Source organism: Clostridium sp. HGF2, from assembly GCF_964240115.1.
Lineage (GTDB): Bacteria > Bacillota_I > Bacilli_A > Erysipelotrichales > Erysipelotrichaceae > Clostridium_AQ > Clostridium_AQ innocuum.
On record NZ_CAXSSO010000002.1, the window covers coordinates 288,357 to 346,027 of the forward strand.

Here is a 57,671-nt window from a genome sequence, read left to right on the forward strand (position 1 = left end):
CTGCAGTATTCCATGAATCTGTTTCGCCTGGAGGATGCACAATGGAAGATTCATCTGGCTCTTGCCGTAGTCCCGCTGCTTATGGGAATGGTGCTGATACTGGTATCCTTCGAGGAAAAGACACTGCATAATCTATTCAGCTTTCTGCTGATTCTGGATGCCATTGCGAATTTCTATACAATTTTGTATTATCGCGGTGTTGCCAGACGCTATGGCCGTCACAGTGAACAGATTCTGGATATTTCCAATCAGGAAGCCACTGCACATGAAGTGATCGACGGAAAAGATAATATGGTATGATAAAAAGCGGTGGAAGCATCGCTTTTTTCAATTCGGACAAAGGAAAGCAGAGATTGACGAAAGAGGGCTGCTTCCGCTGTATGATTGCCGAAGCGTATTAGGGTACGGAGGTACCTGCGGATATGCATGTCCTGACGATACCGGAGGTTACCTGGGTAAAGTTCATGGTGCACTGCAGGCCGTAAATACAAAGCTTTTCTCAGCATGGCTGCAGGAAAATCAGGGATATGATATCGCGGCGAACATGTACATTGTGTGGTATACACCGGATGAGGATGAGGTTATGCTGATAATGGAAGTGAGGTATGGATTCCTGTGAAAAGGTTGACTGAGAAGGGATAGGAGACTGATTCTATCTGCATATCGTATGAAATAAAAGAAGCCTGCAGGGTACATCCTGCAGGTCGTTTTTATGGATGAAAGAAATGTAATGGGAGAAGTAAGGAGTACGAAAAAAATCAGCGCTTTACAGGCTCTCCCTGAATTACATAAAGGCAGCGTATTTTTCAATCGGTTATAAACGCAAATAATCCAGTCTAAGCAGGGCTTTTCCATTTGGCAGGGGGTATATCATGCGTTTCGACAGAGAATACTCAATAGACAGCATACTGTGCGTGAGCTCCACTTTCTGCAGCTGTTCATGGATGGTGTTTCATACGGCAAAGGAATGCAGATACAGGGAGTCGGATACAAAGCCTTCATCCGTATCCTGCATATGTGCTTCATATGTCTGTAGTTCGATATCGGTCCATGGATTGTTCATAGGTTATCTCCTCGTTTTGTATATTGTAACGTACATGGTGCGGAAATACAAAAAAAACAGAACGTGATGTTCTGTTAGTGAAACATATCCTTTTTCTTGAAGATAAGAGTTGCGATGATACAGCACACAGCTGCAATGACTGTCGGGAACCACCATTCCGGATAAGGCAATCCGCTGACATTCATGCCATAGAAACTGAAAATGATATTCGGGATTGCCATGACGATGGTAATTACCGTCAAAATTTTCATCACGATGTTCAGATTGTTGGAAATGACGGAAGCAAAGGCATCCATTGTTCCGGAAAGGATGTTGGAGTAAATGTTACACATCTCTATCGCCTGATGAATCTCAATCAGTACATCCTCCAGAATATCCTGATCCTCTTCATACAGCTTGATCAGCTTTCCGCGCATGATTTTGTTTAAGGTAACCTCATCGGTTTTCAGTGAGGTGCTGAAATAGACCAGAGACTTTTCCAGACCCAGCATCTGAATCAGCTCCTTGTTTTTCATAGACTGGTGTAGCCTCTGTTCGGTACGGGAGGAAATCCGATCGATTTGGCGCAGATAAATCAGGAAACGCTGAGATATACGAAGCAGCAGCAACAATAGAAAACGGGTTTTCATATCGGTATTCATACCCTTGATTCTACCGTTTGCCATATCCTCGATGCTTAGATTCTCATACAGGGAAATCGTAATCACATAGCCCTTCATGATAACAACACCCAGTGGCAGCGTGGTATACAGCAGGGTATTTTCATCCAGATTGTCATCTTCCTCTGCACTCGGGTAATCGACAATCACCAGGGTCTGGTTTTCATCATCGTCATAATCGATATGGGAGCTTTCCTCTTCATCCAGTGAAGATTTGATAAACTCCGGCAGCACGCCGATTTTATTTGTCAGGAAATCAATATCTTCCTGTGTAGGCGCAACAGCGCTGATCCAGCAGCCTGGTTCCGGCTGTTCCAGTTTTTTTGTGACAGTTCCATATGTCTTGTAAAATTCCAACATAAAAAAGACCTCCTTCTTACAGGAGGGATGTAGATACGCCTCCTGTATTTTGATTTATACAACTTCGATATGGACTTTCGGGCTCAGGAGACATACAAACACCTTCTTTCTCAACTTAGCTATTATAACATAAAAATAGAATTGTGGGAGTGTGTGCGGGAAGGAAAAATCAGAAATTTGGCAGAAATATGGTACAATAGGGATAAATGAGGAGATGAATGGGATATGAAGGTTCGATTTTATGATTCTGTACAGGATGTAAAGCTGAGGTTTGCCGTGATTGCTGTGTGGTGCAGGAGTGGATGGCTGTTTGTACGCCACAGGGAACGTGATACATGGGAGCTGCCCGGGGGACATCGGGAAGCGGGGGAAAGCATTGATGCCTGTGCCCAAAGAGAGCTGCTTGAGGAAACGGGAATCGCAGATGCCCGTATGAAGCGTATCTGTGTGTATTCGGTTGAAGGCAAAACACGGGTGAATGAAACAGGTGAGGAAAGCTTCGGCATGCTGTATCAGGCAGAGGCTTCCTCCTTCAAAGAGCTGCCGCAGAGTGAAATTGCGGAGGTAAGGTGCATGACTGCGCTCCCAGAGGCCTTGACATATCCGGCAATTCAGCCGCTCCTTTTTCATATGGCTATAAAAAGCTGTCTTCGATATGAGCTTTTTGACGGCTGTAATCCCGATGACTCGCGTGCAGTATTAAAGCAGCTTCCGGAATGGTTTGGTCTACCGGATGCTTTGGAGGAATATGTACAGAAAAGCAGGGAGATGAAAACCGTCGGCTGTTATTTCAAGAATTACATGGTTGGCTTTCTGTCACTAAAAAAGACCAGTCCAAAGGCGATGGAGGTTTATGTTATGGGTATTCTTCCGCAGCTGCATCGTATGGGAATCGGTACGAGACTGATGCGGATGGCAGAACAGGAGGTAGAAAAAGCGGCAATGCAGTATCTGCAGGTGAAAACATTATCTCCTAAGGTGCAGGATCCCGATTATTTGAAAACCTACGCCTTTTATGAAAGAATGGGGTTCTGTCCGCTGGAGGTGCTGCCATTGTGGGATGAATGGAATCCGTGTCAGCTCATGGTGAAGTACATTGCGATGAAGCAGTAGCCTGCTTTGTGTAAGCCTTGAACTGCTACAGTAATTTGATTGGTAGTTGTACAGACACGCATTAAGGTAGTATATAAAAAGAATAGCGTATCATCCCTTCGTATGCATATCTATGTAATAAAAAAAATAGACGAAACAAGAAATCGCCTATTTTTTGCAGCTTTGCGCAGGTACAAGCTTTTTTAATCCGTAATATGTTAATAATAAATCGATGCCTTCACTTCCTCTACCTTTTTCCTTCCCTCCAGCTTTTCAATGATGGCGAAGGCAAAATCAATCACAGCGGCTGCACTTCTTCCGGTGATGATTGTTCCATCAATTACCGCATACTGATCCACATACGTTCCGCCGAAATCCTCATTCATACTTGTAAAACAGGTGTATTTTCTACCCTTGAGATAACCCTGTTTTCCTAGAATGGTCGGTGCTGCGCAGATTGCACTCACCAGCTTTCCCTGATCCATAAAATCCTTTAAAATGGAAAGCACACGTTCATCGGCTTCCAGCTTCTGATAATGCGGACCGCCCGGCAGAAACAGCATATCATAGTCTGCCGTATTCACATCCTTAACATCTGCCAGATTGCTGATGGTAATATCAAAGCGTCCGGTTGCTGCTGTATGATCAATCGCATAGACATCAATCCTGATACCTGCTCTTCGAAGCAGTGCAATCGTACCGACAGCCTCCAGCTCTTCAAATCCATCCGTTACTATACACATAACATTCATAATGCAAGACCTCCTTAACGACACCATTATATCACCTTTTTCCTGCTCACTTCCCTGTATTTCATTCTTTTTATAGAGGTATAAGAATATAGTATAACAGGAGTGTGAGGTTATGGATAAGCTGATGCTGATGAATGATCAAATCAATGCGGTCGTATGGGGAAAGTACATGATCTTTTTTTTATTGTTTACGGGCTTCTGGCTCATGCTGCGTACCAGATTCCTTCCTTTTACCCATGCACGGCTGATTCTGCGCAAAACATTGGGTTCCCTGGGAAAAGGTGATAAGGGGGACGGGGTTACTCCCTTTCAGGCTGTAGCGACTGCACTGGCAGGGACGCTGGGAGTCGGCAGTGTGGTGGGGGTTACAACGGCTTTGACGATGGGAGGTCCGGGTGCACTGCTGTGGATGTGCGTCAGTGCCATCTTCGGCATGATGACCAAATATGCAGAGGTTGTGCTTGCCATCCATTATCGTACGAGGGAACGGGATGGCACCTTTATCGGCGGACCGATGACAACACTGGAGAACGGCTGCCATATGGGCTTTCTCGGTATTTTGTTTGCCGTGCTTTGTATTTTTGCATCCTTTGGTATCGGGAATGTCACACCGGCAAATACGATTGCACATACGATCACATCTTATATTTCCATACCTTCCTGGAGCATAGGTCTCATCATGGCGCTTTTTATTGCCTGGATCATATTCGGAAAGGGAAATCTTATCATGCGGTTTAATGAAATTACGATTCCTGTGATTTCCGTGCTTTATATTGCCGCGTGTCTGTATCTGATTGTATTGCATGCCGATGCGCTGCCGCAGGCACTGGGACTTGTATGGTATGATGCTATGCGTCCCATGGCCGGGGTTGGCGGTATCGGCGGCTTTGTCATCAGCCGGGCCATGCATTTCGGTATTTCCAGAGGCGTATTTTCCAATGAAGCGGGGATGGGAAGCTCACCGATCTCCCATGCCTGCGTTTCTCATGCCAATGCAATCGAGCAGGGGTTCTGGGGAATCTTTGAGGTGTTCTTCGATACGATTGTCGTCTGTACGATTACCGGTCTGATGATTTTGACCAGTGGACTGCTCGACAGCGGGATGGAGGGGGTGGCATTAACGGTTGCCTGCTTTACCTCCGGCTTCGGTCACCTCGGCGGTATCATATTTTCCTTTTCCATTGTTGCCTTTGCGATTCCCTCCATTCTCGGCTGGTATTATTATGCGCGGGAGTGTTTACGGTATCTGTTTAAGGGAAAACTGATGCTGTATATCTATCAGGGGGTTTTTCTGGTACTGCTGGTTTTCGGAGCACAGCTGCAGCTGACATTCGTATGGGATGTTGCGGATACGCTGAACGGACTCATGGCGATACCCAACCTGATTTCTCTGGTAATTTTATGCCGAGTTGTGGTAAAATTAACGAAAGAGTATTTGGAAGAACATGGGAGTGATTAGATGAAGGTTGTAATTGCCTGTGATTCTTACAAGGGCTGTATGACTTCAAGAGAGGTTGCCGAACGTATTGAACTGGGGATTCGACAGGTGGATGATGCTGTTATCACAACATCCTATGTCATTGGTGACGGCGGGGAAGGGACAGTGGAGGCATTTCATGAAACCTGTCACGGAAGGAAACAGCCGGTAAGTACCACGGATGCTTATGGAAAGAAAATCATGAGTGAGTACACAATCATTGAGAATGGTGAAACAGCAGTGATTGAGGTAGCAAATATCATAGGATTGAATATGCATGAGCGGGATAAGCGCGCACCGTTTTTCGGCAGCAGCTACGGTGTAGGAACGGTTATGCTGGATGCGGCTGCACAGGGCTGCAGGAAAATTATCATCGGCTTGGGCGGAAGTGCAACCAATGACGGCGGAATGGGTCTTCTGCAGGCACTGGGGTGCCGGTTTTATGACAGCTGCCATAAATATCTTTCACCGCAGGCGATGAATCTGGAAAAGGTTCGCTATATTGATTTCAATCGGCTGAACAAGCTGGAGGGTATTGAACTGATTGCGGCCTGTGATGTGAAAAATCATCTGCTGGGAGAAAACGGGGCAACCTATGTATTCGGAAAACAGAAGGGTTTTTTCCCGAATCAGATTCGTAAAATCGATCTGGGAATGGAAAATTTCCGCAATCAGGTGCGGCGGTATCTGCATGTGGATATTGATTCCTTTGACGGCGGAGGAGCGGCAGGGGGCATCGGTGCTGTTTTAATCGGTATCCTACATGCGAACATGATTTCCGGCATTGAACTGCTGCTATCCTTCAGTGACATGGAGGAGCAGGTGAAGGATTGTGATCTTGTGATTACAGGAGAAGGGCAAAGTGACCGTCAGACGATGTTTGGAAAGGTTCCGGTGGGAATCCTGAAGGTTGCCAACCGCCATCATAAGCCATGTATCTGTATCAGCGGTGCCTTGGGAATCGGATATCAGGAGCTTTATGATCTTGGATTTATCGGAATATACAGTATAGCGGATCGGGCAATGACGTTTCAGCAGGCATTGGATAATGCTCCGGATAAGCTGACAGCCACCACCTATGGGGTAATGAAAACGGTTATGTATTACATGAATCGCATCAACGGGAACAGAGGATGATCTGTTCTTTTTTTCACGGTCATATGGTTCTGCGGTTTTGTAAATCTATGGAGCGCTTCTTTCGTTTTTGAACCGGTATAGGATAAAGCATAGCGAACAGGCAGTGAATCTGGTGGTTGTGCGTCTGTAATACATTGTGTCCGTTCGGCTTGCAGTCTTATGATTTTAAAAAGATTTTATTTTTCTATTTACAAAATGCGGATTCTCACATATAATACATATGAACAGATGTTCATATGTTAAAGGAAATGAGGAAATCAAATGATAAAGGAAGCTATGGAATGTGAAGTAACAGAGGTGCATACGGATACCGTTGCAAGATTAAAGGATACTCTGCTGAGTCAGGAGCAGTTTCAGAATCTGGGTACCCTGTTTAAGATGTTTTCGGATCCGACAAGACTGAAAATACTGAGTGCGCTGTTTCAGGAAGAACTATGTGTATGTGATTTGTCGGAGCTGCTGGAAATGACACACTCCGCAGTTTCCCATCAGCTGAGCGTTCTTCGGCAGAATCGCCTGATAAAGTACCGCAGAAGCGGGAAAAATATTTACTATTCTCTGGATGATGAACATATTCAGCTCATATTTGATGCAGGTTTATCCCATATTATGGAGGGATGATATGCTGTCGAAAAGGTTTTGTTTCAGGAAGGCACAGCCTATGACCTCTGGAATTCTGTATCCTTGCAGGATAGTGTCGCAGTTTCGCAGGCCAACCGGCTTTGGCGGACGCTGTGCAACGCGAGTAATGAATATTATGAATCGCGCACAGTATAACCGGGTTTTAAAGGAGCTGCCGCTGCAGGGACGTATTCTGGATATCGGCTTTGGAAACGGGAACATGCTGAAGCGAGTGTTGAAAAAGGGCTGCCGCAGTGTTTATGGGACGGAAATCAGTGAAAGCTGTATGACTGCGGTGGAATGGAAGCTGCTGCCAAGCCTGCAGCAGGGATATATGAAGCTTGCTATGGGCAGTGCCGAATCCTTGCCATTTGCAGATGCCTGTATGGATACGGTATACAGCATTAACACGATTTATTTCTGGGAATCACTGGGCAAGGGGCTGTGTGAGATAGCACGTATACTCAAGCCGCAGGGTACGCTGCTTTTGGCCTTCTATGATAAGCGTTTTCTGTCACGTCTTCCCCTACGTGGATACGGCTTTCAGCTATACGAATCAAAGGATGTGAAAGCGGCATTGAAGCATAACGGATATACGTCTATTGAGGTTTATGAAGTGAAAAAGAAAAAATCCTATTGTATTCGTGCAAAACGCGGGAATGTTTAGGAACGTGGAGCATAAAGCTTTTGTAAAATTTTATATAGAAGAGATTATAACACAAGTAATTATAAGGTAAGGAGGCAGCATATGGAACGCATATATATACTGGATGAGCTTGATTGCGCTAACTGTGCAATGAAGATTGAAAAGCATGTAGGAAAAATCAAGGGTGTGAAGGAATGCTCGGTGGATTTTGTTAGTAAACGGATGTTTGTGGATATGGAGCATGAGGGGATTGAAGCTGTGCTCGAAGAAACGGTGCAGGCGATTGAACCGGATGTAATCCTGCGGCGTAAGGATGATAAAAAGGCAGCTTCTGGCGGGAAGCAGGAGGCAAGCGGGAAAGCTGGACATCCCGAAGCAGAGGAACACCATCCTGCACAGAAAGACTGTACCTGCGAAAAAGCGCATCATCACGACCATGCAGACTGTGCCTGCGCACACACGGATGGACATGATCACCACGAAGCCTGCAATGGTTCACATGCACATGAAAATGACGGACACCATCATCATGAAGGCTGTGGCTGCGGGCATGACCATGCTCATGAAGCACATGAGGATCGTGAAATACAGGGAGCACTCAAGCTGTATGTGAAAAATCTCGATTGTGCCAACTGTGCAAATAAAATCGAAGCATATGTCCGCAAGATGGACAATATAAGGGATACCAGCATGAACTTTTCACAGGGTGTTCTGTTTGTTGAGCTGCAGGATGCAAGCCGCAGCGAGGAAACCATCAAAGCGGTTATGGCGGTTATACCTACCCTGGAGGACGGTGTGACTGTTGAGCTGGAGAAATCTACAGAAGAGGAAAAGCCTTCCCGAATGTTTTCCTTCCAGGAAAATGCACGGCTGTATCTGGGAATCCTGCTGTTTGCGGCAGCTGTTGTATTGGAAGCACAGTCCTGGTCTGTATGGCTGTTTCTGGCTGCTTATGTGATGGCAGGAGGTAAGGTGGTCTATATTGCACTGCGCAATATACTGAAGGGGGAGGTTTTTGATGAAAACTTCCTGATGAGTGTTGCGACCATCGGGGCACTGGCCATCGGCTCCTATGAGGAAGCGGTTGCTGTTATGATTTTTTACGAAATCGGGGAGATGTTTCAGTCCTATGCAGTGAATCGTTCCAGAAAATCGATTTCCTCGCTGATGAATATCCGTGCAGACTATGCCAATCTGTGGAAGGATGGAAAAGAGATTAGGGTTTCACCGGAGGCGGTTGGCCTTCATGATCTGATTGTGATCAAGCCGGGTGAGCGGGTACCGCTGGATGGTGTAATCGTTGAAGGAACGAGCTCTCTTGATACCTCGGCTCTGACAGGAGAATCTCTTCCAAGAGATGTCGGTGTGCAGGATGAGGTACTTGCAGGCGTCGTCAATCTAAGCGGTGTGCTGAAGGTGGAGGTCAGCAAGGAGTATGGGGAATCTACCGTATCGCGTATTCTGGAGCTGGTGGAGAATGCGAGCAGTAAAAAAGCACCGATGGAAAAATTCATCACACGCTTTGCAAAGGTGTATACGCCAACGGTTGTCTTTCTGGCAATCGCACTGGTTGTGCTGCCGATGCTGTTTATACCGGATGCCGTCTTCGCCGACTGGCTGTATCGGGCATTGACCTTCCTTGTTGTGTCCTGTCCGTGCGCACTGGTTATCAGTGTTCCTCTGGGCATGTTTGCCGGAATCGGGGCAGCAAGCAAATCCGGCATACTGATTAAAGGCGGCAATTATCTGGAGGCATTGAAGGATATTGATACGGTTGTGTTTGATAAAACCGGAACTCTGACAAAGGGCGTATTTACAGTAACACAGATACATGCCATACAGCGCAGTGCGGATGAGCTGCTGGAAATGGCAGCCTATGCGGAAAATTATTCTACTCACCCGATTGCACTTTCCATTCGCAAGGCATATGCAAAGACGATCGATACGGAAAGACTGAGCCGATATGAAGAGGTTGCCGGGAACGGAATTCATGTACAGCTGGATCAGCATGAGCTGCTGGTGGGAAATTACAAGCTGATGCAGGCTAACGGTATCACCTATGAAGAAAATGATGCATTAGGAACAATCGTGCATATCGCCGTTGACGGCACATATGAGGGCTATATTGTTATTGATGATGAAATCAAGGAAACCAGTAAGGAAGCCATTACTTCTTTGAAAAGCAGCGGTGTTAAGAAATGTGTTATGCTGAGCGGTGACCGCTATAAGGTGGGAGAGCATGTTGCGTCCGTTCTTGGATTGGATGAGGTTCACATGCAGCTGCTTCCTGCGGATAAGGTGGAGAAGGTCGAAGAGCTGCTGCAGCAGGAGAGTGAGCATGGCAAGCTGGCCTTTGTCGGTGATGGCATCAACGATGCGCCGGTACTTGCAAGAGCTGATATCGGTGTTGCGATGGGAGGCATTGGAAGTGATGCCGCAATCGAAGCTGCGGATGTCGTCTTGATGAAGGATGATCTTTCCGCATTGAGCACTGCAATCCGCATCGCAGGAAAAACCATGCAGATTTTATGGCAGAACATTGTATTCTCTCTGGGAATCAAGGTTGTAATCCTGATCTTAACAGCCTTTGGCATGGCAAATATGTGGATGGGGGTGTTTGCGGATGTCGGTGTGACACTGATTGCCATTCTGAATTCCATGCGCGCTTTAAAGATACGATAATCTAACTGTTTGTATTGCATAGAAAGAGAAGCTTTTGGAAACAGAAGCCTCTTTTCTTTTGCTGTGTTTCACAGATGCTTTTTTCTGACAGGAAGGAAAGTGATAAGTAATAATCCATACATATGACAGTGAAAGGGGAAGACGCAGCGTTTCAATGTGTCTGATTGCTGTTGAATAATGTAAGGGAAATGGGTATAATAGGGAATATTCCGAAAGGATGAGGTGATATCATGAAAAAATTTATATTATCTGTTTGCTGTTGTATGCTTCTGGTTACCGGCTGCAGTAATAAGGTGCAGGAAAAGGGGAAGGTGCAACAGATTGGAATCGAGGATGCTTTTTCCAAAATGGATAAAAAAGAAACGTTTCTGCTTATGATTACAAGAGATAAATGCTATTATTGCCAGCTGATGCACAAGATGCTGGAGGATACGATTGAGGATCATCCGACGACCATCTATAATGTGAAAATGGATGATTCCACGACCGAGAAACTGTATGCGGATAATGACCTGTTGAAAACCAGACTGGAAAAGCCCGGGACAACACCGCATGTTTATTATATTAAGGATGGGGTGGTCAAGGATGACATCACCGGCTTTGATGAAGAAAATCCGCTGGAGTTCTGGGATTGGGTAAAGAAGCATAATATCGAGAATCTGAAATAGAAACAGGAGGATGGAAAAACGTATCTTTCTTGCTTTAGAATATCGTTGCATCCTGGGATAGAAGGGAATCAATTTCATCGCTTAAAAACAATGAGGTTGATTCCTTTTTGTCTCAGTCATTACGGCTTTGCCTATTTTCAGATAGGAAGCAGGCAGGGGGTATTCTCTTAGGTTATGTGTCCTGCACAGATTTTATGACAGGAGAATGACATAAAATGAAAAAACTTATGAAAATCTTTTAAAAGGATTGATAATTTTTTTCATAACCGCTATAATAGTAAAGTGAGTAAGAAAGCTTTTCATGGAAGTTGAAGAAAGTGATGTGTTGATATGAAAACGTGGCAGGAGGTTTATGCAAACGCAAAAGCTCTGTGCGCAAAATGCAGATGCTGTCCGGTATGCAATGGATTGGCATGTCGAGGCGAAACACCCGGTCCCGGAGGAAAGGGCAGCGGGAGTGCATTTGTAAGAAATGCTGAAATGCTGAAAAAGGTATTCATTACCATGGATACAATCAGTGACAATACGGAAATCGATACGACTTCCGAATTTTTTGGCCATAAGGTATCATTACCGGTGTATGCGGCACCAATCAGCGGTATCCTGCAGAATTATGGTGCAGAGCTGGATGATATGAGCTATACCAGAGCGCTGGTGGATGGCTGCCGCCGTGCGGGAACACTGGCATTTACCGGAGACGGTATGCATGATGAAATGTTCAAAGGCCCGATGTCTGTGGTCGCACAGCATGAAGGCTTCGGTGTGCCGACGATTAAGCCGTGGAGCAGGGAGCATATGGCCTGGCGGATCGAACTGGCGAAAGAAGGACATGCGCTGGCAATTGCCAGTGATATTGATGCCAGCGGTCTGACAAATCTGAGAACAAGCATTACACCAGTCGGATTTAAAAATGTTGAGGAGCTAAAGGAAATTACGCGAATCTGTGGAGATGTTCCTTTTATTCTGAAGGGGATACTCAGCGTGAAGGGAGCCCGCAAGGCACTGGAGGCAGGAGCATCCGGTATTATTGTAAGTAACCATGGCGGCCGTGTTCTGGACGACTGTCTGTCCGGTATCGAAGTGCTGGAGGACATCGTGAAGGTGGTAGACGGACGTATGAAGGTATTTGTGGACGGCGCGTTCCGTACAGGAAATGACGTTTTCAAAGCACTTGCACTGGGGGCTGACGGCGTATTGATTGGCCGGCCGGTTTCCCAGGCGGTTATTGGAGATGGCAGCGACGGCCTTGTGACCTATTTGGAAAAAATCAGACTGGAGTTAAAAGAAGCGATGGCAATGGCTGGTTGTAAGACGATTCAGGATATAACCAGAGATTGCGTCAGCGTAACATTCTAAAGGAGGAGATCATTATGAATTCTTTTGAGAACAATGCATTTTTCTGGCAGAAGCTGGATACTTTGTTTTTATCAAGCAAGCTCGTAATCGACAGACCCAGAAATACCTGTCATTACAAATACAGCAACCTGGTATATCCTGTGGATTACGGGTATCTGAATGATACCACAGGCTCTGATCAGGCACCGATTGATGTTTTCAGAGGCAGTGAGAAAAGCAATCTCGTACAATCCGTTGTAATCAGCGCAGATATATTGAAAAAAGACTGCGAGGTCAAGCTGCTGGTTGGCTGTACGGAGGAAGACGAAAATGATATTCTGGAATTTCTGAATCAGACAGAATTTCAGAAGGCTGTATTGATTCGTCGCGGAAATGAAGTTCCGGAATGGGCACAGAACGATTAGGCTGAAGTAATTCAGCTTTTTTTCATATTTATGGACAGAAACAAAGCTGTTTTGTGATACATGGCATATGTAGAACGAGGAGGTGCTGCCCCCTGTAGGTGGAAAGAGCTTCCTGCCGTTTCCCGGTATTTTATGCAGGAGCTGTTGTTTTTTTGATTCTTACCATGCATGAATCCTTCTTTTTTTCCATACAGTAGAAAAGGAGGTCTTTTGCATGAAAAAATTATTGATTATAGGATTGCTGCTGTGCCTGATGAGCGGGTGCCAAAAAAATACGGGTACCTTTGCACAGGGGGATAAAAATCTTTCCAGCGTATTTGCGGATATCAACGAACAGATTGCGGACGGAGCCTTTTCAATTCCATTGTTAAAGGACACTGCGCTGAGTGAGCGGGAGGTGGAAACACTCTATCAGCTGGATATGACGAAAATAGAAAGCTGTATGGTGAAAACCGCTGCTGTGCAGGCACAGCTTGGGGAAATTGCATTGTTTCAGGTGAAGAAGGAACATGAGGGGGATGTGAAGAAGGCGATTAAAAGCCGCAAGGAAGCATTGAAAAAGCAGTGGGGCGCTTATGTTCCGGAGGCGGCAGACCTGCTGTATCAGGCAAAAGAAGGCAGAATCGGTCAGTATTATTACTTTGTTCTTGGTTCAGACAGTGAAAAGGTGGTAAACTATATGCAGAAGATGGATGCATAACGCATGCATTTATGGTATAGTAGAGCAGTTAATGAAGCAAGGCAGGTGAAGGTATGAAGTGGATCATGGATCTGTATCGGGAATTTACATCGTTTGAAGGAAGTCTCTTTAAATACTCCCTGTCTTTTTCTCTGCTGCTGGCACTTGCCCCCAGTCTGCTGCTGATTGCGATGCTGTTTCGCTTTGCATATCTGCCGATGGATATCATTATGAAGTTTCTGATCAGCTTTATGCCGGATATGAGTATGGACGGACTGGATCAGGTATTTCAGTTCTTCGCAAATCAGAACTACAACATCACCTCCTTTATTGTGACGATGTGCGTGTCCTTTTATCTGGCAAGCAGAAGCATTTTCTCCTTTCTGCTGATCAGTGCCTCCCATGAGAGTGTAGAGGTTCCCAAGTGGTCGATCCGCATTAAGTCCGTGGTGCTGTTTGTATCCCTTGTTCTGCTTCTGGTCTTATCCATATTCATAGCAACAAGGCTGAATGAGTTTCTGCCGATTGTGTCTGCAGTTATCATGCTGCTTTTGTTCACCATGATGTATCGGGCATTGAGCTTTCGGAAGCGGAACTGGTCATTCGGTATCATCGGAGCGATGTTCTCAACCATCTGCATCCTGGGGCTGGCTGCCTTATTTGTAACAATCGTCAGTCATTTTACATCCTATAAGGATGTTTACGGCCCTCTTGCATCTCTGGTCACCCTGCTGCTGGCCATCTATCTGATATCCTGCATCATTTATCTGGGGTTTTGTCTGAATCTGATTTGTGAGGAGGAGTATGGCAGAGAAGAAGCACTGCCGTTAAAAAATGAGAAGTTTTTTATTCTGTGCAGTGAGCTGACGAAGAGAATACGCAGCCGTTTTTAAAGAAGGAAGAGGAAGAATTATATGAAAGTAACTATAAAGAAAACAGGGATCAACGGGGAAGGAATCGGGTATATCGACCGCATGCCGGTATTTGTACCGCAGGCACTGATCGGTGAGGAAGTGGAAATCCGCATTGTGGATAAACAGAAGCGCTATGCGACAGCGGAGCTGCAGCGGGTGGTTAAGAGCAGTAAGAACCGCATCCGTCCGAAATGTTTTATTCAGAATACCTGCGGTGCCTGTCCACTGATGATTGCCCGTTATCCGGCACAGCTGGAATACAAGCAGGATCTGTTGAAGCAGTCTCTGATAAAATATGCGCAAATCGATCCCAGAAAGGTTGCCCGTGTAAAGGCGAGTGAGGATGTATTCGGTTACCGGAATCAATTTAAGCTGCCCTGTGCCATGGAGGAAGGACGTCTGGTCAGCGGCTTGTTTATGCCGAATTCCAATTATTTTATCGATGTAAAAAAATGCTGGATACATGAGGACGGCCTGGAACGGGTCCGTATGGATATCATGCATGTGTTGAATACACACGGCTGTGTGTCCTATAATCCGCATGATAAAAAAGGTATCCGCAATCTGGTGGTTCGCGGCTTTGACAATCGCTATCAGTGTACAATTGTTACGGGCAATGATGAGCTTGATGAACGCCTGATTTCTGATCTGATGCGGATAAAGGGGCTTACGAGTCTGTGGCAGAGTATACATACAATTAAAAAGACACCGGAGGTGTTCGGTAATAAAATGATGCATCTGGCAGGGGAAACGAGTCTTGCGATGGAGCTGGACGGCTTAAAGCTTCGAATTTCACCGCGGTCATTCTTTCAGCTGAACAGCAAACAGGCAGTGCAGCTGTATCGGACGATTGCATCCATGGTGAAGGAGGACAATGAGCTGATCGTGGAGGCCTACAGTGGTATCGGTGCAATTTCCTTATATCTGAAGGATAAGGCAAAGGAAATCATCGGAATCGAAAGTATTAAGGATGCGGTAGTGAATGCCAATCAAAATGCAGCGCTGAATGGCTGTGAGCATGTTTCCTTTCTGTGTGACGATGCGGCAAACAAGCTGACCTATCTGTCGAAGAAGCGCAGTATTGATGTACTGGTTGTGGATCCGCCAAGAAGCGGTCTGGATGACGCCATGCTGGATTGCATTCTGCGAAGTAAAATTAAAAATATCATTTATGTTTCCTGTAATCCGGCAACGCTTGGAAAGAATCTGGCTGTACTGAGCTCACGTTATAATGTAGACAAGATTCAGCCAATCGATATCTTTCCTCATACTCCGCACGTTGAGAGTGTTGTCTTGATGTCACGAGTGAAGAAATAGATGTACGCAAAAGGCTTGAAAGCCGGGAATTTCAATGAAGCTGTTCGATTTCATGACAAAATGTATGAAATGAAGGACAGTCATCCGCCAATGATTGCTGAAGCTGACCTTCGTACAGCACAGGAAGCATAGATAATGCGAAGCAATGTCATACGTAATGAGGATGGGAAGACACATTGAAAAAACATAAAGTACGGCTCAAAACGGAAGAAAGACGTTTTGGGCGATAACCTGAGAAATTCTTTATTACAGGAGAAAATAAAATATGGACAGGAGGTCGCATAGCATATGGTAATGGATAATAATCCGTATGGAAGCAGAGAATTGGAATTTATAATTTTTTGTATTGAAAATGTTGCATTGAAACTAAATGTAGATGCACAGAAAGTGTATGCTGCCCTGACTGAACAAACAGATATTTTGAAGGAATATATCATACCGGAGTATGAAGTATTGCATACGCAGAGTAAAGAATATATCGTAGAAGATATTATTGACATAATGAAGGAAAAAGGGGTGAAATTATGAACTTATACCACGGTTCATTTGTGACAGTGGATAAGCCGGACTTAGTGCACTTTAGAGCGAATGTCGATTTTGGAAAAGGATTTTATGTCACGCCTATTTACGAGCAGGCAGAAAAATGGTGTGGCAGATTTAAGCGCCGTGGCAAGGAGGGCATAATATCAATTTATGATTTTGATGAAGCCTCATATGAAGTATTGAAGGTGTTAAAATTTATACTTATTCAGAAGAATGGCTGGATTATATTCTGAATTGCCGCAGAGGACTGGAAAGCGCAGATTACGATCTTGTCATCGGTGGTGTTGCAAATGACAAGGTGTTCAATACGGTGGAGCTTTTCCTTGATGGTTTCATTGATAAAATGGAGGCCATCAATAGACTGCGATACGAAAAGCCGAATCTGCAAATGTCCTTTCGAACGGTGAAGGCACTTTCTTATCTGCAATTTAAAGGGAGTGAAAAGCTATGAATGCAAATCCGATTCTCTTACAGAAGAAGTATGCTCGCGTGGTAGAGCTTTTTGCGAAGGAAAACTGCATCTCATCGGATAAGGCATTAGATGTTTTTTATCATTCAGAGCTCTATAAACTCATGAGTGAGGAAGTATCAGATATGCATTGTATGAGCGATGAATATTTGGTGAAGGAGCTTGAAGAAGAGCAGAAAAATACAAAATAGCCTACTTTTGTGAGTGAGCGGAATGTATGTCAGAAAGATGAATTGGTCAGCACCGAAAACATAGGTATTTTGCTGTTTTGCGATTATGTTTGTAATAGCTTAACTTTTACACGTTGAGAGTATTGTCTTGATGTCACGAAAGAATAAATAAAGTGTCAAAGAATATCTAAAACAAGGGATTTCTAATGTCAGGCTGACGTTGGAAATCCCTTTCCTTATATTTGTCAGAATCCATCTATCTTTTTTCAAAGAGTTATGTGTAAATAATCATAAGGATACAAATGAGACAGCCGCATGGATAGCGAACAGAAAAGAAGAATCTTAGATGCCCTTATGCATCTAACGACCCAGGGAATATGCTTACCGGAAAAAATACTCCTTAAGGAAATGCAGAAAAACGGCATTGATGAGGGAATCGTCATCAGTGATTCCGTAATTACAAGTGAAATCCAAAGCTTAAAGGATTGTCTGGAACTATTCTCAGACAACTGCAATGTTCATGTCGTTGGCGGAATCAGTCCGTTTTTCAATTACAAGGAGCAGTTAAAACTGCTGGATACGGCTCTATCAGAAAAAAGATTGTAGGAATCAAGCTGTTTTGCGGACATGAGTCGTTTTATCTGTCAGACAATATCCTGGAGCCGGTTTATGCGCTTGCTGAAACATATAATGTGCCGGTATTGTTTCATTCGGAAAAAGACAGCTCACAATATGCATCCTATTTTGCCGTATGCTAAATATCACCTTTGTCTGCTGTCACTGCCATTATCCGAATGTAGAGGTATGTTTTCAGCGTTATAAACATGTAAATTACATCGTGTTTGATATTTCCTCCATTGCGGATGCACAAATGACAGCGGATATGAGAAAGACTGTCAATCCGAATTTAAAGACATCCTGACGCTATCACGTCCGGCTCTGATTATGCAGGGTGACCTCAGGCAGATCATTTGCATTTCGCCATGTCTCTTGCAGTATCGGATGATATACGAAGCAGGTTGTTGTATAAGGAAAATGAAGCACATAAATTTATGAATATATAGCCATATTGATATACATACGGCCTGTGTCTGTAGCTATCCACTATGGTGGCAGACAAATCGTGCAGTTGAATCCTATACATTAAGCTTTTCCTATGCCATCTGATGATTTGTATGCAGAATTTGCCTTTTTTTGCGGACTTACAGCAAAGAGAGTTTCTCTATTCAATAATCTATAGTATAATACCTGTAACTGAATGTTGAGAGGGGGGGCGCATATGTATTCCCTGGGAAAAAAGCAGAAAACGCATACAAAGCTGGCCATCGGTATTCTGATTCTCATGATTATAACAATGATTGGTTTGAGTTCTATGATGATACAGCAGAGCAAATCACTGATTATGAATGAAACACAGCGGTATCTTTCTGAATTATCGAAACAGACTTCAAGCAGAGTGGATCAGAATATTGCAAAAAATATTGCACAGCTGCGTGAGGTCAGTTCAAATCTGTCAGAGATTGCCACAACCGATGCTGTCGGACAGACCATCATAGACAGTGTTCTAAAGGAGAACGACTTCTCATGGATTGGCTATGTGGATATGAACGGTCTTCTGCATGTAAAAAATCATAAGACAGTCTCTGTCGAAACGCTGGAAATCGTGCTGGATGCTCTCCATAAGCAGAAAAGCGGCGTGAGTAAGCAGCTGGAAACGCTGTATGATGAAACGGGAATTCTGTATGCAGTTCCTTTTTATGTACAGGGGCACATAAAAGGAGCGATGGTTGCCTGGAGCAATACGGAAACTCTGCAGCTGCTCTCGGATACCGATACCTTCAACGGTGTTGGCTTCAGCTATATCATTTCGCAGGATGGCGATTTTATTATGCATTCCAGTAACCAGTACGCCGTATTTCTAAAAAATGACTTCTATAATAGCATTCAGGATGTGGCGGATATCGACAGCGGAAGCTCTCTTTCTAAATTGAAGTCAGATATGCATTACAGAAAAAGCGGTACCATACATTATACGGTGCATCAGGATGTCCGTGGAGAACCTGAGGAAAGGACTCTGTACTATACACCTCTGCAGGAGGGGAGCTGGTATCTGTTGTCCATAGCACCAAGTATGATTTATGCCAAAAATATACAGGACTATACGAATTTTTCGATTATGATCAATGTATTCATCTTTCTGGTCTTCGGTATCCTTATACTCTATATTTTGTTCACGAATACGAAATTCAATAAGGAAATCTATCGTGTTGCCTATGTGGATCCTGTGACCAACGGCTTTACTGCACCACGGTTTGAAAAGGAGCTGCAGAGGATTCTGGAGAATTTTCAGTCCTTTGCGTTCGTTTCCGTCGATATTCGTAAATTCAAGCTTATCAATGACTCCTTCGGGAGCAGGGATGGAGACCGGGTATTGCAGTATGTGCATGACTGCCTGCAATCCTATTTGAAGGAAGGTGAATTTCTTGCCAGAATCTCATCGGATACATACAATCTGGTGTTGTTTACAACGGATACGGCAGAGATTCGTGAACGTCTGGAAGCGATGACGGATAAGGTGAACTCCTATAATCAGAGTAAGGAACAAACCTATTATCTGCCGTTGGATTGCGGCATCTATATTGTGACAGACAGCAGCATTGATATCGTCAATATACGTGATCGGGCAAACACCGCCAGAAAAAACAATAAGGACATGATCAGTCGCCATATGTGCTCCTGTGTATTTTATGATGACTATGACCGTGTGCAGATGCTGAAAGAGAAGAAAATGGAGAATTCCATGCAGCAGGCTCTTGAGAATGGTGAATTTATTGTATATCTGCAGCCGAAAATCAATCTGGAGAAGAGTGAAATCGTCGGAGCAGAGGCACTGGTTCGCTGGAATTCACAGGATGGACTGATATCACCTGGGGAATTTATTCCGTTCTTTGAGAAAAACGGCTTTATTGTCAAGCTGGATCTGTATGTGTTTGACTGCGTCTGCCGTCTCTTGCAGGACTGGGAAAACAGGGGAATCGCGCCTATTCCAATCTCTGTGAACCTGTCAAGAAATCATCTTTTGGATCCGCAGTTTTTGAAAAAGTATGAGGTAATACAGAAAACATATGGTATAGCTTCCCATCTACTTGAGTTTGAGCTTACGGAAACTGTGGTATTTGAAAATCTGGAGCTGCTGAAAAATGTCATTGCACAGATTCATGCGGCAGGCTTTCAATGCTCGATGGATGATTTTGGAAGCGGCTATTCCTCCCTGAACGTATTGAAGGAAATACCGGTTGACATATTGAAGCTGGATGGTGCATTCTTCGATAAGGAAGGGGACCCTAGAGGCAATGATGTTGTGGAGACTGCGATTGAGCTTGCCAGAAAGCTTGGGATGAAAACTGTGGCAGAGGGTGTGGAAACCTTTACACAGGTGGAATTTTTGCGAAATGCAGATTGTGATATGGTGCAGGGATATGTATTCTCCAAACCGTTGTCAATTGAGAATTTTGAAGTTTTGGCGTTTTCGGCAAGGAAAGCAAAAACGCTACACGAATTCCAAATACGACAAGACGGGTAAGACTTCAAACGAATAAAGACGAAGACTGCCACAAACACAGGGCAGCCCTTCTGAAATTCAGTTTTAGTGGGATATGATGATCAATACCACCTGAAATACAGTTTTTGCGGCATAGGATGATCATTACCACATATTTGTCATAACCAATACGTTTGAAAGAATAACGGGATCGACTGAGACTCGTTCAGAATCATGTATTTCAAAACAGGCACAAGAGGAGAGAAATATGAGATGATGCAGTTTCTCGGGTACTTTCTCGATTGTGGGTAAACTTAACATAGGGAGACTTCCATACGATTATAGTTATCAATAGAAGTCGATGTCTCCCTTTCGCAAACACCCTAAAGTAAGAAAGAACCGTTTCTCGATTTCCTCTTTTTCTTATACCCGTTTTCAGAATTCATGATACGTTTGAATGATATATGCTTTTGTGCACAGGGTTTCTTTCAATGCAGCTTTTCGTATAGACTTACAATCATACATTATTTTATTCGCAATCCACAGGATGAGCTGCAGCATCATTTCACCGACTCACTCTTATCCTGTGGTAGTATAGGAGCTGTACCTGAGCGATATCATATAAGAAAACATGTCCTGTTTTTACAAGCCGTTCAGGAACGCATGTGATATCATACGTAAAAAGAAAGGAGCGCAGCAGAATAGGCACTGCGCAGATTAGACAATGACAAAACTAGATATAACAAAAACAGGTCGATGGATGCATCGCAATGCCAGAGGGCTGGAGCTGGCAAAATGGCGTTTTTACTTTGAGGGTGGTGATGCAGGGGCTGTGGTTGACGAATTGCAGTATTATCAAAATACAGATGGAGGATTCGCTCATGCTTTAGAGGCGGACTGCTGGAATCCTGCCTCTGCACCCTCTCAGATGTTTTATGCGATACATATTCTTCATGAGCTTGAATACCAGGATAAAACACATCCGGTTATACAGGGGATGTTGCGCTATCTGGAAAGTGGAAAGGATATGGAGGACGGCTTCTGGATCAGTATTCTTTCCTCCAATAATGAATATCCGCATGCGCCGTGGTGGACGAAGACAGAGAAAAAAACGTTTGATGTCTATATGCCGAATGCAGATATATGCTGGTTCATTCTGAAATTCGCACAGAAAGACAGCTCTCTGTATACTAAAGCGGAATCAATGGTACAGCGTATGATGGTTTTGTTCCTTTCGCAGAAAGAGGTTGAACCGCATTCTCTGGAGTCTATGATGTTTCTTCTGCGTGAACTGCAGAAGACGGGAAGCTTTTGCGGACCGCAGGCAGATGCTGCCGCTGCCCATGGAATTCAGCTGATGCGGGGATTGATTGAAGAAGATCCTGATAATTGGAATGCATACTGCATTACGCCGTCATTTTTCATACACGATCGTCTTCATCCGCTATATCCGGAATATAGTAATCTTCTGAAGCTGGAGGTTCAAAGAATTACGGAAACAAGAGATGCCGAGGGTTGCTGGGATATCAACTGGGTATGGCAGGGGTATGAGAACGAATATCGCCTGAGTGCAAACTGGTGGAAGAGCAGCGTTACCATGCAGAAGCTGATGCTGTATGAGACCTTTGCATAAAAATGTGCAATGCCGTAAGACTGTGTCAATTCTCTGTTGTAGACGGCTGTATCCATCACATCTGAACCTATAGGACAGCATAGCTAACGCCTTTCGATAAAGTGGTTTTATGTCAGGGTAAATGTTTGACAGTAACGGGAAATTGAATGATTTATAGGAGGATGACTTATAGCGAATGCCTGGTCATCTTCTTTTTCATGTTTACAGGGAGGAGGCTGTGTGAAAAGTGGAAAAGTGAATATATGCAGTATATGTCTCATAAAAGTAATTGCTTCATCAGTATAATAAAGAACATGTGGTGATAAAAATAGAGGATACAGGGAAGATACAGGAATGTGAAGTGAACCCTTTCCTTTGGCTGTCCAAACTTTGGGGTTCGTTTCAAAGCGTCTGTTTTTTTGCGGATTCAGCTGGATCCTGTTTACTCACTATACTGTAAATTATGAAATGCATTATAATTATCAGGAACGCTTTTTCATACAAAAACAAACAAAAAGGAAAACAGATGGTTTGCCATGAGGAATTGATTTTTCTTTAGATGAAATACTATGATGATAAAGGAAATAGAAATCCAGGCTCTCAATATAATGGTTTAGGAAACGCATTGCCGGGATTATAAAGTAAGGGGGTCTACCCGTTTAGCCGCCTATGCATGGCTTGGAAGTGGATAGCCATACGGATTTCTCTAAAAGACTTTTTATTTCAGGGGTTTTGTACTAGAATAAAGGAAGAGCATAAGAGGAGGGTATTATGAAGGATACAATTAAATTAAAGGATTTTCTGGATTTTACATATCTGAGTAATCTGTCATTTGCACCGGATGAGGAGCATGGTGTTTTTGTCGGCAGCAAGTGTGTGGAGAAGGATAACAGCTATCAGATGAAGCTGTATCTGACGGATGGCGATACTGTGCGGCAGCTGACCAGCCATGGAAAGGAACAGCTCTATTTATGGGATGATAATGAAACTGTCCTGTTTGCCAATATGCGGGATGAGGAGGATCGAAAGGCTGTTGAAAATGGAGAGGAAAGAACCTGCTTCTATCGAATCAGCATTCATGGAGGAGAGGCTGTAAAGGCTTTTACCATACCATTACAGGTAACTTCCATCAAGAAGGCGGCAGATGGAGAATATGTATTCTGTGCGGATTTTCATTTGGAATATTCCCGCATATATCAAATGAATGCCGATGAGAAGGAAAAAATCCTTCAGGAAAAGAAGGATATGCAGGATTATGAGGTTCTGGATGAGCTGCCCTTTTATGGAAATGGCATGGGATATACGAATAAGAAACGAAACAGCCTGTTCCTGTATCACGAGCATGATGATGAAATATTGCGCATCAGTGAAGAAACCTGCAATGTATATGATGTAGAGCTTTCAGATAATCATGAGATTGTGTATTACACAGGTGAGAGCTACGCATGCAAACCCATAAATAAGGAAGGGGTATATTCTTATTACCGAAATACAGGAGAGCATCGTGAAATTCTTCCTGCAGGGCAGTGGTCGATTGGGAAAATTCTGCCATGGAAGGATAACATTATGATGGTGGCGAGTGAACAGAAGCGCTACGGTCTGAATGAAAACGGCATGTTTTATCAGCTGAATCCAAATAGCGGAGCGGTAGAGCTGTTTGCCTCCTATGAGGATGCTGTTGGCTCCAGCGTAGGCAGTGACTGTCGTTATGGTGGCGGTCAGAGCATCTGTCTGTATAAGGATACGGTGTATTTTATTACGACATTGTTCAATAGGAGCAGTGTATATGCTTTGCATAGTGATGGCAGCATTACACCTGTATATGACAGGGAGGGAAGTGTGGATGTTATCGCACTTGCAAAGGACCGTTTGTATTTTGCAGGTATGCAGGATATGCGTTTACAGGAGCTGTATTCATATGATATTCACGGAAAAAGCTGCAGGCAGTTAACCGGATTCAATGAGGAATTTTATGCGGAGAAGGATATCCGTCCATGCGTACCATGCAATTTCACACAGGATGGAATGGAGCTGTATGGCTGGGTGCTGGAGCCAAAGGAGTTTGATCCAAAGAAAACCTATCCGGCAATTCTGGATATTCATGGCGGACCGAAGACGGTGTATGGCGAGGTCTATTATCATGAAATGCAGGTGTGGGCAAATCAGGGATATTTTGTGTTTTTTATGAATCCGCGCGGAGGCGATGGCAGAGGTAACAGCTTTGCGGATATCCGTGGTAAGTACGGTACGATTGATTATGAGGATTTGATGAGATTCACAGATGAGGTACTGAAGAAATATCCGGCGATAGATACCGCGCGTGTCGGTGTGACAGGTGGCAGCTATGGCGGATTCATGACAAACTGGATCATCGGTCATACTGATCGATTTAAGGCTGCGGCAAGTCAGCGTTCTATCTCAAACTGGATAAGCTTTGCGCACACATCCGATATCGGAGAAATGTTCGGTGCTGATCAGCAGGGTGCTGACACATGGAAAAATGTAGATAAGCTGTGGTGGCATTCTCCTTTGAAATATGCAAATCAGTGTACGACGCCGACGCTGTTTATCCATAGTGATGAGGATTTCCGATGTCCATACAGTGAGGGAATGCAGATGTACAGTGCCTTGTGCGAGAATGGTGTTGCGACACGCTTGTGCATGTTTAAGGGAGAGAATCACGAGCTGTCCAGGAGTGGAAAGCCAAGACACAGAGTAAAGCGTCTAAAGGAAATTACGACCTGGATGGATACCTATCTGAAGGATTAAATAGAAAAGAAAAACGAGCAGGCTGTATTTGTTGAGGATACGTCTGTTCGTTTTTTTGTGGTCTGGATATTGCAGTTTAGCAGTGTGGAATGTCAGTGTGATTGGATATTTCTGAGCTGGTTGTACATAGATCATCCCTGCTGAGGTCGTGAATGGAGGTGTGTCCGCTGATTCTTGCGAAGGATTTTAATTCCTCCCGTAGTACATGAAGATAGTTTTCCAAGCGCTTTGCTCCTTTGTCTATGGAAAAATTCTTGCGTAGTTCAGGATCTTGCGTGGCAATGCCCATTGGACATTTTCCGTTGTGGCAGATGCGGTATTGCTGACAGCCGATTGCTATCATGGCAGCACTTGCAATTGCGATGGCATCCGCTCCCATTGCCAGAGCCTTGATCATTTCTCCACTTGTACGAAAGCCTCCGGTAATGATGAGCTCCTGTGTCATATGGTGCTGGTTCATGTATGCGCGGGCGCGGGCCAGGGCATATACGGTAGGCACTGTAGAATTGTCTTTCAGGTATTTTGGAGATGCTCCGGTTGCGCCACCGCGGCCGTCAATGGTAATGAAGTCAGGCTGTGCATATGCGCTCCATTCCAGATCTGCTTCGATATGCCCGGCTGCGATTTTTATACCGATCGGACGTCCGTCACTGCGTTCTCTGAGAGAGGTGACCAGCTGCTTTAAATCGTCCTTTGTTTTGATTTCTTCAAATTTCGATGGGGAAATGATGTCCTGATGCAGTGGCTTTCCACGTATGGCGGATATTTCCTCAGTGACTTTTTCTGCAGGAAGATGACCGCCCATGCCTGGTTTTGATCCCTGACCGATTTTGATTTCGATTGCATCACTGCGTTTCAGGTTTTCGTCGGTGACACTGTATTTGTTGGGAACATATTCAAAAATGTATTTGTAGGCATGATCGATTTCATCCGGGAGGATGCCGCCTTCTCCACTGCATTGCGCGGTATGTACGGCTGCTGTTCCTTTCGCAAGTGCAGTTTTGGCTTCTTTGGAGAGGGCGCCGAAGGACATGTGAGATACGTAGACGGCATGATCAAGAACCATTGGCTTGCGTGCATTTTTCCCAATGATGGTCGTTGTGTCAACATCGGCTTTATCGGCAAGTGGCGGGTGGGCGAGCTGGCCTCCCAATAGCAGGATGTCATCCCATCCGGGTACGGATTTGCGTGTGCGCATCGCTTCGATACGGCTGGCGTTGTGAATAGCCATTTCATGGATGAGGGACATGCTGGTTTCCAGGGTGTCTTCCTTTTTGGCATTTTTCTGTATGGCAAGGGAGGTGGCATCGTTGCTTTTGGATGTAGCTGACGCGTCTTCCTCTGATGCTACTTTTTTAAAGCATTCCTTTGGAGCGGTGCATAGCGGGCATTTCCATGTGCTATCAAGGTTGACCCAGGAGGTGCCTTCAACAGCTTCATCATACATGTAGCCGCATATTTCGCATACATATTTCATATAAAAAATCTCCTTCCTGTAAGCGTTTACTTTATGTGTTTATTGTACGCTGTTTAGAGAGAGATTGCAAATGGTATTGGATGGGAAGTAGTGTGTAGGAATGCAAAATCTGTACTGAGCTGTTTGATCGCCAAGCTCTGAAAAAGAGCTTGGCGGACAATTCAATCATACTGTCGATAAAGGCTGGAAATTTAGATCAACAAGCTCCGCGAAAGAGCTTGGCGTCTGGAATGTAAGTTGCAATGATTTCTAAAATCTCAATTTAGATCAACAAGCTCCGCGAAAGAGCTTGACATGGGACCCGATAAAGGATGGTGATAACAGTGCGTATTTAGATCCACAAGCTCCGCGAAAGAGCTTGACTCGCTCGGGACATCCCGAAGTTGTTGCTTGGAACAATTTAGATCCACAAGCTCCGCGAAAGAGCTTGACTGTGGTAGATAAGGCAACACCAGCAATCTTTGGCATTTAGATCCACAAGCTCCGCGAAAGAGCTTGACTTGCATTCACTGGTATCAACTTCTCTGTCAAAAAAAATTTAGATCCACAAGCTCCGCGAAAGAGCTTGACAGCATATCCAATGCATCGAAATAAGTCTATTACGATTTAGATCCACAAGCTCCGCGAAAGAGCTTGACGTGATATCGTATGGTACCATAGTCTTATCTTAGTTATTTAGATCCACAAGCTCCGCGAAAGAGCTTGACTGCGAGATTTGTGATAAACCACTCCGAATGTAACAAAAAATATTATTTACATTTAATTATCTATCGTACTTTTATTGTAAATTGTTACATTTCGTTTTAAAACACAATTATGTGGCGCGAACCTCCCTGGAAAATCATGTGAGCTTGGGGTTCGCGCAAAGAACATGTGAGTGGATATGATATCTCTACTTTTATTATAACAGAAACTTTACAAAGTGCTAAACAAAAATGTAATTGAGGTCAGTTTTTAGAATCTGTTAGTGTACACCATACGAAGGTTGTGAAATTCACCCATCAGCTATTGAAGGGACCGGTCTTTTCTTTTATAATGAGAGAAATATGAAATATCAGGAAAGAGGGAGAATATGAAATTTTCCAAACGAATGGATTTACTTGCGGAAGGTGTTTTCAGCAGGCTTGATGAAGAAAAACAAAAAATGCTGGCTAGTGGGAAAGCCGTGTATGACTTTACAATAGGATCCCCTAACATAGCACCAAGTAAGGAGGTCATGGATGCACTAATCACTGCTGCACAGCAGCCGGAAAGCTATATGTATTCACTTCATGATACAAAAGAATTAAAAGAAACAATACAAGCCTGGTACAGAAAAAGATATCAGGTAGAATTGGATACAGAAACAGAGATACTGTCTCTGCAGGGATCTCAGGAAGGACTTGCACATGTCGCATTGGCACTATGTGATGAAGGTGATATTGTTCTCATCCCTGCTCCCAGCTACCCTATCTTTGCGAATGGACCGAAAATAGCAGGGGCAGAGTTATATGAAATGCCGATGCTGAAAGAATATGATTATCTGATTCAATTCGATGCAATTCCTGAAGAAATAGCAGAAAAGGCTAAGATGATGATTATATCCTATCCGAATAATCCAACAGGTGCTACGGCTCCAGATAGCTTTTATGAAGAATTGATTCAATTTGCAAAGGCACATGATATTATCGTCATTCACGATACAGCCTACAGCAATCTTGTGTTTGATGGAGAGGAAGGAAAAAGCTTCTTATATTATGCGGGTGCAAAGGATATTGGTATTGAATTTAATTCCTTTAGTAAAACCTATGGCATGGCTGGAGCACGTATTGGAATATGTGTGGGTAATGCGGAAATCGTCGGTATTCTGAGAAAACTGAAAAGCAATATTGATTACGGTATGTTTTTACCTATTCAAAAAGCCGCAATCGCAGCTTTAACGCAAGACCAGAGCATTGTGAAGGAAACCCGTGAAACCTACCAGAGAAGAAGAAATCGTATTATTGCCGGCGCTGCAGCTGCAGGCTGGCACATCACTTCATGCAAGAGCACCATGTTCTTATGGGCGCAGATTCCGGAAGGCTATGGCAACAGTGAGGAATTTGCTCTAAACCTGTTAAAATGCAGCGGAATGCTGGTGACTCCTGGCAGTTCTTTTGGAGCATATGGTGAGGGCTTTGTACGAATTGCACTTGTTCAAAGTGATGAAGTTATCGAACAGGCATTGCAGGCTTTAAAGGAAAGCCGGTTCTTTCTGAAATGAAAATACTGATTGCAATTGGCGGCGGAAGCTTTCAAAAGCAGGAAACAATGTCAATCGACACCTATGCGATTTCCAGGTGTGGAAAAACACAGCCACATGTATTGTTTATTCCGCTAGCAAGCAGAGACGATCAGGGCTATGCGAAGCGCTTTAAACAATATTATCGAAGTCTTGGCTGTCAGGTGGAATCTCTGCGACTGCTGCATACAAAGCTGAGTGATAAAGAAATCTATAATAAATTTCAATCGCAGGATATGATTTATCTCGGAGCGGGAGATACGCGGTTTCTTATGGAGCAGCTGGAATTACGAAAACTGGATCTGCTTTTAAAGGAGCTTTCCAATCAGGGAATCGTCATCTGCGGTCTCAGTGCCGGGGCGAATGCTCTATTTGAATATGGCTACAGCAACATCGCATCAGACACATTTGAACTTGTGAACGGTATGGGTATGATAAAAGGTGCGTTCTGTCCACATTATCAGAAGGAAGAACGTAAATCCTTCGATATGGTTTGCAGAAAACAGAATTTGCCGGCTATCGGCTGTGCGGATCAGCGTGCTTATGTAGTTACGGATGAAAATAGATTTTTCCTTGAGTGAAGAATCTTTTTTTCTTTTATCAGATCTTCGGGTAATATTACTTGCAAATTGTTTCATTTTTGTCTATAATGTACAAGTCTATAGAAACATCGTATATACTTTCGACATGATGGTGAAAGCGTTTCTACCTGAAAACCAATTTCAGACTACGATGGAAGCTTATATACGAATACTGCGGTTTGCGGTGTTTTTTTGTTTTGGGAGACAGAAAAGAGGGAATTATGTTAGAAAAATTATTCAAATTGAATGTGAAGCAGACTTCTGTGAAAACCGAGGTAATTGCCGGTATCACAACCTTTCTGGCAATGGCCTATATTCTTGGGGTAAACCCGTCTATTCTGCATGATGCAGGTATGGATCGTGCATCTGTTTTTATGGCTACGGCTATTTCTGCAGGCTTTGCCTCCATCGTTATGGGACTGGTGGCAAATTATCCGGTTGCTTTGGCTGCCGGTATGGGGGTTAATGCATTATTTGCTTATACGATCTGCGGACAGATGGGGATGAGCTGGCAGGCAGCATTGGCTGGCGTATTTATTTCCGGTTTGATTTTCATCGTAATTTCAGTTACCGGTATTCGTAAAGCGATTATCAATGCGATTCCAAAGCAGCTGAAGATGGCGATTGGTGCCGGTATCGGTTTCTTTATTGCTTTTGTCGGTTTAAAAAATGCCGGGATTGTTGCCGGAAGCGCATCTACCTTTGTGACAATCGGTGATTTTGCTGATCCGCAGGTATTGCTTGCACTCTTCGGTATCCTGCTGACTATTGCGTTGCTTGTCAAAAAGGTACCGGCTGCTGTTTTTGTGGGGATGGTAATTACTGCGATTATCGGTATCATCTGCGGTGCGGCGTTTGGTTTAAAGGGAATGCCGGCATTGCCTGATAAATTCTTTGAAATGAATTTCCATCTGAATGCAGCAGGCTCTTTTGTAGATGGTTTCGGTGAATTGTTCGCAAATCCGTTGAATGCGTTTGTTGTGATTTTCTCCTTTCTGTTTGTGGATTTCTTTGATACTGCCGGTACGCTGGTTGCTGTTGCAAATCGCATCGGTCTGGTGAATGAGAAGGGCGAGTTGGAGAATGTGGAGCGCGCACTGGTTGCGGATGCGGTAGGTACTGTTGCAGGTGCTGCTTTAGGTACTTCTACGGTTACCTCCTTTGTGGAATCTACCTCCGGCGTTGAGGTTGGCGGCAGAACCGGTTTAACTGCTTGTACGACGGGTATACTGTTCTTTGTATCCATTCTGTTTTCACCAATCGTGCTGTCCGCTGTAACAAATGCGGTAACGGCTCCTGCTCTTGTTGTTGTGGGTATTCTGATGGCACAGCAGCTGAAGGAAATCGAATGGGATAATATGGTATATGCGACTGCCGGTTTCATTACGGTTCTTATGATGATTCTGACATATTCCATTTCCAATGGCATCGCGTTTGGATTTATTGCCTATGCGATTGCGATGACGGCTGCAGGTAAAACAAAGGAAGTGCACATCACGGTATGGGTATTGATGGTGATTTTCCTAATCTACTTCGCACTGCCGCAATTTATGTAGAAAAAGATTTTAAAATCAGAAAAAAAATGATATTATAATACACGGAAATATTAGTATTTCAACGACGCCGATACTATACATATACGCTATGGTATCGGCTTCTTAATAAGGAGGATACATTCATGGCTGATAAAATTATCGTACTTGACTTCGGAAGTCAGTATAACCAGCTGATAGCACGGCGTATTCGTGAGTTTGGTGTTTATTCTGAATTGCACCCGCACACGATGACACTGGAAGAAATTCTGGCACTGAAGGATGTCAGGGGAATCATTTTCTCTGGTGGACCAAACAGTGTATATGATGAGGAAGCGTTTAAATGCGATCCTGCAATTTTTGAATCCGGGATTCCTGTTCTTGGCATTTGTTACGGTATGCAGATGACGCATTTTATGAATGGCGGAAGTGTGAAGGCTTGTGAAGCAAAGGAATATGGAAGAACTGAGATCACGATTGAAACGGATTCTCCGATTTTCAGAGGGCTGCCGAAAAAGCAGATTGTCTGGATGAGTCACGGTGATCAGGTGGATACTCTGGCTGATGGCTTTGTGAAGGATGCGTATAGCGATACCTGTACATATGCGGCTACCAGCAATATAGAGAAGAATATTTATACGCTGCAGTTCCATCCGGAGGTACGTCATTCCGAGTATGGAAATGAAATTCTGAAAAATTTTGTTTTTGAGGTTTGCAAGGCGAACAATGATTGGTCTATGCATAGCTTCATCGACATGGAAATTGAGAAAATCCGCAAGACTGTCGGTACGGACAAGGTGCTGTTGGGATTAAGCGGAGGCGTGGATTCCTCTGTTGTTGCGGCATTGCTGCATAAGGCGATTGGGGATCAGCTGATTTGTATGTTTATTGATCACGGTTTGCTGCGTAAGGGCGAGGCGGAAAGCGTTATGGAAACATTCGGGCGCGAGATGAATATCAATCTGGTGAAGATTGATGCAAAGGAGCGTTTCCTGAATAAGCTAGCGGGCGTGAGTGATCCGGAGAAGAAGCGTAAAATCATTGGAAATGAGTTTGTGTATACCTTTGATGAGGAAGTGAAGAAGCTGACTTCAGGTGAGGATATCAAGTGGCTGGCACAGGGTACGCTGTATACGGATGTCATTGAGTCGGGGACAAAGACAGCACAGACGATTAAGTCACATCACAATGTTGGTGGGTTGCCTGAGGATATGCAGTTCAAGCTGATTGAGCCGTTGAATACGCTGTTTAAGGATGAGGTGCGTGCATTGGGTACGGAGCTGGGATTGCCTGATGAGATGGTTTGGCGGCAGCCGTTCCCGGGTCCTGGCTTGGGTATCCGTGTGCTGGGCGATATTACGGAGGAAAAGCTGGAAATCGTTCGGGATTCTGATCTGATTCTGCGTGAGGAAGTTGCGAAGGCAGGGCTGCAGAAGGAGATTTGGCAGTATTTTACGTGTCTGACGAATATGCGTTCCGTTGGTGTTATGGGGGATCAGCGTACATATGATTATGCGGTGGCTATCCGTGCGGTGACTTCGATTGATGGTATGACGGCTGATTGGGCGAAAATTCCGTATGAGGTGCTGGATGTTATCAGCAATCGTATTGTGAATGAGGTGAAGCATGTGAATCGGGTGGTGTATGATATTACGAGCAAGCCTCCGGGAACGATTGAGTTTGAATAGTATACAGAACTAAAAAAATGCCTTTTTCAGGGCATTTTTTTGCGTTTATGGGCAGTTTTGATACCACAAATAAAAATTGAACGATTCTTTTAACTATTTTTCAGACGGTTTACTGTTTAATAATAGATCAGATTTTTCAGGATAATTTAGTTTCCAATTGGTATATTCCTCGATGGAGATTTCTCCACTCGCTAACTTTGATTTATACTTATACCAATCATCAAGCATTTCTTTTATGTTATGGTCGTAATTGGTAGGGCTTTTATCAAGACGAAGATTTGGCATACCTTCTGTCATATCTATGGTTAATCCAAATTGTTCTTCCAGCTCAAAAAGAGTAAATATAAAGCCATGATAACTTTCGATGTCAGGTATCTTCAAAGCCTCAGGAGATACTTCTAATATAGAAGCAATGCCATTGATGACATCTTCTTTCGGAGTGCGCTTACCTGATTCATATTGGGCGATTCTAATATCAGCATTCCTTTCGGAATAGCCTAATCTTACTCCTAGTTCTTTTTGCGTGATACCACGAAGTGTTCTTATACGTTTAATTCTAGTACCTATTGGCATGAGCTTGCTCCTTTCAAATCCTTTTTCTAATACATTATAGCAAAGCAAATATAATGTGTAAATTAAAAACTAAACAAAAAAGTTTAATATAATATTGACTTAAACAAAATTGTTTAGTATACTATGGCTGTTGATATTAAACAAATATGCTTAGTAATTGCTTCCTATATACATAAAATAGGAGGTGTGAAAGATGGAAAAAGACAACTTATTCATGAGTGCTGAAGATATTGCTCGAGTTACGGGTATGTCTGAACAGTACGCTTATAAGCTGATTAAACAGCTAAATAGTGAATTAGAAGCAAAAGGCTATTTCACAATTCGTGGAAGAATTAGTAAGCAGTATTTTGAAGAACGTTTTTATGGAATAACAGAATAGGAAGGAGTTTATGATTATGCCAACATACAAAGATGAGAAAAAAGGCACTTGGTATGTATCTATCAGATATTTAAATTGGAAAGGTGAACATACTAGAAAGCTAAAAAGAGGATTTAAATCAAAAAAAGAAGCACAAGAGTATGAGCGTACGTTCCTATTAAAGGAATCTAAAAACTTAGATATGTCATTCAAAGATTTTGTAGACATTTATTTAAAAGATTGTTCTCATCGTGTCAAACTTAATACGTTAAATACGAAGGAATATATCATAAAAATGAAAATTCTACCTTATTTAGGAGAAAAGAAAATAAATGAAATCCAACCATCAGATATCAAAGATTGGCAAAATGAAATGTTGATGTATCGTAATGAAAAGGGAGAAGCATTCTCACCTTGCTATTTAAAAACACTTCATAATCAGCTAAGTGCCATTTTCAACTATGCTGTAAAGCTCTATAATCTACCAAATAATCCGGCAAGGGTTGCTGGTAACATGGGCAAAGAGAAAAGCAAGGAAGTTGAGTTTTGGACAAAAGAAGAATATTTGAAGTTTTCAGAAGCGATGAAAGATAAGGACGTTTCTTATCATGCATTTGAAATCTTGTATTGGTGTGGTTTACGATTAGGTGAATTATTGGCATTAACACCAAATGATTTTGATTTTAATAAAAAGACAATGACGATTTCGAAATCTTATCAAAGAATCAAAGGTGAGGATCTAATTACATCACCTAAAACAGACAAGAGTAATCGTATCGTATTAATGCCTGATTTTCTTGTAGAAGAAATGAAAGATTATATAGAACGATTTTATGGGTGTAAGGATGATACAAGATTATTTCCGATTTCTAAATCATATTTACATCATGAAATGGATCGAGGATGTAAGGAAACAGGAGTTAAAAGAATTCGTATCCATGGATTAAGACATTCACATGTAAGCTTACTTATTGAGATGGGTTTTGATGCGGTAGCAATTGCTGATCGTGTTGGGCATGAAAGCATTGATATTACTTACCGATATGCACACTTATTCCCATCTAAGCAAGGTAAAATAGCAAATCGTTTAAATATTGAAAGGGGAGAATCCACATATGAGTAAAAAAGTATTCGATAGCCAAGGAAGATGGCGAAATAAAATTGTTGCTTTTCGTATGTCACCTGAAGAGAATGCGATGCTTGATAAACTTGTTTCATTATCAGGATTGAGCAAACAGGAATATTTAATTGAAAGAGTCTTACAAAAAGATATTACTGTGAAACCAAATCCTTATGTTCATAAATGCTTATCAAAACAATTACATTATTTCATTAACTTGTTGGAAAATCAAAGCTTTATGGAATTGAATAATGATGACTATGAGGTTATGAAGTTTATGTTGAAAATCATTAGTGGGCTAACCGAGGAAAACTCAAATGTCTGAATATATTAATGGCAGTGAGCTTATAAATGTAACTACAACATCATGTGAGGAAGTTGTCAAAGATTTTCTACCCATTGGTGTAACAATATTAGGTGCACCACAGAAGATTGGCAAAACATTCTTCTGTTTGCAGTTAAGCAATGCAATAGCTAGTGGTGATGAGTTCCTTGGACATACTGTTCAGCAAGGTAGAGTGTTATATTGCGCTTTAGAAGATACAAAGGAAAAGATTAAGAAGCGTTATGAATTATATGGTTTTCAAGCGAGTGAGCATATTGATTTCATATTTAACAATAGTATTCATAATTTTGATATTAAATATGAACTTGATTATTTTACCTCGAAATATAAAAATATACAGCTTGTTGTTATAGATACATTTGCTAAGATAAGAGATAAAAATACGGAAGCTAAATATCTTTTAGAATATGATGAAGTATCAAAAATCCATGATATGGCACTTAAATTTCATTTGGCAATTCTTCTAGTAACTCATGTAAACAAACATATTGATTATTTCAATCCCTTTGACAGTATTTATGGGAGCAGAGGAGTAACTGCTGCAGCAGATGGCATGATGGTCATATTAAAAGAACAGGACGTGTTGGAAAGTAAGAAATTATATGTCATAGGAAAAGATATTCCTGAAGAGAAATTATCTTTAAAACAAGACAATCACTTAACGTATTTTGTCGTTGAAAATGATGAACATGAACAAGCAGATGATGAAGATATTACTAAAGTTATTCATTACATTGTTAAGAAAAAGAAATATTCTGGAACACATGAAAACTTATGCGCAGTTTTAAACTTGAAAATTACAAGTAGAAAACTATCAAGTAAAATAAAGAAATACAAGAGTGTGTTTGATGATAATTTCATTAAAATAAGTTATCCCCCTAGAAAAGCAATGGCAAGATTAATTGAGATTGTGTATGTTGGTAATGACGATATGACGATTGAGGAAATGTATGAGGATGATACGTCATAATCGTCATACCGTCATTAAAGACTCTGTCCTGTATGATAGCAAGCACTGAGTTGTGGGGACACAATTCGCTTGTTGCTGATACACAGTACCAGCAAGCACTGGATTTGGATAGCCAATCCAACATTTAGGGCAATCCCTAATACCCTGTTAAAAAAATAAAGATAATGGAGGAGCAAGCATGAAAATAGAATATGATAAAGTAGGCGAATATTATTTGCCAAACTTAACGGTAAAGGAAAAGAAAATAAATTTATCAAAATATGGCAGAATGAAGTTGCAGTATATGAAGAAATATCAAAAAATACTTTATACAAATTTGCTTACAAGTGGTGGTTTGTATGAATATGTTGAAACGATTGATCATCAAGCAAATGCATTATATGATAAGCTGTTGGTTGATATGAAAAGGCAAAGAAATATTACAGAAGAATTAAAAGAAGAAAATCAAATGTTATGGATACAGGAGATGAATAATATCGATGCCTGTATTAATGAAATTATCTATGATGAATATATTTACAATTAAGAGCAAATAAGCTCTTTTTTCTTTATGCTGGGGATTATTCAAGGAGGATGAAGATTGTATGAAAAAAGATAAAGAACAGTTCAAATGTTTGATTTATGATTTAATGATGGGTTCAAGGAATTTGGAAGATTATCCAGTGAAAGAAAGCGAAGTAGTAACAAATGAATTTGAAGAAGGCATGTATTGTGATAGTGCCTATAATGAAGTATATGATGCTAACCGAAAGGTGTGTGAAAGGTTAGATGTAGAGGAAGATGATGATGTAGAATGCATTATTTCTAATCTGTTAGGTATTGCAAAATATATAAGTATGAAGATGTATGATTATGGGGAGTATTATGCTAATAAGACAGGCGATAGTAATATAGATGAAATCATAAGCTTTTATGAGAGGTTGAGTGATGGTAGAAAGGCAAAATTCATGAAACTTATTTATTCAATACAAAATCTTATTGATTCAGTAGATGTTCATGAATAGTATAAAAAAGTAATGATTAAAAAATTATTAAAGTTCATGTATGTAATCAAATAAATATATAAGTCCAAGAATTAAAAAGCTTTAACACTTTATATACTGACAATAAAAGAATTTGCTTCAAATTTAAGTCAGAAAATACCTTTGATAGGATAAAAAATATTTTTGTATTCTTTTCCATTTATTCAATTGGAAAAGAATGTAAAGAATGATATTATTATAGTGAAAGACTAAATTGTTGGATATTATATATGAGGAGAACTTAATGAAAAAAATTATATATTTTGATGAAAGTAGTGCAGCGGATATGTTGGATATAAAAAATGGTGGATCCATGTTATCAAAATTGGAAAGTAATGAAGAAAGTGGAACTAATGGCGAGGCATCAATTGGTGCTAAAACAAAGCTGCTATTCAAAAGCTGGTTTTTTAAGGCGGAAGCAGATATGAAAGCAAACCTACAATCATCTTTTGCAGATACGGATTATTTTAATAAGACAATTACTAATACAATATTATCTGACACATTAGATTATTTTATTAATGAAGAGGGTGTAGCGGTTTCATTTAATGGATATAAAGTGGAATTGGTAAAAAATTCAATTGCGTATATGCAAAGCATATCTCCGTATCTAGGAATGATAGAATCAAATAAGGGAATAGAGGTCAGCGAAAATATGAACATATCATTAAATAAGATTGATGCAACTTTAAAAAATAGTAAGGGGTATTATGAAGTATTAGCAAAAAAAGGAAAATCAAAAAAGATATTTAGATTTAATAATATGTCGTTTAGAAACAATTATGGTCTTCATGATTTGATTAATATGGATCTTGTGTTCTATGGTGTGAGAGTTGGGAAAATGGACGAATCAAAACTTGACTTTTCTAAATTTCTATCCTCTGGGGAAGAAATAATTACAAGCCTCTTGTATTTATGTTTTATGGGCCATCGGGTGTAGGTAAAACTGAAACTGCAAAGTATATCAGTGAGATGGTTAATGGGCACGATGATATATTAAGAAAACAAATGTCAATGTTTGCAAGCAATGAATATTTTACATATATTTTTGGGGGTAAGCATAATGAAATCACATTAACAAAAGATTTGTTGGAGAGAAAATCAAATGTTATCCTTTTTGATGAGTTTGATAAGTGTAGTTCCATGTTCTATTCTTCTTTTTATCAGATGTTTGATGAAGGGTATGTTGAAGATAGAAATTATAAAGTAGACTTAGATAATGCTATAATTATCTGTACATCTAATTTTCAAAATAAAGATGAAATTCGGAAAGCAGTTGGAGATCCAATATTTTTTAGATTTGATAAATTAGTTGAATACATACCTTTGTCTGCAATTGAACAAAAAAGGATAATTGAACTAATTGTCAAGAAGCAATATACTGCTTTTACAGAGAAAGAAAAAGAAACTTTTGAAATAGAAAAAATGATAGTGTATTATTCTAAATTGTTAATTGGAAAACTCATGAATTTTAGGCAAGCAGAATCAATTATCTCAGATGATATTTGGGAGAAACTATATTTAAATGATTTACAGAAATAGTTACCTAAATAAATTATGGTGAATATATAATAGTTATCTAAATTTTGATACCATTCCATGATACCAATTTGATACCAGTAGCTTGTATAATATAGAAAATTAGAATAAAACAATACAGAAAAAGGAAAGAAATACATAAAATATTAAACAAATAAGTTTAATGTAATAATTGCAATGAAGAATTCGAATAGTTGGAGCAGAGCTGTAAAGCCTTTAACAACAGGGCTTTACAGCTTTTTTCTGTTGTCATTGCATTACGGATTGCATTATTTTATCTGACTTCTCTATGGTAAATAGCGGTATACTGATTGCTTGTGTAATTTGCAAGCTTTGGGTAGTTTACTCTATCGTTTTATTAATTGGTCTGTATGTTTTATTTTATTTATGATATAATTTTACATATAATATTTATTTAACATAAAAGGGTGGGCAATTTATGAAAACTACAAATGAAATTTTAAATAAAGCATTAGAGTTAGCAAAGGAAGGAAAAGCGTTACTTTTTATAGGTTCAGGTTATTCTAGAGAAGCGAAAAATATTAAAGGGAATAATTTGTGCTCTTCAACTGAATTATCAAATAAAATAGCAAGACTTATGGGATTAGATAATGATAATCAAATGGGTTTAAGTAGAACTGCTACGCTATATCTAGAAGGATATAAAGGTAATTATAAAACAAAAGCACAAACTCTTGTTAAACTTATTCAAGATAATTTTTTATGTAGTAGTGTAACTGACAATCAATTACAAATTATGAAATTTCCGTGGATGAGAATTTATACAACCAATTATGATAATGTAGCTGAATTGGCATCTGAACAAGTTGGATTTGTAAGACAAACCGTTTTACCTAATGATAGTATAACGGATGTTTATAAATCAAAAAGCAGTATTATACATACTAATGGTTATGTTAGATGTATTACAGCAGATTCGTTTAGAGATGTTTTTAAATTAACTTCTGTAAGTTATGAAAGTGATTCTTTTTCTAAAAGTGAGATAAAACAAGCTATGCATCATGATTTATTAGAAGCAAGAGTAATTATATTAATAGGACTATCTTTAGAATATGATTTGGATATATCAAGATTATTAATTGAAACAGATACAAAAGAAAAAACTCATTTTATTTTTGAACATAAAGATGATTTAAGCCAATTAGAGCAGATGCAAGTTAAAAGTTTTAAGAATAAAGGAACTGTTCATTACATTGGAATCGATGGTCTTTGTGATTTTATGTCTACATTAGAAAACATAGATATTAAAGATGATCTTGTATATCGTTCTTTTATACCTCGTTACAATTTACCTTTGCCATATGTCAAAGAAGATGTTTCTGCAATTTGGTCAGTAATTTATGGTGGAGAAATAAATGAAGCATTGTTGAGTTCACATTTAGATGATAATAAATATTTATTTTCAAGATCTGTTCTATATGAAATGGAGAAAGCGATATTGAACAATGATGGTTTTATCTACATATTGACAGGAAGATTAGGAAATGGGAAAAGTGTTTTGATTGAACAATTATCTTGTAAATTATCTAATATAGGTCAAATATATACGCTTGATAGCGTTTATGATGATGTAAGAGAAGAACTAGTTCAGCTTCTAATGAAAAACGAAAAGGTATTTTTGTTTATTGATGATTATACACAACATTTGGAAATATTGAAGCAAATAGCAGAGATAATAGAAGATGATAAGGAGAATTTAAAAATTATCCTGACTTCTCGTACAGGAAATAATTTAGTAAGTCAGTATGAAATTTTAGATTATTTTCATATCAAAATTAATGATATATCATGGCATAGTCTTGATCAGATTGATAACAAGGAATTTCTTGAAATAAAAAAATACTATTCAAGAATTGGATTAACTAATAAGAAACTTAATTATATATTTACAAAAAATGCAAAAAAACAAGGAGACTTTTCAAAAGTTATCATTCCTTTGTTTGATAAGAATTCAAAAATAGGAAATAAAAGTTTAGATGAAATAAAAGAAGTATTTAACACAAATAAATATAGGGAACTATTACTTGTTGTTATTATAAATAATCTTATTCAATTAAAGTTAGATATAGATAGAATATTAATTATATTAAATCAAACTGATATGAAGCATATTTTAAATCATGATTATAAGATGAAGGAAATATTATTTAACAATAATGGATATAAGCTCTTTAATTCGGCTCCTTACTCAAAATTTATTCAGAAAAATTTATTTTCAAAAAAAGAGGTTATAAATGTATTGCAGAAGTTATTTGATAATTATCATAGATTAGGAATCGTCCCTACTGGTAATAAGTGGTCAAATGAAAAAGACTATAGAAAACATTTGTTGTCTTTATCTAACCTAAGGGTTTTATTGAGTGAAATGGCAGCAGATGTTAATATAAAAGAAACTATAATAGGTTATTTTGAAAATTTAATTGATAACGAATATTGTAAAGATAATATATTTTATTGGCTACAATATGCGATGGCAAGTATGGACAATAATGATTATGATAAAGCAGAGATGCATCTTGAAAAATCTTATGAGATAGCATCTGAGAGATCTGGTTTTAACACATATCAATTAGATACTCAGTATGCAAGATTTCTATTGGAAAAAAATATGTTTAGCAAAGTTGAAAATCCTTATGACATTATATGTGAAGTAGATAACAAACTTGAAACTGCTTTAAAATCTAGGGAAACTGCTGAATTATACATATTTAGGATTTTAAGAGTTTACTCTAAATATATTATACAAAAAAAATTAGATTTCTGTCCTTCAGATGTTTTAAAAATTGACCAAAAAATAGAAGATTGGAGAATGAGGATTTATAAAACCTTGGAGAAAACAAAAAGCACAAATAACAAAAAAGATATCAATACTTTAAATGATTGCTTAAAAAGTCTTAATATAGCAGAAGATAAATTACATACTAGAGAGAAACAAATATAACTATTTTAATAATAATATATCAAAAAATTATATCAAAGATTTAAAAAAGAAGAATAATATAGAGGTAACAATATCTCCTGATATTCAGATAAAGTCAATTAACCAAGCAGAACTAGTTGAAAAGTTTCAATCAGGAAAATTGTTTTATGGTGAAAATGAGTTATTTGAAGACGTTGATACTTTTCAAATAATCTGAAATTGAATATCGTACTCAATATTCAAAAGAATACCTTGGTGAATTCTTTAAATGATAAGAATTTTGAGATTGATATAAATCATGAGATGACTACGACATTATATGTTTCAGTTACAACAGAAGGATTACCCACAGATGAAAACATTCACAAGGAACATAGGCAAAAGTTATCTAGCATTCTAGTTAGTTTGATTAATGAATTTAGAGATGACTACTACAGTAGTGATGATAAGAGAGATATGTTTGAAGCTATAACTCGAATAAAAAAAGTTTATGATCATATTGATTTGTTAGATAATTATTATAAATTTCAATCAGATCCAACGAAAGAATGGAATTTATTAATGATAGATCAGCCAGAAGATAATATTTCAAATAATAGAATTGCTGAAAAATTATTAAAATATTTTAACTCAGTTCGAACAACAAAACAATTAATTATTGTCACACACAATCCTCTATTGGTTGTAAACTTAGATGTGGATAATGTGATTCATCTAACTAAGTTAAATGATAAAATTGGGGTGAAAGCAGGCTGCTTAGAAGATGAAAAAAATGAAATACTTAATTTAGTTGCTTCCACCTTAGATGGTGGGAAGAAATGATTGAAAAGAGGTTGAAAATTTATGAATAAAATTGTGAAAGTCTACATGAATGAATCAAAAGATATTGTTATTTCTGTTACTGGTAAAGAAAATTTTATTATCCACAAAGATAGCATGAAACTATATGCTAAACAAATATTTGATTTCTTGGATTATTCTGTTGGTGATACATATGAATATGATAAAATATCTGAGGAAGGGAAAGATGCGTTAGTGTTGAAAAAAATGAAAGATTTATTAAAAGATATTACAGATCAAATCACTGAAATCAAACTAGAAGAAAATGATGCGGCGATGAAATCTAGTTTTGATGAAATTAACAATGTTAATAATTAATATAATTGAAAAAAACAGTATTGATACCAATGAACTGGTACCTTTGCATCAGTCAATCAGTCAAATAAAATGCAAAACAGTAAAGCATAAAAAACACAACTGGATTACAAAAGAACAGATCATTCTAATACTTGACCAGACATGTACAAATAAAATTGGAATAAGAGATAGATTTATTATGTTTTTCATGTTTTCAACAGGAGTACGCCTGTCAGAGTTGTTGAATATCAAATTAAAAGATATCCAAACAAATACTGAATATTCTTATATATGTATAACGGGAAAAGGTGATAAAACAAGATTAATCCCGGTCACAAAAGAATTCACAGACAATTATGAATATTATCTTAGATTATACCATCAATGTCAGAATAAAGAGAACTCTGTATTTTATACACAGATAAAAGGACAATATTTTAAAATGTCTGAAGATAATGTTCAAAGGATTGTTAATAAGTATGGGGAAAAAGCCAGGAAACTAGATAAAACAATACCAAAGGTTCATCCGCATCTGTTTAGACACAGTTTTGGGGCACTTATGTATAGAAATGGATTATCATTACCAGAAGTCGCTAAATTGATGGGACATGAACAATTGTCAACGACCGAAATATATGCAGAAACAGATATAGAAATGATAAAAAAGGCATTAGGTAAAGTTAGAGGAAGAGATGAGCCAGGGAAATGGGAAGAATTATCCGAAGATGAAAAATTAAAAGTTTTAGGATTAAAGAAATAAAATTATGCCGATAAATTAAAGGTGCATCCCCTATAAACACAGGAGTTACATCATAACTATCGGCATAATTTTTTTGTCGGTCTAATGACAGTTATACCGATATCGGTATAACTGTCAGAGCGTAGTCAGAAACCGGTGATCATAGAAAAAAAACAGTATGTTCCTGGGGAGTGCGAGAGGAGCACAGAGCAGTGCGATCATATAGGCACTGCCCGCCATTCGGTGTAGCCCTGTGGAAAGTGCGAAGGAAAACAGATTGATACCAAGGCGTTACCTAAACTATCTATTGGAGGAACTACCGAAAATGGAAGAGGATGGAAACTATGAGTTAGAACATCTTGATGCCATGGCATCAAGATGTACAGAAATCATGTAAAGCAAAGGAGGCAGATACCTAACCTTAGGGGATCTGCCTCTTCTTTGAGCTATGTGCTGATTTTAGACCGCTTATAAAAATCAATTACATATACAGAAAGAGTGGTGATTATCAATGGAAAAGAAAGTTCTATATGGTGCAAGTGATATTGCAGTTATGCTAGGAGTTTCAAAAAGCAAAGCCTATAAGATGATAAAAGATGGCAATGAACATTTGAAACAGATGCATAAATTAACAATTGCTGGAAAAACTGCCAAAGGAATATTTTAATGATATATTTTATTCCAGCACATCAAATCAAGAAAAGTAAAGGAGGAAAGTAATGTGCTCGTAGCTAAGAAAAAATTAAAAAATAAAATGGGATATTCAAATTCGGTACAAAGATGCTTTTGGAGGATATAAAAAAACAACTCGAAGAGGATTTGAATCAAAAAAAGAAGCAGAATAAGCTGCTTTAGACTTTATTAGAAAACAAGAAAATGATTTTAATATGAAGTTTTCTGATTTTATTCAAATCTATATGGAAGAGATGGAAAACAGATAAAAAAAGAATACTCTTCGAAAAAAACGATATTTAATTGAATTGGAGATTGTTCCAGCTTTTGGAAAATACAAGGTCAATGAGATTACACCTGCTTTGTTTCGTAATTGGCAAAACGAAATGATTGAAATTGGGAAAAGTACTCAGAAGAAATGAACTTTTGGACAAAAGATGAATTAACATGATTTTCATAAAACTAATGAACAAAAAGACATCGTATATTGTATTTATGGTTTTTTATTGTACTGAGATGAGATTGGGGGAATTACTTGCTTTAACTCCTTCAGATATTCATCTTGATGAAAAGTATATTTCTATTACTAAATCGTATCAACGTATTGAAGAGGAAGATTTAATTACAGATCCTAAAACTACAAAAAGTAAAAGAAATATTACAATTCCTGATTTCTTGGTCGAAAATTTAAAAGAATATATAGATTCATTATATAACCCTGATCCTCATGAACAATTGTTTAGAGTAACAAAGTCATTTATTGAAAAAGAAATCAATAGTAATAAAAGATGTGTTCATAGTATTTTTCCTCCTGTAAGTATGTTTCGTATCTACATTCTTACCCGTTTCTACTATTTACACATCTTTTGCTATATTCCTAAGTAAAAGCCTCTAAAGATTTGCAGTACATATGTTGCGCTCTAAATATGTTTACATCATTTTCTAGGAATTTTAGAATTCGAAACAAATTGGTGCGATACTTTATCAAGATTTTTAAAACTGCTTTCTATTGCGCGATAGAGAAAAGAAAAGTGAGTCACGTTATATTTTTACAGCTATAATATTCATATAATTACAAGCAGTTTGCCTGGCTATGCATATTGATAACAGCTTTGAACTTTTATTGCTGTTGTAATAGCGTGCTTTATGAAACAGTGTCTTTGCACGATACCATCCATTTAGCCTATAAGATCCCTAAAAATTAAACTCTTCTTCCCATGCAAAACTACCCGACTTTTCAAGGCTTTTCGGCCAATGCGCACACCATGCAGGTACTTTAGGATCCTCAATACAATCAAGACTAGGCGTATAAGGCTTTATATCCAGAACAGGTGAGCCCTCATTCGCATCAATATAAGCAATCTGTACTACGCCCTTTTCATAATCAATATGAAGTATCTCAACCGCAGTTAACGCAATCGGGTTCGGACGAATCGGGGATCTTGTCGCAAAAATTCCCATTTCCTTCGGAGCCTTTTTATATGGCTGTTTTGTCTTTAAGACAGTCCTGTACACATCCTCATCATAACCGTTAAACCACCAGATGATTTGCAGATGGCTGAAACCATCCAATGCCTGCAACGCAGGAATATAATTCTCATCCACCTGAATAAATGTACCTCCCTCCTTATTGCTGTGAATAGAACCTACAGAATGAACTACAAATTTTGTCATGATTTTTTTCCTCCATTTCATCTGTAACAATACGATAATCCCTCACATCATGTGAGGGTCAAGAGGTGATTTTCAGTATTCATCATGCATGTGCAAAGGAATTTGCAATTCCGTGAGATAACTGCCGGCATCTTCCTCATTCCACGGACCACGGTGTATCATCTGCCGATTTGCACCTTTCATTTCATATTGTCTGTTTTTCTCCAGCCATTTTGCAAAGGATTGATATGCCGCAGATATATTTGAAAAATCTCCATATACCATAAGTGAGGCCATCAATGGCTCTTCTTCCACCTCACGACATTGAAATCCATCACAATCTCTGATTGCTTTTTTTACAGGCAGACACAATTCCACATCCACATTCGCTTCTTTGTAATCCTCATCATGATAAATGGAAAAAGTGGTTGGAGAACAATCAACTCTATGTTGCCTTGCAAAATCAGATAGCTTCTCCCAGAGCATTTCTTCCGCATAATAATCAGGAATAAGTTCTCTTATTGATACCACAAGACAGCGTGGAATCGACTTTATCGTAACATTAGAATGCATATCAGCAGTTCCCTGAAGAAAGTCCTGCTTTGCATGATCAATTCTATGAAGCTTCTGTTCCTCTGCTTTTATCGCAAGCGCAATCTCCTTTTCCTTATTCTTTAATGCCTCCATCATCCTATCGTCATTTCCTAAAACTAAACCTTCTATCTCAGCTACTGTAAAACCACAATCCCGTAAATATAAAATCCTGTTCAGAACAGGAATCTGCTCCACAGAATACATGCGATATCCTGTCCATGGATCACTCTGTGCAGGCTTCAGAAGTCCCACCTCATCATAATAACGCAGCATTCTGACAGAAACCTGCATCAGCTTGGAAAACTCACCAATTCGAAACATAAATCGCCTCCGTTCTGCTTCTTATTATAAGGCAAGATTTTTATACTTCAATAGGAAACGCAATGTACATGCCAAAGCACTGAATCTAACTTGAAAAACCAATAGACTATCTGTAAAAATCACTAAAAAAATAACTATTTCTTCGCAACTATTCTAAATATGACTCTTAAAAAATTTTAAAATATAAATAAAAACAATCATGGTATACAATTCGTCGCATTACTAAATCATAGATTTATGTCTTACATCGCTGATTGCCTATTCTTAAGTGAACCCTATCTGATTGATATGTACTTATTTCAACAGCTTACGATAATCATTTTAATATTTCACCAGGCATGGTAAAATATGTATATCATTCATAAATCCAACACAAGAGGATTTTCTTACATCACAATATATAGCATAAATCATACCATTAAACTGAAGGAGCATGAGCCATGGACTATTTAGATAAAGTAAAAGCGCAGCTAAAGAAAATGTCATTAGAAGAAAAGGACGCATGGATATTAACGCGGGCAAAATTGATCTCCAATAACAAACAGAATGATTTTTTAATGTCACTATCTGGAACAAAGAAAATCATTGATATGCCAGCACTTGATGATATAGATACCTTATGTACGAGGATTGAAACAGGTGATATCTATCTTGAGTATGTTACTCATTATCATGAATTTGACGAAGATGGCAGATATATGGATGATTGGGTAATCTGGTATAATGATCCGTTTTCAATCCTGCCAATGATGGGGAGAATTTTTGCCGGGTGCCATCAGCTTGTAGTGCTAGAGGAATATCAAACGGTATATGATTTGTTGAGCAGGATTTTTGAATTAAAATTCTTTATTCAGGAGGGTGAAAATTCTGAGGATGCACCGGAAGAGGATTATATTGAATTGTCAGATTCTAAAATCGAAGAAGAGTTATCTTATGATTTAGATAAAGCAGCTACAGACTGGATCATCTCATTTATGTATTTAACAACTGAACAAAGCGATAAAGATCGTGCGGAAAAGCTTATCAATATGTTAGAAACATCCATCTGTAAGAATCTGAAGCCAAGAATTCTGAAGGATTTAGGCGGAACTGAGAAATTGTTTGTTTCTATGCAATCTGCTTTAGAAATTGCAATTGCTGATTTGGAAACAAAAAAGACTGAAATTCTGAAATCCGGAAATAGAGGTAGAAAACTTTTTGAAATAAAAGAAAAATTAACTCGAAGCAACGAACTTCTGACAGATATTCGTATGCGATGCTTAGAAAGGAAAAAGGAAGAACAAATGGAATCATTTTTAGAGGATAGATGGAATGATGTGTGTGAGGTTGTCGAGTGGTTGAGCTTTGAAAAATATATCGATGATCAACCGGAAATTGATACAGTTTTGGAAATTTGTGAAGAACTCGTTCAATCTGATGAAATCCAGTATGATGATTGGCAGTTAAGAAAAAAGGTGATTATCGATATTGTTGAACATGATTACTATGATAGTCTTGGCGCTTCCGATATTATGGATGAGCTTGCTGAAAAACTATGTACAAATGATGAAGAATACCTGACATATGCGGATATTCTATATACCTATAGAAATGAAGAAAAAGCAGTGTTTATATATAATCAACATGGCAGAGAAGATAAGTATATTACTTATTTAGAAAATCATTTAGGAAGAGAACAAAAGAATTATAATGCTTTAATTACATACTACAATCTGCATAATCAAAAGGATGATGCAATACGTGTTGCTCAGCTGGGATTAAAAAAATGTAAAGATGATTTAACAGATATCTTTATTTTTCTCCTTTTGCATACAAGAGAAAATGATGCTGCATGGTTTGAAAAATTATTTGCTAGCGCAAAACGGAGAAAGAATGTGGATATGAATAAAATTGATATAGCAATGCAAAGGTGAATGATGTAATGTTGTCAAAGGGTACACACATCTATGGAAATGATTTAGAATCAACTCTTTTTTTAATCAATGCAAAATCAGACAGATGGAGCGAACACACAAGTAAAGAAAAGCCAATAACATAAGCAAATAGACATCAATATTTTATCATGATAGGAGAACTCTTATGCAATATGAGGATAGGATACAGCAACTGGAACAGGAAAATGCATTTCTAAAAGCTGAACTAAGAAAAAGAGGGTATTTTTATCTTTCCGCAAATGAAAAGCTATCTACTATAGATAAAATTGAAATCTATTTAAGTTATTTCAGAGGAAGACCGGATGTTTATGCCGAAAGATACTTTAGTAAAAAGCATCAGAAATTCGGTTGGAATCCCGCATGTGACAGAAGTTTTCAAGCAGGGTGTAAAAAGGGAAAAATAAAAAATCATTGTAGTATCTGTCCAATCTTTCAATTTCCATCTCTGGATGGGGTTATCCTAAAACATCACTTTACTGGGAAACTGACATGCGAAGGGATTGGAATTTATCCTTTACTAACGGATAATACCTGTTATCTTCTGGCGATGGATTTCGACGAGGATAACTGGTTTAATGACATGCTGAGTGTCTATAAAACAGCCTTGCGCTTTGAAATTTATCCCTTAATGGAACGATCTTCTTCCGGACAGGGTGGACATTTATGGCTGTTTTTCGAATCACCGGTAAAAGCATTAAAAGCAAGAAAGCTGGGTTCTTTACTCATTCAGGAGGCAATAGAAGGTAATAAAAATCTAAACTTTAATTCCTTTGACAGAATGTTTCCCAATCAGGACTATCTGCCACAGGGAGGCTTTGGAAATCTGATTGCTCTACCGCTGCGACATGATGCGTATTTAAAAGGTAATTCCGCTTTTATCAATGATTTACAGCAGGTGATCGACCATCCCATAGAATATCTTGCTTCCTTGCCTAAACTGCAGGAACAGCAGCTGGATCAGATTTTAAACAGCTATTACAAAAATGATTATTTCTTCGATCAACAGCAAATGGGATTATCCTTAGATACAAATATGAAATATTCCAAACAAATGTATGGTCTGGAAAATACCATGCTCTGTATAGAAAAGAAGGATTTAAATCTTTATACGTTATCTGTATTGAAAAGACTTGGCTCCATGTACAATCCGGAATATTTTTTGAAACAGAAATTGAAAAAAAACGATTTATCGGGAAACAACTCCCAGAGTACTGAGCTATTATGAAGAAGATGATAGGTATTTATATTTGCCGAGAGGACAAAAATATAAACTGCAAGAAATATTTCCGGAAGCTGAAATACAGCTCGAAGCACAGGTAACAAACGGTCAGGTAATCGATACAGCGTTTATAGGAGAATTGCGACAGAATCAACAGGAGGCTGTCAATACACTGATGCAGTTTGATATGGGAATTATGAAGGCAGTTCCGGGTTTTGGTAAAACAGTTATGGCATTGTATATGATAGCGCAAAGAACAGTATCTACTTTAGTTATCGTACCCAATAAAGAAATCCAAAAACAATGGGAACAACGGATTCATGAGTTTTTAACTATACCGCCATGTAAATCAAAAAGAGACTCCTATAGCGGAATCTATAACGGCTCCAAGAAAAAACTGAGAGGGCATATAGATATCGCCGTTGCTGCATCTTTAGCAAATTTAGAAAACATTGCAGTTACCCTAAAGGAATATGGCATGATTATCGTTGATGAATGTCATCATGCCGCCAGCGATACATTTACCAGAGTTTTGAGAAACGTGAATGCAAAGTATATATATGGCTTTTCGGCAACTCCCAAAAGAAAAGACGGATTGGAGAAAATCATGCATATGTTCTGTGGTCCTATTCGCTATGAAACAGTTCATTTCAAATACAGAATACATACAGGTTCCAACAGCTCCTGATTCCCAGAATGACGACTATGCGATGTCTGGATGATAATAAAACCTACACGCAGTATTGCAGCGACATTATGAACGACCAAAATCGAAATTATCTGATTGTGAAGGATGTGGTGAAAGAATTTCAGAATGATGGTAAAATCATTATCCTGTCAGAGCGTAAGCAGCATCTGACAGTCTTATATGAGATGTTAAAGCACATGCATATACATGTGTATGTACTGACTGGTGAAAGAAAAACAAAAGAGAGAAATGAAATCATTGCAAAAGTACGGAATTTTAATAACCAGGAGAAATTCATCCTCTTGGCAACTAGCAAGCTTCTTGGTGAAGGCTTTGATTTGCCTGCCTTATCAACGTTATTTCTTGTTATGCCGATTTCTGATGAATCCAGGATAGAGCAGTATACAGGAAGAATTCATAGAAATGTGGAAGGTAAGGATATGGTGAAGGTATATGATTATGTTGATGCTCATATACCTATGCTGGAAGGAATGTTTCGCAAAAGGTTGAAGCAGTACCAGAAAGAAGGCTACTTTCTGCAGGAACAAAATCAAATTGTTGAAGTTTCCCAGCTGATGTATGAAGGACAGAGCTATAAACATGTATTCCTTGACGATATAAAGGCGTCCAGCAGTGAAATCCTGATTATGAACGCGCATTATGAGTTAGGAAAAATCAAAAGCTATTTTGATGTCATGCAGGAAAAGGCACATCAAAATGTTCAGCTGTATGTCGTCTTGAATGATGAGCAAAGACAAAAGGAAATGCTCGTGCGAACGATAGAAGGAATGGGTGCAGCTATTTTGTACAGCAATCATTCAGCACATTTTGTTGTGATTGATAAAGAAATTATCTGGTACAGTGATATGGATTTCCTTGGAAGGGCAAAAAAAGATGGTTTAAGTACAAGGCTGAAAGATCCGCATCTGGTAAATGAAATTATGAAAATTGCACAGGATGAACAGCTGCAAAATATAGAATGACACAAAGGCAAGCTTATGGTGAATACGAAAATGAATGTAAAATAGAAAATAAAAAAGCCAGATACTCCAATGCCATTTGGAATTAAGGTAAAAGCTGTATGAGGAAAATGCCATTGTGGAAGCTATCACTGTTAATGATACCAAAGCCTGTTTCCGCGTAAAAAGGAACGATACTGCGGTTTTACAGAAAACAGAGCATGCCGTTACGATTGCTTGCAACTGTCCGTATTTTGGAGAATGCAGGCACGAGGTAGCTGAATTACAGTATCTTGAAAAGCATCCAGTATTGAAATCAATACAGACCGGTCACGACAGAGATTAGTCATCTGGATGATTTTTAGCTTGAGGTTAAGGAACAGCTGTATGAGCTGGATGAAAATGATGAGGATTTATCGCATGAGGAATGACTGTGTTTACGCTATCAGACAATTCAACGTGAAAGGCATGTGGAAACCAAGCTACGGATGCTGATTTATTTATCAAAGAAAATAGTAGTTTCCCCTGATGTATGGATGGTGATTGTTAAGAATCTGAATCAGAATCCGGAATCTGTAAAAGCGGTAATTTCAAACAGGAAGGAACAGGATATGATTTTCATGCTAAGCGTAGCAATATGGGCTGTGGAGAAATCTGGTCCCTCAGCATAGGAAGCATTGATGATATGCTTTCAGGAGAGAATGATGGAATTGGAACATGTATTCGCTAATGCAGGTATGTAAGGCAGGATAGCAGGAAAGTCAAAACTGTAATTACGTACATATAAGAATCGGAGGTCCCCATATGGATGAGCATTTTATTTATATCGTACTGGAAATCGTATCGGAAATACCCAAAGGAAGCGTCGCAACCTATAAACAGATTGCGGAGCTGGCAGGCAGAGAGCAAAATGCCAGACAGGTTGGTAAGATTCTTTCCGCTTCCTCCTTGTATGGCGAATACCCCTGCCATCGCGTCGTTAACAGTGCGGGTAGAACTGCACCGGACTGGGATGAACAAAAGGATCTCCTCATAGACGAGGGCGTGACCTTTAAACCTAACGGAAACGTTGATCTCAAAGCCTGTCAGTGGAAAATATAAAGCAAGCACCTCTATCAAAAGAACCACCAGCAAAACCCAAACAGAGGCACGCTTAACCTGACGAGTGAACTTCCCAAATTACTGTGTGATAAATTATTTTCAAAAAGCATACAGCAACCCTGCAGTTTCTAATGAGAAACCGTCATTTCCTGAATTCATGCTAACAAATTCGGAAAAAGTGTCTTATAATGTAACTGACAGGGGAATTCTCCCGCAAACTTTACAAGCCAAGGAGCAATCGATTATGGAAAAAAATATACGTCTGGTTATATGTGATATTGACAGTACCCTCGTTACTTCCGAAAGAGAACTGACACCAAGAACGAGAGCTGTCATCCATCAGCTTCACGCAAAAGGAATTTACTTCGGCATCGCATCAGGCCGGCCATTGGATGAACTGGCAAAAAAAGCAGCACTGTGGGGAATCTCATACCCCTTTGATATCCTGATCGGCATGAACGGCTCCGAGCTTTGGGATAACCTTCATCAAAAGGAATTCAGCTACTTTAAAATGAAAAAGGAGTGGATCAAAGAAACAATGGAGCTGATGAAGCCCTTTGATTCCAACTGCTTTATCTATCGTGATGACTGCCTGCTCTGTGAACGCGATGACGCACAAATGCGCAAATCCGCCCTGACCAGTGACAAACATATGGTTGTCGTGGACTCTCTCTCTGTCATGTATGAGCAGGAGAACGCTAAAATCATGTATCGTGTCAAAGAAGATATCGTGGATGAAATCGAACAATATTTGAACGAACATCCCTCTCCTTACTATAAAGGCTTCAAAACGCAGCCGACCCTCATCGAATTTGCAGACAAACGGGTATCCAAAGCCTATGCACTGAAAAAATTCTGTGAATGTAACAGAATAACACCGGAAGAGGTCGTTGCCTTTGGCGATACGACCAATGATAATGACATGCTGGCATACAGCGGTCTTGGTGTCTGTATGATCAATGGCAGTGATGATACCAAAGCGATTGCAGATGATATCACCGCATACAGCAATGATGAAGACGGCTTTGCCAGATACATGGAAGAGCATTTTCTGAAATAACTGAGGCATACAGGTAAATATCTCTCGCTAATCGGCTTTGCCAGATACATGGAAGATCATTTCTTGAAATAACAGAGGCATACAGGTGAATATCTCTCGGTTATCCGCCTAAACACAATAGACACATACAGGAACGTGTCTTCATTGATTGTTGCAGCCTGCATGCAAATCCTGATAACCCCCTGCAGGGTCAGAAATTTCATATGGACAAGGAAACAAAGCATTCAATCACCAGTACCGACAATACTATACCTGTAGGAATCTCTGGTTTAAGACGATCTACAAACGAACGCATATCCAAAGAACCCGGCCTGCACAAAATGATAAAGCCCAAAAAAAAAGTATCCGTAAGGGATTCACTTCCATCAGGAATACATCCTATAGCCAGCCGGATACTTTTTACTACGCGATTCTTTCCTCTTGTTATTATCACACAAAATGCAATAACATGACAATCAACACTTTTCGATTGATAGAGTAAAAAAGTTATGGGATTAAAATCATTCACATATATCTTAAACACAGATTCAATGAGAGTACATTAAATAAGGTATAGAAGTACATTCGTATTCTCAATATTTAATTATCTTCGTTTATTTAATTGTATCTTGATTATACGAATTTTCAAGTTTCTATTATACTTTTAATTTCAATTTAAAAATCCCATAAACTTTTGACTCTATCTTTTCGATTCACATCTACCGCTTTTCCTTTACTCCATACTCTTCAAAGACTCCACCATATCAATATGATTCAATACACGATTTGTAATCAGATTTACGATAACTGCAAAACCAAAGGACAATATCACCGTATACAGATAGCTTATGGGATGTATCGTCACAGCGAAATGGATCGACGGCATATTCAGCACATACGTAAGACTCTGCGCAAGTATCGTACCGGCAGGAAGCCCGGCCAGAATACCCAGAAATGTCAGAAGCAGCGTTTCCTTATTCACATAGGAATGCACTTCCTTATCATGAAAGCCCAGCACCTTAATCGTCGCAAGCTCCCGTACCCGTTCTGATATATTTGTTGTGGACAATGTGAACAGAACAACGAAGGCAAGAGCGGCAGCCATGGCTAAAATCAGATAGACAACCGAGGTTATCAGGGAAAAGGAGGTTTCAAACGCATCCTGCATCGACGAAGTGCTTACAACAGACAACACACCATCCCTGTCCTCCAGCTTCTGCACATAGCTGTCCTTCTGCTGTTCACTGATATTGCCCCTAAAATTCGCCAGCACTGCATTCTCCCTATAAGAACCAAACAGCGTCTCATAGGTGTTTTCACTCATATAGATGGTATTTCCCAGATAATTCTGAACGATTCCCGTGACCTTCACACGCTTTTCCTTAAAATCGCTGTTCTGCACACGCACGGTATCATTTACTGCAAAATCCAGAACCTGCGATGCATTCTGCGTCACATATACATCGCCCATTTCAAGCGTTACCGGATCACCGTTCAAATCCTCCAGTGAGAGATACGAAGCCACATCCGCCTGTTCGGGAAAGACCATCAGCTGTACGCGTTCTTCCTTATTTCCACTGCTCTTGATTGTGGCATTATCCACCAGCAGCGTCAGGCACTCACTCACCTCATCATCCCTTGAAAGCGATTGATATACATGCGCATCATCCGTCATCACCATGAGGTCATAGCGGTAAATATGCTCATACTGTCTCGGAATCAACGCACTGACGGAATCATTGATCGCCATGGCACACAGCACCAGCGCACTGCAGCCCATAATCCCGAACACCGTCATCAGCATTCGTTTCTTATAGCGAAACAGATTCCTTGCCGTAACCTTATTCAAAAACGTCAGATTTCTCCATAACGGACGAATCCGCTCCAGCAGAACTCTTGCACCTGTTCGTGGCGCCTTAGGCCGCATCAGTATAGCCGGCATATGCTTCAGCTCTCCATGAACCGCAATCCACACGGCAATCAGTATCCCGCCGGTAAACAATGCGATTCCACCGATTCCATACCATGCGTCAAACTGCAGACGGTAATTCGGAAGCAGGTATAATGTTTGAAAGATACTGAACACAAACTTCGGAAGCAGAAGGAAGCCGCCGATATCCCCGATGATACCTCCCAGCAGACAGGCACTTCCCGCATACAGGAGATATTTCTTCATGATTTCTATATTTCGAAACCCCAGCGCCTTGTAGGTTCCAATCAACAGGCGCTCTTCCTCCACCATTCTGGTAATCGTCGTTAACGCAATCAGAATCGCAACCGTGAAAAATACAATAGGAAAGGCTGTACCAACCGCCTCGATGGAAGCCGCATCACTTTCGATATTGCTGTAGCTGGAAAGTGAGGAACGATCCTGGATGTACCATTTCGGATGCTCGATGGAAGAGGTATCCACATAGGCGGCCTGTGGATCAATTGCATATGCCGCAAGCTTCATCTGCTCCGTCAGCTCATCATAGCGCCTGTCCTCCTGCTGCTGCTTCACATCCTGTTCCAGCGTTTCCTTCGTCCGTTTGATCAGCGCCTCATATTCATCCGAATACGACGCCATATCCCGGCTGCCCTTTACCTGTACATAGGCTGCCGTATAGGCAGGGATAGAAATACCGTCTTCCCTGATAAAGCATACGTAGCGGCTTGCCGAAATGGAACGAAATGATGCTGCCCCGTCTTTATTGTTCAAATCCGAAGGGTCCTGCACGATGGCAGATATGGTATAAGTGCTTCTGATCTGCGATGGTTCATGAAACCGGATCGTATCACCGATCGTTTTTCCGCTGTCATCCGCATAGGTTTTGGAAACAGCGATCTCTTTCTCGTTTTCAGGCAGCCTCCCCTTCAGGAGATAAGGTGTATTCAACTGTCCGCCCAGTGTCTGTACATCCGTATTCTGTGAACTGCCCTTTACGGAGGTATATACCGTTTCGCGATAGACACCTTCTGCACGCTCGATTCCATCCGCCTTTCGCAATGCCGCGAGATCGTCCTCATCCAGCCCCATCGTTGACACTATCTGAATATCGAATACCTGCTGTGCATCGTAAAACTGATCCGCACTGTAGCGCAGATCGTCACAGGCAGCCTTCAATCCGCTCAGCATCATGACACCAAGCGCAGTGATAATCAGGATGGAACAAAAGCGCTTCTTGTTGCGGAATATCGTTCTGCGGATATCTTTACCGGATGCTTTCATTATCATCACCACGCAATTTCGGAAACCGGCAGCGGTGTATTGCGTACCATTTCACTGACTGCCCCGTTTTTAAAGCGTATGATGCGATCCGCCATCTGTGCAATAGCCGCATTGTGTGTGATGATGAGAACGGTCATCCCTGCCTGGCGGCTCAGCTTCTGTAACAGCCCCAAAACCATACGCCCGCTTTGATCATCCAGCGCGCCGGTCGGCTCATCGCAAAGCAGCAGCTTCGGTTTTTTGGCAATGGCTCTGGCAATGGCGACCCGCTGCTGTTCTCCTCCGGAAAGCTGCCCGGGGAAATTACTGCTTCGATGTGACAATCCGACGAGCTTCAGAATTTCTCCTGCATCCATGCTGTCCTTCTTCATCTGATTTGCCAGCTCGATATTCTCAAGGGCGGTCAGATTCGGTATGAGATTATAAAACTGAAACACAAAGCCGATATCATAGCGCCGGTATTCCACCAGCTGTCTGTGATTGCAGGCGGTGATATCTCTGCCATCCACAAGCAGTTTTCCACTGGTAGCGGTATCCATACCGCCCAGAATATTCAATGCCGTCGTCTTGCCGGCACCCGATGGTCCCAGGATGACCGCAAGCTCACCCTGCTCTACGGAAAAGCTGGCACCGTCCAGGGCCCTGGTTATGACATCTGCACTATGATAATGCTTTGTGATGTTATCCAATGTGATATATGCACTCATAAAGTCCTCCATGATTTCTATGAACAATTATAAAGTGGAACGTAAAGCGTATCAATAAACAATATGCGACATGCTGTTGAGTGATTGAAATACAGCGGCCGGCATGGTATCATAAAGCAAGGTGAAGTGTAACAGAAAAGCTGTGCAGGCAGCCTTGCATGATTAGAAATGAGAATATGCGATACCTGTATAATTATGGTCTTCATTCGCAAACCTTATTCCCGTGATACACGTTCCTCATTCCTGCATGAAAAACCTATCAGCCACATATACAAACAATTCATGAAAGTACGCCTCTATTGAGCACTATGCAATCTTTCGGATTAAGACAGCATGGCGTAGGGCGGCTTTGCATATGG

55 protein-coding genes, 2 pseudogenes, 1 CRISPR repeat array and 1 riboswitch (1 of these 59 only partly in view) are annotated in these 57,671 nt (G+C 40.2%); of the genes and pseudogenes, 49 read left to right on the forward strand and 8 right to left on the reverse strand.

Annotated elements, in window-relative coordinates; all coding sequences use genetic code 11:
* Positions 1-300 carry the final stretch of a DUF308 domain-containing protein gene (locus ACESPQ_RS05195; protein ID WP_002608161.1) on the forward strand. Its footprint begins 321 nt before the window's first position, so only the last 300 of its 621 coding nucleotides appear in the window; its start codon lies off the left edge, out of view; the stop codon is at positions 298-300.
* Between the two features lie 837 nt (positions 301-1,137).
* Here ACESPQ_RS05195 and ACESPQ_RS05200 read toward each other — a convergent pair.
* Positions 1,138-2,082 (reverse strand): magnesium transporter CorA family protein, encoded by a 945-nt coding sequence (locus tag ACESPQ_RS05200; RefSeq protein WP_002608163.1) that lies wholly within the window; start codon positions 2,080-2,082, stop codon positions 1,138-1,140.
* A gap of 225 nt (positions 2,083-2,307) precedes the next feature.
* Between ACESPQ_RS05200 and ACESPQ_RS05205 the strand changes: the two genes are divergently transcribed.
* Complete coding sequence (locus ACESPQ_RS05205) at positions 2,308-3,195, forward strand: GNAT family N-acetyltransferase (RefSeq protein WP_373144024.1); 888 nt, start codon at positions 2,308-2,310, stop codon at positions 3,193-3,195.
* A gap of 197 nt (positions 3,196-3,392) precedes the next feature.
* On the opposite strand, the gene ACESPQ_RS05210 is transcribed toward ACESPQ_RS05205, so the two are convergent.
* Positions 3,393-3,926, reverse strand: coding sequence for a DJ-1 family glyoxalase III (locus ACESPQ_RS05210; RefSeq protein ID WP_002608165.1), 534 nt, complete (start codon positions 3,924-3,926; stop codon positions 3,393-3,395).
* 112 nt (positions 3,927-4,038) lie between these two features.
* Here ACESPQ_RS05210 and ACESPQ_RS05215 point away from each other — a divergent pair, with 112 nt between their 5' ends.
* The 19 genes and pseudogenes from ACESPQ_RS05215 to ACESPQ_RS05305 all read left to right on the forward strand — a co-directional run bounded on the left by ACESPQ_RS05215 (position 4,039) and on the right by ACESPQ_RS05305 (position 24,931).
* The gene (locus tag ACESPQ_RS05215; RefSeq protein ID WP_373144025.1) at positions 4,039-5,385 is read left to right on the forward strand and encodes an alanine/glycine:cation symporter family protein; all 1,347 of its coding nucleotides are present in this window, start codon (positions 4,039-4,041) and stop codon (positions 5,383-5,385) included.
* Positions 5,386-6,540, forward strand: a complete 1,155-nt coding sequence (locus tag ACESPQ_RS05220; protein WP_373144027.1) for a glycerate kinase — start codon at positions 5,386-5,388, stop codon at positions 6,538-6,540.
* A 261-nt stretch (positions 6,541-6,801) separates the two neighbouring features.
* A complete protein-coding gene (locus tag ACESPQ_RS05225) occupies positions 6,802-7,161 on the forward strand; it encodes an ArsR/SmtB family transcription factor (RefSeq protein WP_002608168.1) in 360 nt (119 codons plus the stop codon).
* Between the two features lie 40 nt (positions 7,162-7,201).
* The gene (locus tag ACESPQ_RS05230) at positions 7,202-7,828 is read left to right on the forward strand and encodes a class I SAM-dependent methyltransferase (RefSeq protein WP_373144028.1); all 627 of its coding nucleotides are present in this window, start codon (positions 7,202-7,204) and stop codon (positions 7,826-7,828) included.
* An 81-nt stretch (positions 7,829-7,909) separates the two neighbouring features.
* A complete protein-coding gene (locus ACESPQ_RS05235) occupies positions 7,910-10,489 on the forward strand; it encodes a heavy metal translocating P-type ATPase (protein WP_373144029.1) in 2,580 nt (859 codons plus the stop codon).
* A 230-nt stretch (positions 10,490-10,719) separates the two neighbouring features.
* Positions 10,720-11,157, forward strand: coding sequence for a bacteriocin (locus ACESPQ_RS05240; protein ID WP_373144030.1), 438 nt, complete (start codon positions 10,720-10,722; stop codon positions 11,155-11,157).
* A 330-nt stretch (positions 11,158-11,487) separates the two neighbouring features.
* A complete protein-coding gene (locus ACESPQ_RS05245; protein ID WP_373144031.1) occupies positions 11,488-12,513 on the forward strand; it encodes an alpha-hydroxy-acid oxidizing protein in 1,026 nt (341 codons plus the stop codon).
* A gap of 14 nt (positions 12,514-12,527) precedes the next feature.
* On the forward strand, positions 12,528-12,917 hold the full coding sequence (locus tag ACESPQ_RS05250; protein WP_002608173.1) for an inorganic diphosphatase: 390 nt from the start codon (positions 12,528-12,530) through the stop codon (positions 12,915-12,917).
* A 214-nt stretch (positions 12,918-13,131) separates the two neighbouring features.
* On the forward strand, positions 13,132-13,617 hold the full coding sequence (locus ACESPQ_RS05255; RefSeq protein WP_109770469.1) for a DUF4358 domain-containing protein: 486 nt from the start codon (positions 13,132-13,134) through the stop codon (positions 13,615-13,617).
* Positions 13,618-13,670: 53 nt separating this feature from the next.
* Complete coding sequence (locus tag ACESPQ_RS05260) at positions 13,671-14,489, forward strand: YihY/virulence factor BrkB family protein (protein ID WP_002608175.1); 819 nt, start codon at positions 13,671-13,673, stop codon at positions 14,487-14,489.
* 21 nt (positions 14,490-14,510) lie between these two features.
* Positions 14,511-15,827 carry a 23S rRNA (uracil(1939)-C(5))-methyltransferase RlmD gene (gene rlmD / locus ACESPQ_RS05265; RefSeq protein WP_109770468.1) on the forward strand — a complete coding sequence of 439 codons (1,317 nt, stop codon included), beginning with the start codon at positions 14,511-14,513 and terminating at the stop codon, positions 15,825-15,827.
* Entirely contained in the window at positions 15,828-15,959 is a 132-nt protein-coding gene (locus tag ACESPQ_RS05270; protein ID WP_258291355.1) for a hypothetical protein, read from the forward strand.
* Positions 15,960-16,115: 156 nt separating this feature from the next.
* Complete coding sequence (locus ACESPQ_RS05275) at positions 16,116-16,355, forward strand: DUF3791 domain-containing protein (protein WP_109770467.1); 240 nt, start codon at positions 16,116-16,118, stop codon at positions 16,353-16,355.
* Positions 16,352-16,821 (forward strand): annotated as a pseudogene (locus tag ACESPQ_RS05280) (DUF3990 domain-containing protein). The gene ACESPQ_RS05275 and the pseudogene ACESPQ_RS05280 overlap by 4 nt, the downstream one beginning before the upstream one ends.
* The gene (locus ACESPQ_RS05285) at positions 16,818-17,030 is read left to right on the forward strand and encodes a DUF3791 domain-containing protein (protein WP_109770466.1); all 213 of its coding nucleotides are present in this window, start codon (positions 16,818-16,820) and stop codon (positions 17,028-17,030) included. Before ACESPQ_RS05280 ends, ACESPQ_RS05285 begins: the two are co-directional and overlap by 4 nt.
* 294 nt (positions 17,031-17,324) lie before the next feature.
* Positions 17,325-17,615, forward strand: coding sequence for a hypothetical protein (locus ACESPQ_RS05290; RefSeq protein WP_373144032.1), 291 nt, complete (start codon positions 17,325-17,327; stop codon positions 17,613-17,615).
* A 673-nt stretch (positions 17,616-18,288) separates the two neighbouring features.
* The gene (locus ACESPQ_RS05295) at positions 18,289-20,592 is read left to right on the forward strand and encodes an EAL domain-containing protein (RefSeq protein ID WP_109770465.1); all 2,304 of its coding nucleotides are present in this window, start codon (positions 18,289-18,291) and stop codon (positions 20,590-20,592) included.
* 682 nt (positions 20,593-21,274) lie between these two features.
* Complete coding sequence (locus ACESPQ_RS05300; RefSeq protein WP_233105708.1) at positions 21,275-22,183, forward strand: hypothetical protein; 909 nt, start codon at positions 21,275-21,277, stop codon at positions 22,181-22,183.
* Positions 22,184-22,933: 750 nt separating this feature from the next.
* Positions 22,934-24,931: an alpha/beta hydrolase family protein gene (locus ACESPQ_RS05305; protein ID WP_109770463.1), complete on the forward strand. Its 1,998-nt coding sequence runs from the start codon at positions 22,934-22,936 to the stop codon at positions 24,929-24,931.
* A 76-nt stretch (positions 24,932-25,007) separates the two neighbouring features.
* Here the strand turns inward: ACESPQ_RS05305 and ACESPQ_RS05310 are convergent, their stop codons facing one another.
* Positions 25,008-26,408 (reverse strand): glutamate synthase-related protein, encoded by a 1,401-nt coding sequence (locus ACESPQ_RS05310; protein WP_373144033.1) that lies wholly within the window; start codon positions 26,406-26,408, stop codon positions 25,008-25,010.
* 130 nt (positions 26,409-26,538) lie between these two features.
* Positions 26,539-27,115: direct repeats of the CRISPR family, unit length 24 nt; unit sequence ACAAGCTCCGCGAAAGAGCTTGAC.
* Positions 27,116-27,480: 365 nt separating this feature from the next.
* Here ACESPQ_RS05310 and ACESPQ_RS05315 point away from each other — a divergent pair.
* The 4 genes from ACESPQ_RS05315 to guaA all read left to right on the forward strand — a co-directional run bounded on the left by ACESPQ_RS05315 (position 27,481) and on the right by guaA (position 32,469).
* Entirely contained in the window at positions 27,481-28,650 is a 1,170-nt protein-coding gene (locus tag ACESPQ_RS05315; RefSeq protein ID WP_373144034.1) for an aminotransferase class I/II-fold pyridoxal phosphate-dependent enzyme, read from the forward strand.
* Positions 28,647-29,249, forward strand: coding sequence for a Type 1 glutamine amidotransferase-like domain-containing protein (locus ACESPQ_RS05320; protein WP_109770460.1), 603 nt, complete (start codon positions 28,647-28,649; stop codon positions 29,247-29,249). Before ACESPQ_RS05315 ends, ACESPQ_RS05320 begins: the two co-directional genes overlap by 4 nt.
* 69 nt (positions 29,250-29,318) lie before the next feature.
* Positions 29,319-29,418: riboswitch (purine riboswitch) on the forward strand.
* A 52-nt stretch (positions 29,419-29,470) separates the two neighbouring features.
* Positions 29,471-30,805 carry an NCS2 family permease gene (locus ACESPQ_RS05325; protein ID WP_002608184.1) on the forward strand — a complete coding sequence of 445 codons (1,335 nt, stop codon included), beginning with the start codon at positions 29,471-29,473 and terminating at the stop codon, positions 30,803-30,805.
* 122 nt (positions 30,806-30,927) lie between these two features.
* Positions 30,928-32,469, forward strand: a complete 1,542-nt coding sequence (gene guaA / locus ACESPQ_RS05330) for a glutamine-hydrolyzing GMP synthase (RefSeq protein WP_373144035.1) — start codon at positions 30,928-30,930, stop codon at positions 32,467-32,469.
* Positions 32,470-32,562: 93 nt separating this feature from the next.
* Here guaA and ACESPQ_RS05335 read toward each other — a convergent pair whose 3' ends face one another.
* Positions 32,563-33,042: a helix-turn-helix domain-containing protein gene (locus ACESPQ_RS05335; protein ID WP_373144036.1), complete on the reverse strand. Its 480-nt coding sequence runs from the start codon at positions 33,040-33,042 to the stop codon at positions 32,563-32,565.
* Positions 33,043-33,235: 193 nt separating this feature from the next.
* Here ACESPQ_RS05335 and ACESPQ_RS05340 point away from each other — a divergent pair, with 193 nt between their 5' ends.
* The 16 genes and pseudogenes from ACESPQ_RS05340 to ACESPQ_RS05415 all read left to right on the forward strand — a co-directional run bounded on the left by ACESPQ_RS05340 (position 33,236) and on the right by ACESPQ_RS05415 (position 44,771).
* Positions 33,236-33,421 carry a hypothetical protein gene (locus tag ACESPQ_RS05340; protein ID WP_008689422.1) on the forward strand — a complete coding sequence of 62 codons (186 nt, stop codon included), beginning with the start codon at positions 33,236-33,238 and terminating at the stop codon, positions 33,419-33,421.
* Between the two features lie 16 nt (positions 33,422-33,437).
* Positions 33,438-34,523 (forward strand): tyrosine-type recombinase/integrase, encoded by a 1,086-nt coding sequence (locus ACESPQ_RS05345; RefSeq protein WP_373144037.1) that lies wholly within the window; start codon positions 33,438-33,440, stop codon positions 34,521-34,523.
* Positions 34,516-34,845, forward strand: a complete 330-nt coding sequence (locus ACESPQ_RS05350) for a plasmid mobilization protein (protein ID WP_373144038.1) — start codon at positions 34,516-34,518, stop codon at positions 34,843-34,845. The genes ACESPQ_RS05345 and ACESPQ_RS05350 overlap by 8 nt, the downstream gene beginning before the upstream one ends.
* On the forward strand, positions 34,838-35,836 hold the full coding sequence (locus ACESPQ_RS05355) for an AAA family ATPase (protein WP_373144039.1): 999 nt from the start codon (positions 34,838-34,840) through the stop codon (positions 35,834-35,836). Before ACESPQ_RS05350 ends, ACESPQ_RS05355 begins: the two co-directional genes overlap by 8 nt.
* Positions 35,837-36,014: 178 nt before the next feature.
* Positions 36,015-36,362 carry a TnpV protein gene (locus ACESPQ_RS05360; protein WP_054344051.1) on the forward strand — a complete coding sequence of 116 codons (348 nt, stop codon included), beginning with the start codon at positions 36,015-36,017 and terminating at the stop codon, positions 36,360-36,362.
* 58 nt (positions 36,363-36,420) lie between these two features.
* Positions 36,421-36,840: a hypothetical protein gene (locus ACESPQ_RS05365; RefSeq protein WP_054344052.1), complete on the forward strand. Its 420-nt coding sequence runs from the start codon at positions 36,421-36,423 to the stop codon at positions 36,838-36,840.
* A gap of 262 nt (positions 36,841-37,102) precedes the next feature.
* Entirely contained in the window at positions 37,103-37,798 is a 696-nt protein-coding gene (locus ACESPQ_RS05370; RefSeq protein ID WP_373144040.1) for a DUF6414 family protein, read from the forward strand.
* The gene (locus ACESPQ_RS05375) at positions 37,774-38,400 is read left to right on the forward strand and encodes an AAA family ATPase (RefSeq protein ID WP_054344056.1); all 627 of its coding nucleotides are present in this window, start codon (positions 37,774-37,776) and stop codon (positions 38,398-38,400) included. Before ACESPQ_RS05370 ends, ACESPQ_RS05375 begins: the two co-directional genes overlap by 25 nt.
* 436 nt (positions 38,401-38,836) lie before the next feature.
* On the forward strand, positions 38,837-41,359 hold the full coding sequence (locus tag ACESPQ_RS05380) for a hypothetical protein (RefSeq protein WP_373144041.1): 2,523 nt from the start codon (positions 38,837-38,839) through the stop codon (positions 41,357-41,359).
* Between the two features lie 234 nt (positions 41,360-41,593).
* Positions 41,594-42,160, forward strand: coding sequence for a hypothetical protein (locus tag ACESPQ_RS05385; RefSeq protein ID WP_257339546.1), 567 nt, complete (start codon positions 41,594-41,596; stop codon positions 42,158-42,160).
* 21 nt (positions 42,161-42,181) lie between these two features.
* The gene (locus ACESPQ_RS05390) at positions 42,182-42,496 is read left to right on the forward strand and encodes a hypothetical protein (protein ID WP_054344064.1); all 315 of its coding nucleotides are present in this window, start codon (positions 42,182-42,184) and stop codon (positions 42,494-42,496) included.
* Complete coding sequence (locus tag ACESPQ_RS05395; RefSeq protein ID WP_373144043.1) at positions 42,471-43,235, forward strand: tyrosine-type recombinase/integrase; 765 nt, start codon at positions 42,471-42,473, stop codon at positions 43,233-43,235. The genes ACESPQ_RS05390 and ACESPQ_RS05395 overlap by 26 nt, the downstream gene beginning before the upstream one ends.
* 490 nt (positions 43,236-43,725) lie before the next feature.
* Entirely contained in the window at positions 43,726-43,881 is a 156-nt protein-coding gene (locus ACESPQ_RS05400; protein ID WP_128577743.1) for a transcriptional regulator, read from the forward strand.
* Positions 43,882-43,975: 94 nt separating this feature from the next.
* Positions 43,976-44,059 (forward strand): Arm DNA-binding domain-containing protein, encoded by an 84-nt coding sequence (locus ACESPQ_RS05405; RefSeq protein WP_373144119.1) that lies wholly within the window; start codon positions 43,976-43,978, stop codon positions 44,057-44,059.
* Positions 44,060-44,167: 108 nt separating this feature from the next.
* Positions 44,168-44,308 (forward strand): annotated as a pseudogene (locus tag ACESPQ_RS05410) (site-specific integrase); the annotation flags it as partial.
* 25 nt (positions 44,309-44,333) lie between these two features.
* The gene (locus ACESPQ_RS05415) at positions 44,334-44,771 is read left to right on the forward strand and encodes a tyrosine-type recombinase/integrase (protein WP_054344067.1); all 438 of its coding nucleotides are present in this window, start codon (positions 44,334-44,336) and stop codon (positions 44,769-44,771) included.
* Between the two features lie 309 nt (positions 44,772-45,080).
* On the opposite strand, the gene tsaA is transcribed toward ACESPQ_RS05415, so the two are convergent.
* Together tsaA and ACESPQ_RS05425 are read right to left on the reverse strand one after the other, a co-directional pair.
* Positions 45,081-45,560, reverse strand: a complete 480-nt coding sequence (gene tsaA / locus ACESPQ_RS05420) for a tRNA (N6-threonylcarbamoyladenosine(37)-N6)-methyltransferase TrmO (RefSeq protein ID WP_373144045.1) — start codon at positions 45,558-45,560, stop codon at positions 45,081-45,083.
* 72 nt (positions 45,561-45,632) lie between these two features.
* Positions 45,633-46,454 (reverse strand): MerR family transcriptional regulator, encoded by an 822-nt coding sequence (locus ACESPQ_RS05425; protein ID WP_109770451.1) that lies wholly within the window; start codon positions 46,452-46,454, stop codon positions 45,633-45,635.
* A 440-nt stretch (positions 46,455-46,894) separates the two neighbouring features.
* Between ACESPQ_RS05425 and ACESPQ_RS05430 the strand changes: the two genes are divergently transcribed.
* The 8 genes from ACESPQ_RS05430 (at position 46,895) to ACESPQ_RS05465 (ending at position 53,415) form a co-directional block, all read left to right on the forward strand.
* The gene (locus ACESPQ_RS05430) at positions 46,895-48,367 is read left to right on the forward strand and encodes a hypothetical protein (RefSeq protein ID WP_109770450.1); all 1,473 of its coding nucleotides are present in this window, start codon (positions 46,895-46,897) and stop codon (positions 48,365-48,367) included.
* Positions 48,368-48,533: 166 nt separating this feature from the next.
* Positions 48,534-49,613: a TOTE conflict system archaeo-eukaryotic primase domain-containing protein gene (locus ACESPQ_RS05435; RefSeq protein WP_258291353.1), complete on the forward strand. Its 1,080-nt coding sequence runs from the start codon at positions 48,534-48,536 to the stop codon at positions 49,611-49,613.
* Between the two features lie 133 nt (positions 49,614-49,746).
* Positions 49,747-50,295, forward strand: coding sequence for a DEAD/DEAH box helicase (locus ACESPQ_RS05440; protein WP_373144120.1), 549 nt, complete (start codon positions 49,747-49,749; stop codon positions 50,293-50,295).
* Between the two features lie 17 nt (positions 50,296-50,312).
* A complete protein-coding gene (locus tag ACESPQ_RS05445) occupies positions 50,313-51,278 on the forward strand; it encodes a DEAD/DEAH box helicase (protein ID WP_233108945.1) in 966 nt (321 codons plus the stop codon).
* A gap of 115 nt (positions 51,279-51,393) precedes the next feature.
* On the forward strand, positions 51,394-51,600 hold the full coding sequence (locus ACESPQ_RS05450) for a hypothetical protein (RefSeq protein ID WP_038274408.1): 207 nt from the start codon (positions 51,394-51,396) through the stop codon (positions 51,598-51,600).
* 124 nt (positions 51,601-51,724) lie between these two features.
* On the forward strand, positions 51,725-51,925 hold the full coding sequence (locus ACESPQ_RS05455; RefSeq protein ID WP_373144046.1) for a hypothetical protein: 201 nt from the start codon (positions 51,725-51,727) through the stop codon (positions 51,923-51,925).
* A 133-nt stretch (positions 51,926-52,058) separates the two neighbouring features.
* Positions 52,059-52,355 (forward strand): MGMT family protein, encoded by a 297-nt coding sequence (locus ACESPQ_RS05460; RefSeq protein WP_257337812.1) that lies wholly within the window; start codon positions 52,059-52,061, stop codon positions 52,353-52,355.
* Positions 52,356-52,599: 244 nt separating this feature from the next.
* The gene (locus ACESPQ_RS05465; RefSeq protein ID WP_257366214.1) at positions 52,600-53,415 is read left to right on the forward strand and encodes a Cof-type HAD-IIB family hydrolase; all 816 of its coding nucleotides are present in this window, start codon (positions 52,600-52,602) and stop codon (positions 53,413-53,415) included.
* Positions 53,416-54,127: 712 nt separating this feature from the next.
* On the opposite strand, the gene ACESPQ_RS05470 is transcribed toward ACESPQ_RS05465, so the two are convergent.
* Both ACESPQ_RS05470 and ACESPQ_RS05475 read right to left on the reverse strand, forming a co-directional pair.
* Positions 54,128-56,605, reverse strand: coding sequence for an ABC transporter permease (locus tag ACESPQ_RS05470; RefSeq protein WP_373144047.1), 2,478 nt, complete (start codon positions 56,603-56,605; stop codon positions 54,128-54,130).
* 5 nt (positions 56,606-56,610) lie between these two features.
* On the reverse strand, positions 56,611-57,312 hold the full coding sequence (locus tag ACESPQ_RS05475; protein ID WP_373144048.1) for an ABC transporter ATP-binding protein: 702 nt from the start codon (positions 57,310-57,312) through the stop codon (positions 56,611-56,613).
* Positions 57,313-57,671 lie beyond the last annotated feature (359 nt).

Bases quoted from the DNA above. Each gene is read 5' to 3' on its own strand.
- ACESPQ_RS05210 (WP_002608165.1), bottom strand. From the start codon at position 3,926: ATGAATGTTATGTGTATAGTAACGGATGGATTTGAAGAGCTGGAGGCT.
- ACESPQ_RS05355 (WP_373144039.1), top strand. From the start codon at position 34,838: ATGTCTGAATATATTAATGGCAGTGAGCTTATAAATGTAACTACAACA.
- ACESPQ_RS05240 (WP_373144030.1), top strand. From the start codon at position 10,720: ATGAAAAAATTTATATTATCTGTTTGCTGTTGTATGCTTCTGGTTACC.
- rlmD (WP_109770468.1), top strand. From the start codon at position 14,511: ATGAAAGTAACTATAAAGAAAACAGGGATCAACGGGGAAGGAATCGGG.
- ACESPQ_RS05350 (WP_373144038.1), top strand. From the start codon at position 34,516: ATGAGTAAAAAAGTATTCGATAGCCAAGGAAGATGGCGAAATAAAATT.
- ACESPQ_RS05320 (WP_109770460.1), top strand. From the start codon at position 28,647: ATGAAAATACTGATTGCAATTGGCGGCGGAAGCTTTCAAAAGCAGGAA.
- ACESPQ_RS05295 (WP_109770465.1), top strand. From the start codon at position 18,289: ATGTATTCCCTGGGAAAAAAGCAGAAAACGCATACAAAGCTGGCCATC.
- ACESPQ_RS05360 (WP_054344051.1), top strand. From the start codon at position 36,015: ATGAAAATAGAATATGATAAAGTAGGCGAATATTATTTGCCAAACTTA.
- ACESPQ_RS05470 (WP_373144047.1), bottom strand. From the start codon at position 56,605: ATGAAAGCATCCGGTAAAGATATCCGCAGAACGATATTCCGCAACAAG.
- ACESPQ_RS05260 (WP_002608175.1), top strand. From the start codon at position 13,671: ATGAAGTGGATCATGGATCTGTATCGGGAATTTACATCGTTTGAAGGA.
- ACESPQ_RS05200 (WP_002608163.1), bottom strand. From the start codon at position 2,082: ATGTTGGAATTTTACAAGACATATGGAACTGTCACAAAAAAACTGGAA.
- ACESPQ_RS05340 (WP_008689422.1), top strand. From the start codon at position 33,236: ATGGAAAAAGACAACTTATTCATGAGTGCTGAAGATATTGCTCGAGTT.
- ACESPQ_RS05400 (WP_128577743.1), top strand. From the start codon at position 43,726: ATGGAAAAGAAAGTTCTATATGGTGCAAGTGATATTGCAGTTATGCTA.
- ACESPQ_RS05370 (WP_373144040.1), top strand. From the start codon at position 37,103: ATGAAAAAAATTATATATTTTGATGAAAGTAGTGCAGCGGATATGTTG.
- ACESPQ_RS05345 (WP_373144037.1), top strand. From the start codon at position 33,438: ATGCCAACATACAAAGATGAGAAAAAAGGCACTTGGTATGTATCTATC.
- ACESPQ_RS05415 (WP_054344067.1), top strand. From the start codon at position 44,334: ATGATTTTCATAAAACTAATGAACAAAAAGACATCGTATATTGTATTT.
- ACESPQ_RS05205 (WP_373144024.1), top strand. From the start codon at position 2,308: ATGAAGGTTCGATTTTATGATTCTGTACAGGATGTAAAGCTGAGGTTT.
- ACESPQ_RS05430 (WP_109770450.1), top strand. From the start codon at position 46,895: ATGGACTATTTAGATAAAGTAAAAGCGCAGCTAAAGAAAATGTCATTA.
- ACESPQ_RS05465 (WP_257366214.1), top strand. From the start codon at position 52,600: ATGGAAAAAAATATACGTCTGGTTATATGTGATATTGACAGTACCCTC.
- ACESPQ_RS05435 (WP_258291353.1), top strand. From the start codon at position 48,534: ATGCAATATGAGGATAGGATACAGCAACTGGAACAGGAAAATGCATTT.
- ACESPQ_RS05255 (WP_109770469.1), top strand. From the start codon at position 13,132: ATGAAAAAATTATTGATTATAGGATTGCTGCTGTGCCTGATGAGCGGG.
- ACESPQ_RS05460 (WP_257337812.1), top strand. From the start codon at position 52,059: ATGGATGAGCATTTTATTTATATCGTACTGGAAATCGTATCGGAAATA.
- ACESPQ_RS05245 (WP_373144031.1), top strand. From the start codon at position 11,488: ATGAAAACGTGGCAGGAGGTTTATGCAAACGCAAAAGCTCTGTGCGCA.
- tsaA (WP_373144045.1), bottom strand. From the start codon at position 45,560: ATGACAAAATTTGTAGTTCATTCTGTAGGTTCTATTCACAGCAATAAG.
- ACESPQ_RS05230 (WP_373144028.1), top strand. From the start codon at position 7,202: ATGACCTCTGGAATTCTGTATCCTTGCAGGATAGTGTCGCAGTTTCGC.
- ACESPQ_RS05215 (WP_373144025.1), top strand. From the start codon at position 4,039: ATGGATAAGCTGATGCTGATGAATGATCAAATCAATGCGGTCGTATGG.
- ACESPQ_RS05445 (WP_233108945.1), top strand. From the start codon at position 50,313: ATGCGATGTCTGGATGATAATAAAACCTACACGCAGTATTGCAGCGAC.
- ACESPQ_RS05250 (WP_002608173.1), top strand. From the start codon at position 12,528: ATGAATTCTTTTGAGAACAATGCATTTTTCTGGCAGAAGCTGGATACT.
- ACESPQ_RS05315 (WP_373144034.1), top strand. From the start codon at position 27,481: ATGAAATTTTCCAAACGAATGGATTTACTTGCGGAAGGTGTTTTCAGC.
- ACESPQ_RS05390 (WP_054344064.1), top strand. From the start codon at position 42,182: ATGAATAAAATTGTGAAAGTCTACATGAATGAATCAAAAGATATTGTT.
- guaA (WP_373144035.1), top strand. From the start codon at position 30,928: ATGGCTGATAAAATTATCGTACTTGACTTCGGAAGTCAGTATAACCAG.
- ACESPQ_RS05310 (WP_373144033.1), bottom strand. From the start codon at position 26,408: ATGAAATATGTATGCGAAATATGCGGCTACATGTATGATGAAGCTGTT.
- ACESPQ_RS05335 (WP_373144036.1), bottom strand. From the start codon at position 33,042: ATGCCAATAGGTACTAGAATTAAACGTATAAGAACACTTCGTGGTATC.
- ACESPQ_RS05270 (WP_258291355.1), top strand. From the start codon at position 15,828: ATGTACGCAAAAGGCTTGAAAGCCGGGAATTTCAATGAAGCTGTTCGA.
- ACESPQ_RS05275 (WP_109770467.1), top strand. From the start codon at position 16,116: ATGGTAATGGATAATAATCCGTATGGAAGCAGAGAATTGGAATTTATA.
- ACESPQ_RS05300 (WP_233105708.1), top strand. From the start codon at position 21,275: ATGACAAAACTAGATATAACAAAAACAGGTCGATGGATGCATCGCAAT.
- ACESPQ_RS05425 (WP_109770451.1), bottom strand. From the start codon at position 46,454: ATGTTTCGAATTGGTGAGTTTTCCAAGCTGATGCAGGTTTCTGTCAGA.
- ACESPQ_RS05235 (WP_373144029.1), top strand. From the start codon at position 7,910: ATGGAACGCATATATATACTGGATGAGCTTGATTGCGCTAACTGTGCA.
- ACESPQ_RS05395 (WP_373144043.1), top strand. From the start codon at position 42,471: ATGAAATTAACAATGTTAATAATTAATATAATTGAAAAAAACAGTATT.
- ACESPQ_RS05290 (WP_373144032.1), top strand. From the start codon at position 17,325: ATGGATAGCGAACAGAAAAGAAGAATCTTAGATGCCCTTATGCATCTA.
- ACESPQ_RS05220 (WP_373144027.1), top strand. From the start codon at position 5,386: ATGAAGGTTGTAATTGCCTGTGATTCTTACAAGGGCTGTATGACTTCA.
- ACESPQ_RS05285 (WP_109770466.1), top strand. From the start codon at position 16,818: ATGAATGCAAATCCGATTCTCTTACAGAAGAAGTATGCTCGCGTGGTA.
- ACESPQ_RS05365 (WP_054344052.1), top strand. From the start codon at position 36,421: ATGAAAAAAGATAAAGAACAGTTCAAATGTTTGATTTATGATTTAATG.
- ACESPQ_RS05225 (WP_002608168.1), top strand. From the start codon at position 6,802: ATGATAAAGGAAGCTATGGAATGTGAAGTAACAGAGGTGCATACGGAT.
- ACESPQ_RS05325 (WP_002608184.1), top strand. From the start codon at position 29,471: ATGTTAGAAAAATTATTCAAATTGAATGTGAAGCAGACTTCTGTGAAA.
- ACESPQ_RS05305 (WP_109770463.1), top strand. From the start codon at position 22,934: ATGAAGGATACAATTAAATTAAAGGATTTTCTGGATTTTACATATCTG.
- ACESPQ_RS05375 (WP_054344056.1), top strand. From the start codon at position 37,774: ATGTTTTATGGGCCATCGGGTGTAGGTAAAACTGAAACTGCAAAGTAT.
- ACESPQ_RS05380 (WP_373144041.1), top strand. From the start codon at position 38,837: ATGAAAACTACAAATGAAATTTTAAATAAAGCATTAGAGTTAGCAAAG.
- ACESPQ_RS05475 (WP_373144048.1), bottom strand. From the start codon at position 57,312: ATGAGTGCATATATCACATTGGATAACATCACAAAGCATTATCATAGT.